This is a genomic window from Bosea sp. 29B (assembly GCF_902506165.1).
GTDB lineage: Bacteria > Pseudomonadota > Alphaproteobacteria > Rhizobiales > Beijerinckiaceae > Allobosea.
Genome location: NZ_LR733817.1, coordinates 5,219,369 through 5,273,393, shown reverse-complemented (window position 1 = coordinate 5,273,393; position 54,025 = coordinate 5,219,369). Strand labels below are relative to the sequence as shown.

Genomic DNA, 54,025 nt, shown 5'->3' with positions numbered 1-54,025 from the left:
CAGGCCCCGGTCGAACCTCGTTCACGGGCCTGCGATCCGCAGCGCCGGCCCACGTGCCGGTAGCGGCAGGCCGAGCAGGCCGTCGACGACAGGCGCCAATGCCAGCCCGATTGCGCAGGTGTTCTCGGCGTCGAGATGGATGCCGTCCTCGCCGGTCACGGTCGCTACCGCCGCCGCATCGAAGAAGCTGACACCGATCTCGTCGGCGATGCGGCGATAATAGGTCGCCAGCAGCGCCATCTTCTCGGGCGCGCCCTCCATGAAGAAATTGGCCTCGTGCTCGGGATCATCGGGCCTGCGCACGACCGGCGGCGCAACGATCAGCACCTCGGGCACCGGCATGCCGGGCTCGACGGGCGGACGCTGCGCCACCTGCGCCAGCATCCGCATCGAACGGGCGACGTCGTAGGGCGCCAGCGAGTGCTGGCGTTGGCAGTCATTGGTGCCGAGCATCAGGATGACGAGATCCAGCGGCGCATGGCACTCGATGAAGAGCGGCAGCAGCGAGATGCCGGAGCGATAAGGCCGCAACGGATCCTCGAGCGCGATCCGGCGCCCGTTGAGCCCCTCCTCGATCACCGTAGCGTAGCCACCGAGCGCCTTCTCCAGAACGCGCGGCCAGCGTACGTCGTCGCCATGCCGCTCAGGCCGGTTGGCGATGCGGCCCCAGGTCAGGGAATCGCCGAAGGCGAGAATGCGGGCCTGGCGGGTCATCGCCGCCTCACGACAGAAATCACCGTCAGCTTTTCGATATCGCGCTTGCAAACGTGCAGGCCGCCCTCGCCGGCGCAAATTGCGACAGTATCGTCATTCGGACCGGAGCCGATGGTGATGGTATCGTCGTGCATCGAGTTCTCCCTTGCAGCGCCAGTCAGAGGAGATGGCCGGTGGCGGCTTTGACGCAATCCTCGTTGATCGTACCGAACTGCTTGTCAGCCTCATCGAACAGTTTGGCGAATTCGGGCTGTGACAGCTTCGCCGCCACCTCAGCGATCCGGTTCATCTGCCAGGTCAGGGCCGTGTAGCGCTCGCGCGCCACCTCGGCGTGGAAATTTGCGAGGAACGTGCCCAAGGCTCCGAATTGATAGGCAAGTCCTTTCAGCTCGACCGCCGCCATCGGGTTCGGATCGGCCATATTGGCCATCTCCGCCTTCAGCCTGAAGCGAAAGAAGATGTCGATCATTTCCTTGCAGGTCCGCAGGCTTTCCGTTCGCAGAACGTTGCGCTGAACGCTGTCGATGCCACGGGCATAGTTCAGGTTCTGCAGCAACGAGGCACCCAGCGACAGGAGCGCAATCACCACGGACACTGCGGCAAGACGCCTGCCGTCGGTCCGGTGATTGCGTTCATCGGCCATCGGGTTCCTTGCGCCCTCACACCAGCATCGCCATCGGCTTCTCGATATAGCCCTTGAACGCCTGGAGCAGCTCGGCGCCGAGCGCTCCGTCGACGGCACGATGGTCGGTCGAGAGCGTCACCGACATCACCGTCGCGACGGCCGGCTGGCCACCCTTGACGATGACGCGCTGTTCGCCGGCGCCGACGGCCAGGATCGTCGCATGCGGCGGGTTCACGACCGCGGCGAAGTCCTTGATGCCGAACATGCCGAGATTGGAAACGGCCGTAGTACCGCCCTGGTACTCCTCGGGCTTCAGCTTGCGCGCTTTAGCCCGTGCCGCCATGTCCTTCATCTCGTTGGAGATCTGGGAGAGCGTCTTGTGGCAGGCGTCGCGGATGATCGGCGTGATCAGCCCGCCCGGAATCGAGACCGCGACACCGACATCAGCGTGCTTGTGCTTCAGCATCGCGCCTTCGGTCCAGGAGACGTTGGCATCGGGCACCGCCTTCAAGGCGAGGGCGAGAGCCTTGATCACCATGTCGTTGACCGAAAGCTTGTAAGCCGGCTTGCCGTCCTTCTCGGGCGCCGCGGCATTGAGCTCGGCGCGCAGCTTGAGCAGCGCGTCGAGCTCGCAATCGAGCGTGGCGTAGAAATGCGGGATGGTCTGTTTGGCTTCGGTCAGGCGGCGCGCGATCGTCTTGCGCATGCCGTCATGCGGGATCTCTTCATAGGAGCCCGGCGCGAACAGCTTCTTGGTCTGCTCGTCCGAGGGGCCGGTCGCGAGCGGCGCGGCCGCAGGCTTCGGCGCGGCAGGAGCGCCGGCTGCAGAAGCAGGCGCGGCCTTGGCCGCCCCGCCCTGCTTGGCGGCCTCGATGTCCTTTTCGACGATACGGCCATGCGGGCCCGAGCCCTGGACCTTGCCGAGGTCGATGCCGGCGTCCTTGGCGAGGCGGCGTGCCAGCGGCGAGGCAAAGGGGCGATCACCCGAGACTGGTTTGCCACCGGTGTTCAAGCCGGATTCCGCGGTGACCTGCGGCGTCGATTCAGGCTTGGCTTCGGCCTTCGGCGCAGGCGCGTCCGGCTTGGCGGCTCCGGCCTTGGGCGCATCGGCCTTGGCTGGCGCGGAGACGCTCTTGGCATCCTCACCCTCGCCCGCGATCACGCCGATCACCTCGTTGACGGCGACGTCGGCGGTGCCTTCAGGCACGACGATCTTGGCGAGGACGCCCTCGTCGACCGCCTCGACCTCCATGGTCGCCTTGTCGGTCTCGATCTCGGCGATGATGTCGCCGGACTTGATGGCGTCACCCTCCTTCTTCAGCCACTTGGCGAGATTGCCCTTCTCCATCGTCGGAGAGAGCGCGGGCATCAGGATGTTCACGGGCATGGCTGGAGGCTCGCTTTTTCCAATGCGATGAACAGCATGCGGCGGATGACGCCCATGCCGAAACTGACGGAGACAAGAACGAAGGCGATATAGTCGAGATGCTCCAGCGCCGTTCCGGCCAGCGTCGTGCCGGCCATGAGTTCGGGCGCGAAAGCCTGGACGCTTTCCGGAATCAGCGTCAGCACGCCGGCGGCGGCGAGCACGAAGGAGAGCACGTCGACACGGTGCAGATAGAGCCGCGTCGTGGCGAGGTCTTTCGGTGTCAGCGGGCGCGGCGCCAACCGTTTGCGGGGCCGGACATAGGCATAGCTCGCCAGCCCCCCGATCGCCGCGAGGCCGACCGAAACCAGCATGGCTCCGATCGTCACCTGCATGGTCAGGCCCGGTAGCAGACGGCCTTGGCCGCCGCGACGACCTCGCCGATATTCGGCAGCGCCAGCTTCTCGAGATTGGCGGCGTAGGGCATCGGCACGTCCTTGCCGGTGACGCGCGCGACGGGCGCGTCGAGATAATCGAAGGCCGCCTCCATGATCTTCATCCCGATCTCGGCGGTGATGCCGGACTGCGGGAAGCCTTCCTCGACCGCGACGCAGCGATTGGTCTTCTGCACCGAGGCGATGACCGTCTCGATATCCATCGGCCGGATGGTGCGCAGGTCGATGACCTCGGCCTCGATGCCTTCCTTGGCCAGCGCTTCGGCCGCGCCGAGCGCATAGGTCATGCCGATGCCGAACGAGACGATGGTGACGTCGCTGCCCGGACGCACCACCTTGGCCTTGCCGATCGGAATCGTGAAATCATCGCCCTTCGGCACGTCGAAGGAGCGGCCGTAGAGGATCTCGTTTTCGAGGAAGATGATCGGATTCGGATCGCGGATCGCGCTCTTGAGCAACCCTTTCGCATCGGAAGCGCTGTAAGGCATCACCACCTTGAGGCCGGGCACGTTCGAGTACCAGGCGGCGTAGTCGTGGCTGTGCTGCGCGCCGACGCGGGCGGCGGCGCCGTTGGGGCCGCGGAAGACGATCGGGCAGCCCATCTGGCCGCCGGACATGTAGAGCGTCTTGGCGGCCGAGTTGATGATGTGGTCGATCGCCTGCATGGCGAAGTTGAAGGTCATGAACTCGACGATCGGCTTCAGGCCGGTCAGCGCCGCGCCGACGCCGATGCCGGCGAAGCCGTGCTCTGTGATCGGGGTGTCGATCACGCGGCGTGCGCCGAATTCCTGCAGCAGCCCCTGCGTGACCTTGTAGGCGCCCTGGTACTCGGCGACCTCCTCGCCCATGACGAAGACGTCGGCATCGCGACGCATCTCCTCCGCCATGGCGTCGCGCAGCGCCTCGCGCACCGTCATCGAGACGATCTCGGCGCCAGCCGGGAATTCGGAGGAGGCGTCGTAGGACTTCGCCTGTGCCGGAACGCTCGCGGCCGCGGCGGGAGCCGGGCTGGCAGGCGCTTCGGCCGGTGCCGCCGGTGCGGGAGCTTCCGCCGCCTGCGGAGCCGGGGCCGCCTTGGCAGCACCGTTCGCGGCGGCGGATACGTCCTCGCCATCGGCGGCGATCAGACCGATCAGCGTGTTGACCGCGACGTTCTCGGTGCCATCCGCGATCAGGATCTTCGCCAGCACGCCTTCATCGACCGCCTCGACCTCCATGGTCGCCTTGTCGGTCTCGATCTCGGCGATGATGTCACCGGCCTTGATCTTGTCGCCCTCGGCTTTCAGCCATTTGGCGAGCTTGCCCTGTTCCATGGTCGGCGACAGGGCGGGCATCAGAATGTCGATCGGCATTTACGCACCCGGATTTCTGGGATGGCCGCGAGGGCTGAAAGGGCGGGGAGGATCGAGCGCGGCCTTCAGGCCTGCGCCGGCTCCAGCAGGATGTCGGTCCAGAGCTCGGAGACGTCCGGCTCGGGATCATGGGTCGCGAATTCGGCGGCGTCGTTGACGATCTCGCGGACCTTGGCGTCGATCGTCTTGAGTTCGTCCTCGCCGACCTTGTGCTCGCGGGTCAGGCGGGCGCGAACCTGCTCGATCGGGTCGTGCTCCTCGCGCATGCGCTGGACCTCGTCCTTCGAGCGATACTTCGCCGGATCGGACATGGAATGGCCGCGATAGCGGTAGGTCTGCATTTCCAGGATGTAGGGACCCTTGCCGGAGCGGGCATGCTCGATGGCGCGGCTCGCCGCCTCGCGCACGGCCCGGACGTCCATGCCGTCGACCTGCTCGCCCGGAATGCCGAAGGAGACGCCGCGCTTGGAGAAATCGGTCTGGGCCGAGGCGCGGTTGACCGCGGTGCCCATGGCGTAGCGGTTGTTCTCGATCACGAACACGACCGGCAGCTTCCAGAGCTCGGCCATGTTGAAGCTCTCATAGACCTGGCCCTGATTGGCCGCGCCGTCGCCGAAATAGGCCATCGATACGCGCCCGTCCTGGCGATACCAGTTGGCGAAGCCGAGGCCGGCGCCGAGCGAAACCTGGGCGCCGACGATGCCGTGGCCGCCATAGAAATTCTTCTCGCGGCTGAACATGTGCATCGAGCCGCCCTTGCCGTGCGAATAGCCGCCGCGCCGGCCGGTGAGCTCGGCCATCACGCCACGCGATTCCATGCCGCAAGCCAGCATGTGGCCGTGGTCGCGATAGCCGGTGATGACCTGGTCGCCCTCCTTGGAGGCCATCTGCATGCCGATGACCACGGCTTCCTGGCCGATATAGAGATGGCAGAAGCCGCCGATCAGGCCCATGCCGTACATCTGGCCCGCCTTCTCCTCGAAGCGGCGGATCAGCAGCATCTCGCGATAGGCGTGGAGGTCTTCGTCCTTGTTGAAGGTCGGGACGTTCGAAAGCGTCTTGGTCGCACCTTTCGAAGCGCTCTTTGCTGGCGCCTTTGCGGCCGCCTTCGCAGGCGCCCCTGCTTTCGTCTTCCGTGCGGCAATGGCCATGAACGGTCCTCCCGAGCTCTACTGCTTTGGTTGTAGAGGAAGCCCCAGACCTTGGCGAGACGGGTATCTCGCACTGCAACATAGGCTAACTATCTGTTGTATCTGAGATAATGTAATTTAACCGATTATCGGTTAATCGATCTTTTTGCGACCATTGACGTTGGGAAAGCCGGCTCAGCGCCGCTTTCGACCAGGACCTCGCAGCCGATCGGTAAAGCTGTTTTCCAAGTTGGAACGTCGGCTCGCTGGCCACGCCTCAAGGGCACGGCCGGGGCTTCAACGCCCCATGACGACGACGTCGTTGCGATGGATGCGCCCGAGCACGGCACGCGCCCTTTCCTCGAGCAGGTCGCGATCGATGGCCTCGTCGCGCATCAGGCCCAGGCGCTTCTCCCAGTCCTGCCGCTCGCCGTTCAGGCTGGCGAGTTCCGCTTCCATCTCGCCGAGCTTCTCGCGCAGGCCAGCCGAGGTCTCGAGCCCGCGCGCGCCGTGCTGCGCGTGGAACAGGAAATAGCCGACCACGGCGCTCGACACGAGATAGAGCGCGAGCGTGACGAGGACGGAACGGAGACCGCGGCGGATGACCATGCCGTCACGGTAGAGTCGCTTGGTTGATGCGCCGTTAACGATGGGCGCCGATCACGATCAAGGCCGGGTCGTCCGGAGCTCGCTCTCCTTGCCCCAGCGTGATCAGATCGGCTTCGAGCCGGCGCGCGATCGGCAACCGATAGTGCAGAGGATCCCAGTAGTTGGAATCCTCGCGGGTCAACCCCGACGGATGGGTGTAGTCGGCGACCACTGCCTTTTGACGTGCCGCGATCGCCGCGATCTGCGCCTTGCAGGCATCGAAGCGCTGCCAGGCCACGCTGCCTTCGCGCGGCATCGCGCCGGCATGTACCGGGGGCAGCACGATCAGACGCCGCGTCGATGCCGGAAATGCGGCGAGTCCCTGCTCCAGCCAGGCGAGTGCCGGGAAGCGCCAGCTCGCGCGCTCGGCAGCCGACACCTCGGCGGCAGGTGCTTGAGGCGCCAGATCAGGCACTTTACCGCCATGGCTGCGATAGAGATGGAAGCGCGCGCGAGCGAGATCGTACGTCTCTTCGGGCGGGGTGAAGACCTCGTAGCCGTCGCTGCGCAGGCGCTCCGGCTGCAGGCCGAGCCGGTGGGCGGCCAGGCGCAGCGCGATCTCCAGCGTGGTGACGTTGAGCTGCTTTGGCCAGTTGTACCAGGCGCTGTCGTCATAGAGCCAGGGCGGGAATGGCCGCGGCGTCAACCGGCGCGCCTCCTCGGCCGCATCCGCTTCGCACCAGGTCTGGTCGATACCCCAGATCACGACCTTCGGGGCCGAAACCTTGCGCGCGAACAGGCCGGCGATCTGGCTCTGCTCCCAGGGCGTCGCGGCGTTCATGCCGAGATTGGCGAAGCGGGCGGACAACCCATTCGACAGAATCTGCGGATCGAGCAGACGCAGCGTCGACGTGCCGAACACGGCCGAATCGAAAGCGCCCGATCTGACGATCTGTGGGTACATGAAGCGCTGGTTGAGATCCATCAGCGGCCGCGCGGGCTCGCCGGCCTGCAGGCGCGCACCATAGGGATCGAGCACGACGATGAAGCCGAGCAGCAAGGCCGTCAGCGTCACGGCGGCAAGCGCGAACGCCGTGGTCCAGCCGCGCCAGTATTGCGGTGCGCTGCTCGACGCTGCTCCGGTTGCACGCTCGTTCGCCATCGGCACGGCTTCTGCCACGATGCGCCCGCCGGAACAATGTTGACCGGCGCGCGCCACCTGCCTATGTCAGCGCACCAGAGCAGACTGAATTGGTGCGCTGCATGATCGTTTCGCTGATCGAGCGAACGGGAAGCGCGCCGGTGAGGGCGGGTAGCTCAGTGGTAGAGCACGTGACTTTTAATCATGTGGTCGAGGGTTCGATCCCCTCCCCGCTCACCAACACAAGATGTTGATTCTGCTAATAAAATGGAACCAAATCAGCTGGAATGATGCGATGTCTCGCGACGCTGGGAAGCCGGCCGCGTCTCGCACTTGGGGCGATAACATTCCCGGAATGTTCACGGCGCCGGTCGCGCCGGTGGCAGGAATCGGGTGCCGCCGAAGCGGCGTTCGCGCAGCTCCCGGAAGGATCATCCCGCGGCACAAGGCAGCTCGCCGCGATGCAGGCAGGACCTGTCGACATTCGCGCGCGGCCGCTACAGCTTCGTGATGGTGCGATGGAACGATTGGTAGTCGCCTTCAGCGGGGAAGATGATCCGCGGCGTGTTTTCGACCCAGAGTATCTTGCCGATGAAGCGCCGCCCAGCCGGGCCGGCCGGTGCCGCGTACCAGAGATGATTCAGGATCTCGCCCCATAGCGAGCCTTTGCCCGGCTCGCTCGCCCATGCGTCGCTGGCCGCATGATGCTGATTATAAGGATCGTGCGGATCGAATGCCGGATATTCAACCTCGACCAGGAGCGCGCCGGCGCCGCGCATTCCACGGAGCCGATTTTTCGCGTTCTTGTTCGCATCCGGAATGACGAAGCCGAGTTCCTCCTCGTATCCGAAGAACAGCTTGTAGCGCTTCTTCTCCGCGTTGTGGCTGCTGGCGGCTTTGCGTCCCAACGCCTCGATGGTCATGCGGCTTGGGTTGAAGGTGACATAGATCTGGGGGACCTTCGGCGCGTCGATGCCCGAGCCGCCGAAGGCGCGCCCAATGCTGCGAAGCACCGGCTCGCTCTTGCCGATACTGCAGCCTCGAATAATGATTTTCGGATCCCGCTTGATCGCCGCCGCCTTCTTGGCGATACGCGCCAATTCGTCGTCGTCCACGCCCGCCGGAGCATCGATTTTCGGCTTCTCTTTACGACGGAAGCTCTCGGCCGCCGACGCGATCGCGTTCATGAGCTCGATGAAGGACTTGGCGTCGCCGGGTATGCCTGTCCTCCTGGACAGGTTGATCGCAAGCCCGCCGTCATGACCATGGCAGACGATCAGGTTGTGTGCGGCATGGCTGGCCGCGATCTGCTCGATGAGCTGTTCGATCGTAGAGAAGCGCGACTGTTGACGGACCGGGATGAGTTCCGTGCCGAAACTGTCCTGCGGGCAGCGGGTATAATATTGCCCGGGAATATTTCCCAACGACGTATGGATATGGGCGCTGATCGGCATGAGGAATCCTCCGGGGGATGCCGCCAGCATGAGGCAAGGCGAGACGCCGGAAGTCCTTCATTTGGATGGGCAGGCCGCCCTGCGCTACCGTCTCAGCCCAGACGTTCGCCTATGCCGCCCGGCGGCTTCCCCCGCAGCTGCCGCAGAGGTCTTCCACCGAAGGATTGGCCTCCCGACGGTGCGATCACTCCGCCATAACCGTCGAGCTCCCAGCAGCGCCAGCGCTGGTAGTCGGCTGCCGTCGTCCCTTCCGAGCAGACGCGCCATTGCGAGCGCTCCCAGAAGGCTGCGGCGGGGACGGTTGTCGCGATCATGCCGAGGGCAGCGAGGCTCAGAAGCGTGAGATTCCTGCGCATCCAGGCTCCGAGCTCTCATGGCGGCCCGCCAGCAACGCACACAGGCCTTACCGAAGCACTAAGCCGACAGGCGCCCCACGCTTCCGTCCCCATCAAACGGCAGGCGCATGCTCCCTATACGCGAACCAAAACGCCGTTTCCGCGTTGTTCGATCATTCCGCACGTGCGGACATGACAGGAGGAAATACGATGTACAAGCGTCACGTTGCATTGACGGCCATCGGCGGCGTCATGCTTGCCGCCGCTGCTGTTGCGCAGACCAGCGCGCCCTCGAACCAGCCACCGAGCCCGCAGCCGACCGCGCCGGCGACCAGCGCACCGGCCGCGCCGGCGCCGGCCAAGGAGACAGCCAAGGTTCCCGAAAACAACCTCGCCGGCCAGGGCAAGTGGCGGGCGTCGAAGCTGATGGGCGTCGATATCTACGGCCCCGACAACAAGAAGGTCGGCGACGTCACCGAGGTGGTGTTCGACAAGACCGGCAAGATCGAGATCGTCACCGTCGGCGTCGGCGGCTTCCTCGGCATCGGCACCAAGGATGTCGCGATCCCGTTCGAGCAGGTGCAGTGGAGCGAGGAGCCGATGGTCACTCCCGTCCCGGCTCCTGCGGGCGGAACGGGCGCTGCCGGCAGTACCGCGATGAACGCGCCGCCGGCCGCCAAGAAGGGCTCGGAGATGTATCCGGACCACGGCAAGATCACGATGACCAAGGAGCAGCTCACTTCCGCTCCGGCCGTGACTTACGCCGCCCGCTAGAACGGCCCGACAAGGCTCACTGAAGGCCCGCCCTCTCCAGGGCGGGCTTTTTTTCGCCGGACGGTCTCAGTCGTGGATCTCGGCCAGCACGCCTGGGAGTGCCTCCGGCAGGTCGTCTGCGATCAAACCCATGCCGCCCTCCTCGCCGGCGCGCCCATGCAGCCAGACTGCGGCGCAGGCCGCCTCGAACCCCGGCATCTTCTGCGCCAGCAGGCCGGCGACGATCCCGCCGAGGACGTCGCCGGAGCCGGCCGTGGCCAAGGCGGGAGAGCCGGTGCCGTTGATCGCAGCGCGCCCATCAGGCGCGGCGATGACGGTATCCGCCCCCTTGAGGACGACAACCGCTCCCATCAGTCGGGCGGCGCGGCGTGCCCGCTCGAGCTTGCCGCGTTCGGGCTCGAAGCCCGCGACATCGGCGACGAGGCGCTTGAACTCGCCCTCATGTGGCGTCAGCACCGCCGGCCCCGCGCGCTGCTGCAGCAGATCGGTGAAGGCTGGCCGCTGCGCGCCGATATGAGTCAGCGCATCGGCATCAAAGACGCAAGGCCGGTCGCTGCGCAGCGCTGCCGCCACCCAGGACCGCGCTTCATCGTCGAGGCCGAGCGCCGGCCCGATCAAAAGCGCGTCGACCTTGCCCGCGGACAGCATCGCCTCGAAGGCCGCGGGGTCGGCCGCCGCGCGTTGCATCAGGGCATCGGGGCCGCGCGCCGCATGCGCAGCCAGTGCCTCTGGCCGGCAGATGATCGTCGCGAGCCCCGCGCCGATACGCAGCGCTGCACGGGCACCGAGCCGCGGCGCTCCGACACCGGACAATCCGCCCGCCGCGACTGCAACTGCACCGCGGGCATATTTGTGAACGCCTGCGTCATGGTCCGGCCAATGAGCACGCCAGAGGCCTGGAGCGTTGCGGAAGGTCGATGGCGTGATCCTGTCCGGTGCGAAGATGGTCTCGGGCCGGATGCCGATATCGGCCAAGGTGACAACACCGCAGAGCGATCGGCCAGGCTGGAGCAGATGGCCGGGCTTCAGCCGGAAAAAGGTCACGGTCTCGGCGGCGCGGATAGCGGGGCCATCCGCGAGCCCGGTATCGCCATGGACCCCGCTCGGCACGTCGACGCAAACGACGGTTCGGCCGGCGGCGTTGACCTGCTCGACCAGTGCCGCGAGTTCGCCGGAGATCGCACGGCTGAGCCCGGCGCCGAACAGGGCGTCGACCACGAGGCCATGTCGGGCCGGGTCGATTCGACCGGCCGCCGCGACCGGGCCTGTCCAGCCCTGCGCCGCCAGCGCGGCGTCACCCTTCAAGGCGGCGGGGTCGGCGGCGAGCGCCAGCGTGACTCGGCAGCCGCGCTCCGCCAGCAGGCGAGCTGCGACGAAGCCGTCACCGCCATTGTTGCCGGGGCCACACAGCACGAGGACGCTATGACCGGGGCGGATGCGCCGCATCACCGCGTCTGCGACCGCCTTGCCTGCCCTCTCCATCAGGACGACGCCCGGCGTGCCCGCCGCGATGGTCGCCGCATCTGCCGCCGCCATCTCGGCGACGCTGAGCAGAGCGAGGGGCGAGAGATCAGCAGCCATCGTCATCCAAGGATTGTCTGCTGGCGCGGGCGCCGAGGCAAGAATGCGGGCGATTCTCCTGTTTGCACGCGATATAGGCATCTGCATATTTTTTGGACTGTTTTTCGCCTCTTCAAGAGGCGGTTTGCCCCGGGGGGCGTCATGGCGGCCGGACTGCGCCGATGCTATGAGCAGCACAGGCGAGGTTTTTGCTGGACGCGCCGAGGTTGATCCGGGCCGGCCGCCATGGTCAGAACGGAAAAAGGCTGCGTACAGTGGTCGAAGGTCACGCCAAGGAGGTCGGTCGGCGCATGAAGAAGATCGAAGCGATCATCAAGCCCTTCAAGCTCGACGAGGTGAAGGAGGCGCTGCAGGAGGTTGGCCTCCAAGGCATCACGGTGCTCGAGGCGAAGGGTTTCGGCCGCCAGAAGGGGCATACCGAGCTCTATCGCGGCGCCGAATACGTGGTCGACTTCCTGCCGAAGGTGAAGATCGAGATTGTGCTGGCCGACGACATGGTCGAGCGCGCAATCGAAGCGATCAAGAAAGCCGCCCAGACCGGCCGGATCGGCGATGGCAAGATTTTTGTATCGAGCGTGGAGGGGGCGATCCGCATCCGCACCGGCGAGTCCGGCGCGGACGCGATCTGAGGATTTTTCCCATCCCCGAAGGAATGCGTGCGCCGGCGGAGCCCCGCAGGCAGCGTCTGTCGTGAGACCCTAGCAGTCGACAAAGGAAGTCGTGAGATGAAGAACGCCAAAGAGGTCCTGAAGGCGATCAAGGACAATGACGTCAAATACGTCGACTTCCGCTTCACCGATCCGCGCGGCAAGTGGCAGCACGTCACCTTCGACGTCTCGATGATCGACGAGGAGATTTTCGCCGAGGGCACGATGTTCGACGGCTCCTCGATCGCCGGCTGGAAGGCGATCAACGAGTCCGACATGCTGCTGATGCCCGACCCGTCGACGGCCTGCATCGACCCGTTCTTCTCGGCCTCGACCATGGTCATCAACTGCGACGTGCTCGAGCCGGCCACCGGCGAGCCCTATAGCCGCGATCCGCGCGGCATGGCCAAGAAGGCCGAGGCCTATCTGAAGTCGACCGGCATCGGCGACACCGTCTACGTCGGCCCCGAAGCCGAATTCTTCGTCTTCGACGACGTCAAGTTCTCGGCCGATCCGTACAACACCGGCTTCAAGCTCGACAGCGTCGAGCTGCCGATCAACGGCCAGACCGAATACGAGGGCGGCAATCTCGGCCACCGCATCGCGATCAAGGGCGGCTACTTCCCGGTTCCGCCGCAGGATTCGGCGCAGGACATGCGTGGCGAGATGCTCGCGGCCATGGCGGCCATGGGCGCCAAGGTCGAGAAGCACCACCACGAGGTCGCCTCGGCCCAGCACGAGCTCGGCCTGAAGTTCGACACGCTGACCCACATGGCCGACACCATGCAGGTCTATAAGTACGCGATCCACAACGTCGCGCAGAGCTACGGCAAGACCGCGACCTTCATGCCCAAGCCCGTCTATGGCGACAACGGCTCGGGCATGCACGTCCACCTGTCGATCTGGAAGGGTGGCAAGCCGCTCTTCGCCGGCAACAAATACGCCGACCTGTCGCAGGAGTGCCTGTGGTTCATCGGGGGCGTGATCAAGCACGCCAAGTCGCTGAACGCCTTCACCAACCCGTCGACCAACTCCTACAAGCGCCTGGTCCCGGGCTATGAGGCCCCGGTGCTGCTCGCCTATTCGGCGCGCAACCGCTCGGCCTCCTGCCGTATCCCGTGGACGACCTCGCCGAAGGCCAAGCGCGTCGAGGTTCGCTTCCCCGATCCGATGGCGAACCCCTACCTCGCCTTCGCCGCGCTGACGATGGCCGGCCTCGACGGCATCCTCAACAAGATCGATCCCGGCCCGGCGATGGACAAGGACCTCTACGACCTGCCGCCGCGCGAGCTGAAGAAGATCCCGACCGTCTGCGGCTCGCTGCGCGAGGCGCTCGATGCGCTCAAGAAGGACAACGCCTTCCTCAAGGCCGGCGGCGTCTTCACCGACGACTTCATCGAGAGCTATATCGAGCTCAAGATGCAGGACGTGGCGCGCTTCGAGATGACGCCGCACCCGGTCGAGTTCACGATGTACTATTCCTACTGAGCAGGTTTCCGGCCGGGCTTCGGGTCCGGACAGGATTTCCTCCTGGCTGCGGCGATCCGCAGTCCACCTTCGAACCGGGGCGGAAACGCCCCGGTTTTTTGCTGGAGCAACAGGCGCGGGCCAAGCCCGCCGCAGGCCGCTCAGAGATAGCGGTTATGGCCGAAGGTGACGCTGCCCACTGCGGTGGCGAGGTCGTTGCCGTATTCGGCCGTGCCGACCCGGTTCATCGTCGTGCCGGTGAAGACCGCGGGCACGATGCCGCCGATGCTGGCGCTGCGAACGATGTTGCCGGAGACCACGACCGATCGGCCTGCATTGGTGATCGCCTCGTTCGAGACGCCGATGCCGATGGCGACGCTGCGCACCAGATTGCCGGTGACGACGAGGTCCCGGGCACCGGTATTGATGCCCGCCATGATGCCGACACGCGTCGCTCCGTCGATCAGGTTGCCGGAGACCACGCAATCCTGCTCGACGACGATGCCGTTGCCGACCGTCGAGGGCGGATAGTAGCCGGGATCCGGGATCGGGTTGTCGATGATGTTCGAGAGGCGGTTGCCCTCGATGATGACGCTTCGCGAGACACCGTCATTGAACTGGCCGGAATTGCCGACGAGGATGCCGTTGCCGACGGTATCGAGGCTGTTGTTCGAGACGATGCAACCGGTCAGGTCGATACCGGGCCCGGGGGCTTCGATGAAAATCGCAACCTCTCGCGTGTTGTAGATGTTGTTGTTGCTGACATTGTGCAGCCCACCGCCATTGCAGCGAATGGCGGAATACTTCGTGTTGAAGATCTTGTTGTCGGTGATCGAGACGCCGATTGCCCGGAAGATGCTGATACCGTTACCGTTCTGCCCGGTTCCACCGGCGACGGTATCGATGCCATTGATGAAATTACCGGTGATCGTGGAGCTGTCTCCGGTGATGGTGTCGCGCCAGACCGCGATGCCGTTGTTCTGCATCACAGAGAGCGTATTGTTCAGAGCCTTGATCTGGGCGTTCTCGCTCCAGATTCCGATCGAATGCCGCTCGAATGTCGTCGATTGAATGACGGCCTCGGAACCGCTGGCGACATAGACACCGATGCCGGGCGAGTTCAGAATTCGGCAATTGTCGAAGCGGATCGCATGCGAGCCATTGGCTACCGCGATGAAGGCCGGGCGCCCGGACACGTAGTCGGTCAGAGGCCGATCCTGGCCATCGAAAACAACCCCTTCGAACTGGGCATAATTGTGCCCTTCGATTCTCAGGAAATTATTCACGCCATTGAAACGCAGGACCACCGATCCGAGAACCGCCCGCACCTTGAGCGGATTACCGCCACCATTTGTCGGAAGGACCGTAACCGTACCGGAATCGTAGACGCCGGGCTGGAAGAACAGAGGCCGCCCCTGACTGCGGGCAAAATCGAACACGGCCTGCAATCCGGTGAAGCTTGTCCACCCGGATGAAGCTGCAGCCGGACGCGCAACAACGGTATCGTCGAATAGGGCATAGGAAGGCATTGCAATTCCCTTCGTGAACAAAACAGGAACATAAATGGGCTTAAATTCCTATTTCGTCAAGCTCGCTCGAACATGACCGAGCTGCCACCGGCGCATGAGAGACGCGCTGCTTCGAATTAATCCGCTCTGGAAAAGCCGACCGTCGCCGGACTACGCCCTGCGAAGAAGGGCCAGCCACTCCGGCGAGGCGGTCGCCAGCACGTTGTAGCCGCGGCGCCTGTTCGTCTTCAGGCCCCGCATCGCAGCGAGCGGGTCCGGTGCCTCGCGAAAGCGGCTGCCGTCATAAACGAAGACCGGCATGCCCAGGGCACCCGATACGAATCTGGTGTTGCGATGCTCCGCATCTGCCCCCTGCTCTTCGTAGACCAGCAGCGTCTCACGCTTCAGCATCTCGCCGGCGCCACGAAGAGCCGCCTCTTCCACGCCCTCAACGTCGAGCTTCAAAACCAACCGCCTGCGCTGCGCGAACCATGGCGAGCGCGTCATCAGCCCGTCCAGAGACACGCAGCACACGGTTTCTGCATCGGGTCCGGTCTGAGTAGCGTCGACGATGGCGAGCCCCTCATGGGTCGGGCCATCCAGCGTCACCATGCCCCCGTCTGTCTCGGCGACAGCGGCATGCACGACCTCGAAGCGGTTCTGGTTGATTGCTGCGTTGGCTCGCAGCTCGGCGGCGTTGCGTCCCGATGCCTCGATTGCGATCGCAGCATGCGCACCGAAAGCCTGCCCCGAAACCAGAACCGACCAGTAGCCGAAATTCGCCCCGCAATCGACGAAGCCGAAATCCTGGTCGCGAATTACCTGAAAGAGCGTGACCATTTCCGGCTCGTAGACCACAGAGCGCGCCAACAGGCGGCTCCAATAGGCGTCTGCGAATGGAAACCTGAAGCGGCTGTCGGCATCGAGCTGCAGGGCGATATGACGCTCCGGCGCCACTCGCCTCAGAACAGATGCGATCCGGCCATAGCCCTTGAAATAGACCGGTTGAAGGAGTTGCGAAGATCGCCGCAAACCGGACAGCGCGAGACGTTCGACCAAGGAGGTTTCCGCCGAACTGGCACGCCCCTCCTGCACCACGATATCCGACATTGATCGCATTCCGAATCTTGGAGGGCGCTACGCATCGGATCGCGGCGGCGTCCCGTACAAAAAGTCGCACCGATCGAGGCGAGCCAACTGATCAGTGCAGACCGTAGATCAAGACAACCTTAAGGTGCGGTAAAACGGCACCGCGAGCACATGCTCACGCAAGCTTAGGAAAGCTGTGCGATAGACCGCGCCTCATCCTCCGAACGATCGCAAGCGCATGCACTCACCCTCTCCCGCCCCCTCCGTCGTCATCTTCGGCTCGGCCAAGCCCGTCACCTGCGCTGTGATGGACTATGCCTATCGGCTCGCCGGCGCCGTCAATGCGCTGCGCCCCGGCCTCGTCGCGATCCGAACGATCGAACCGGAACGCCCGGCCGCCTTCATCGGCGCCATCGCCGAGGAATTGCGCCGCGACCGCATCGTGCATTTCCAGATGCCGATCGAAGGCTGGGGCAACAGCGTCGTGCCGGGCTCGGCGCTGATGGCAGCGCGATTGATGACCCGCAAGGGCCGTATCGCCATCACCCTGCACGAATGGGCCTCGCTCAATCGCCTGCGCTATCTCTCGATGGTGCCGGACATCCTGGCCTGCGACGGCTTCGTCCTCGTCTCGCCGCAGCAGCGCGAGAGCTTCCTGACGACGCCGTTGGTCGGCGCGGCGAAGAAGCGGGCGGCGCCGGTCATCCCGATCGGCCCCAACATCATGCCGGCCCGGATCGACCCCGAGCGGGTCGCGGCGGAACGGGTGAAGCTGCGCGGCAGCGGCGCAAGCGAAGCCGATGTCGTGATAGGCTATTTCGGTGTGCTCTATGCCAGCAAGCGGCCCGATGTCCTGCTGCGCACGACGCAGGCGCTGCACCAGCGCGGTGTCAAAGCGCGCCTGCTGATCTGCGGCGATTTCCTGTGGGACAAACCTGGAGATCGCGAAGCGTTCCTCGCGCTCGCGAGCGAACTCGGCGTCGCCGACTGGCTCGATTTCCGCGGCCGGATCGACGACGAAAGCGAGCTGATGGCGACGCTCTCAGCCGCCGATGTCTTCCTGCTGCCCTTCACAGACGGGATCAGCACGCGGCGCGGCAGCTTCCAGGCGGTCAGCCAGCTCGCGATCCCGCTGGTCTCGACCGAACCGGAGCGGCAGGACGAGTTCGCGCTAGCGCCGGCATTGAAGGCGAAGATCGACAATCCGGCGACGATGCTCTGCCCGGTCGACGCCACGCCCGAGCGTTTCGCCGAAGCCGTGCTCACCGCCCAAGCCCGCAAGGCGGAGGCGATCGGCGTCGATCTCGCCAGGTTATGGGATGAGGCCGCCCTCGCCCATCTCAGCTTCTATGACGGTTTGAAGGCGCCTGCCTGAAATATGAATCCGCGGCGCTCAGCGCAGCGCGACGATCGCCAGACCGATCAGCGCGACGATGGCGGCGCCCCACCAGAGCCGTCGCAGTTGCGCGCTCTCGGCATCGTGCCGCGTCTCGACGCTGGAGAGTTCCTCATAAGCGAAGGCCTCGCCAGCGAAACGCGCGGCCCGCTCAAGGCCGGCAATGCGAATCTTGGGTACTGCGGAACGCGACGCCACGAGACATTCCCCCTCTAGCCAGCTTAGCCGAATGCGCTGTCGGGACCAGTCCCGATTCGCATCACGATGATGAAACCGAGGCCCTTAACGGCTGCTGAACCGACAAGCGGCGACCAAGGTTCCTTGGCCGGCTGTGCCATCCCGGGATGACGGTTCGGCGACGGTCTCGCTGATCCTGACTTTCGGCGGCAATCCGATCGGTTTATTGCGGGAGAGCGGCGGGTTATAGGGGCTCCGGCAGGCGGTCGGCAGGCCGATGCGCTATCCTGCGATCTGAGCGAATCAGCGAGTGCGGTGACGATGACGGACGATCTCTTCGGCGAAGATGGCGGCAAGGAGATGCGCGAGGAATCGCGTGCGCCCGCCCCTGCGCCGAAGCCGGCCGCGCGCCCAGCCCCGCCCCCGCGCAGCGGCACGCTCTCCGAGGCCGGCTACGACGCGTCCGCGATCGAGGTTCTCGAGGGGCTGGAGCCGGTGCGGCGCCGGCCGGGCATGTATATCGGCGGCACCGACGAGCGGGCGCTGCATCACCTCTTCGCCGAGGTGATCGACAACGCCATGGACGAAGCAGTCGCCGGCCATGCCAGCTTCATCGATGTCGAGTTGTTCGCCGACGGCTCGCTCGCGGTCACCGATAATGGCCGCGGCATGCCGATCGACCCCCATCCGAAGTTCCCGGACAAGTCGGCGCTCGAAGTGATCATGACGATCCTGCACGCCGGCGGAAAGTTCGATTCCAAGGTCTACGAGACCTCGGGCGGCCTGCACGGCGTCGGCGTCTCCGTCGTCAATGCGCTCTCCGACCTGGTCGAGGTCGAGGTCGCGCGCGGCCAGATGCTCTATCGCCAGAGCTTCTCGCGCGGCATCCCGCTCGGGCCGCTGGAGACCGTCGGCCGGGCGCCGAACCGGCGCGGCACCCGGGTGCGCTTCCATCCCGACGCGCAGATCTTTGGCGAAGGGGCGCATTTCGTCCCGGCGCGGCTGTTCCGCATGGCCCGCTCCAAGGCCTATCTGTTCGGTGGCGTCGAGATCCGCTGGCGCTGCGCGCCTTCGCGCTTGCAGCCGGAAGGCGATGTCGCGGCTGAGGCGGTGTTCAAGTTCCCGGGGGGGCTGCGCGACTATCTCGCCCGCGAGATCGAGGGCAAGGACCTCGTCGCCGAGCCGATCTTCTCAGGCAAGATCACCAAGGAAGGCGGCCACGGCTCGCTCGAATGGGCGGTGGCCTGGCTCGCGACCGGTGAGGACGGCTTCTCCTCGTCCTACTGCAACACCATCCCGACGCCGGAAGGCGGCACGCATGAATCCGGCCTGCGCATCGCCCTGCTGCGCGGCCTGCGCGACCATGCCGAGCGCATCGGCCAGTCAAAGCGCATGGCGCAGGTCACCGCCGACGACGTCATGGCGACCTGCGCCGCCATGCTCTCGGTCTTCATCCGCGAGCCGGAATTCCAGGGCCAGACCAAGGACAAGCTGGCGACGCTGGAAGCGGCCCGCATCGTCGAGAACGCGATACGCGATGCTTTCGACCATTGGCTCGCCGCCTCGCCACAGCAGGCGCTGAGGCTGCTCGACTGGTCGGTCGACCGGGCCGAGGAGCGCCAGCGCCGGCGCCTCGAGAAGGAAGTCTCGCGCAAGACCGCGACGCGTAAGCTTAGGCTCCCCGGCAAGCTCGCCGATTGCAGCAATGCCGGCGCGGCAGGCTCCGAGCTGTTCATCGTCGAGGGCGACTCCGCCGGGGGCTCGGCCAAGCAGGCGCGCAATCGCGCCAACCAGGCGATCCTGCCCCTGCGCGGCAAGATCCTCAACGTCGCCAATGCGACGCGCGAAAAGCTCAACGCCAACCAGCAGCTCGCCGACCTGATCCTGGCGCTGGGCTGTGGCATCGGCAGCCAGTTCCGTGAAGACGACCTGCGTTACGAGAAGGTCATCGTGATGACCGACGCCGATGTCGACGGCGCCCATATCGCCTCGCTCCTGGTCACGTTCTTCTGGCGCCAGATGCCGCGACTGATCGAGAAGGGCCATCTCTATCTGTCCGTGCCGCCGCTCTATCGGCTGCGTCATGGCACCAAGTCCGTCTATGCCCGTGACGATGCCCATAGGGACGAGCTGATCGAGACTGTCTTCAAGGGCAAGAAGCCGGAGATCGGCCGCTTCAAGGGCCTGGGCGAGATGATGCCGGCCGAACTCAAAGAGACCACGATGGACCCGAGCAAGCGCTCCTTGCTCAAGGTCATGGTCGACCACGAGGCGAAGGAAGAGACCTCCGACACGGTCGAGCGGCTGATGGGCAACAAGCCGGAGGCGCGTTTCCTTTTCATCCAGGAGCGGGCCGCCTTCGCCGGCGAGCTGATCGACCTGTGAGGCGAAGACTGGCCGGCTTGCGCGCCGGGCTCCCCGGCAAGCCTGCCGGGCTGTCTTGCCACCGACATGCGCTCACCTTGGGCGCATGCCGACCGACCCGCACGATGCCGACCATGATCCCGCCCAGCGCCACGAGTCCGCGCCCTATCTCCGGCCCTTGAACGCATGGGCGAGCCTCCTGCCTCTCCATCTCGACGCGATGCCCTGGCCTCGCTCTGGGCCGATCTTGAAATCTTCCACGCCATCGCCTCGACGGGCGGCCTCGCTCTGGCAGCGTCTGCGCTCGGACTGAGCGAGACGACGGTCGCGCGGCGCCTGAAAGCCTTCGAGGCGCGGCTCGGCCTGCCGCTGTTCAAGCGCGGCGCCAACCGGCTGATCCCGACCGAGATCGGCCTCTCGCTCGCCGAGGATGCGGCAGCGGCGGCCGAAGCCGTGGCGCGCTTCGAGACGCGGGCGAACTCGGCCCGTGCCCGCGACGACGCTCCCGTCCGCATCACCGCGACGACGTCGATCAGCCTGTTCCTGACCCAGCACGCCGCCCGGCTCTCGGCTGCGGCAGGTGGCATCGAGATCGTCATCATCAGCACACGCGATCGGCTCGATCTGGCGCGCGGCGAGGCCGAGATCGCGATCCGCATGCGCAAGCCGCCGGGTGACGCCGGCTATTTCGGCCAGAAGGTCGGCAAGCTGGCGCAGGCCTTCTATGCCCGGCACGACGTCGATCCGGCGACCGCGCCGGTGATCTCGGTCAGCCGGGATGTCTCCTCGCGCATCGAGCAGCACATCCTCGCCTGGGCGGCCGGACGGCCGATCGCCGCCCGCGTCGGCGATTCCGCCGCGCGCTATGAGAGCATCCGCTCGTCCGGCGCGGTCTCGATGGCGCCGTGCTTCCTGGCGGATGCCGATGCCGGGCTGATCCGGCTGGAGGAGCCGCCCGAGGCGACCGCCGACGAGATCTTCCTGGTCTCGCATGAGAGCAGCCGGCAGCGGCCGGCGGTACTGGCGGTCCTCGATGGGTTGCGCCAGCTGTTCCGCGAGCATCGTGGGAGGCTGGAGGGGCGCGGCTGAGCGCTTGCTAGGAGGTCTGGATGCCGAGATAGAGGCAGTAGAACGGCATCGTCCAATTGTGCATGTAGTCGTATTCGCCGTCGGTCTTCAGGCGGAAATTCGCCCATTCATTGCGCCAGCGTCCGACCGGGAGGAAGTCCGAGCCGGGCAGCGGCGGCCCCTGCGACGTTACCCCGCTGCGGAACAGCCGCTTCTTGCCTTTCGAGTTCGCCGGCCGTGTCTGCGGTACAGGATCGATGGCGTAGCTGGCGGCAATGTCGAACTGCTTCTCCGCCTGCGAGACGAGCAGGTTGTGATCGCTGATGCCGCTCGAAAAGGTCATCGTCTCCAGAGTGTTGAACGAGAAAGCGCCGTTAGTCAGGTCGCTCATCTCGGTCAGCACCTGTCGCAGGAAGGCCGCATCCCTGGCAAAGGGCCCGAGCTCGCCGCCAGCTGCACCGGAACGGACGATCTGCATGTAGCCGAGATTGCGCTTTTGGGCCGCGAGCGTCTGGGCGCCCCAGCGATTGACGACATGATTCAGCAGCACATAGTCGACCAAGGGCTTAGACAGCGGGTTGGTCCAGTTCAGCGCCGCGAGCCTGGCCCGCGTCTTCGGCCCCTGCCCGCCGAAGCCATGGCTGATGCAGATCAGCAGGCGATCCGCTTTGACCTGCGCCGGCAGCAGCAGGATCACCGCACGCTCGATCCCGTCCTTGTTGCGGGCGGCGAAAATCGCGAGCCGCCCGGTCGTAGCCGGCATGATCTGGAAATCCAGTGGCGGGCCGCCGGCTCCCTGCTTGTAGGTCGCGGTCTGGATCACGGCGATCGGCGGGATGACCTGCGTGATCAGGTTGTTCGCGGAGGGAAAGGAGCCGAGAATCTCGTCGGTGACCAGCCTGACCACCGACGGCTTCTTGGGAACCGGCATGGGTGGCGGCACTGGCAGGATGTTGTTGAGATTCTTGAGCAGATTGGCGATCAGGTCGAGGGTCAGCGGGCCGACGACGCCATCCTTTTCGAGCTGGTTGTTGCCCTGGAATTCCAGTACGCGACCATGGGTGCGCGTTCCGAAAATGCCGTCGACGACGAGCTTGACGAGCCGCGTCGGCAGCAGGTTGAGCTGGTTCTGCAGCAAGCGGACCGGTTCACCCCGGGCCCCCTGTTTCAGCATGCGACGCCCCTTTTGACGGTGACGACCACGGACTGTCCTAGCGTAAGCCGTTTATTCGCGCCAAGCGATGGCGAACTGAACCAGAGACGCTTCGCTAACCAAGTTTTTACAGCCGCTGCTGCATGCTCTGTCTATCGGCGATCCACGCCATTTGCTTTCCGGAGTTCTGCGATGCAGCTCGTCATCGCCTTCCTGCGCAACAAGCGCGGCACCATGGTCGCCGATGTCGCCAAGGCCGGCGCAGCGATCGCCTTCCTTTCCGTCATCGCTGCCAATTTCGTCTCGAGCCACACAGCACAGCTCGATCGCGACGCGATGCGTGAGGTCGCCCAGGCTGCGGCAAAGGGCCAGGCGATCGACCCGCTGGTCACCGGCTCGATCGTCAAGCGCGCCAACGAAACCAAGCTCGACCCCTGTGTGGTCCCGCGCTGAGCCCTAAGCGAGCCAGTCGCGCAAAGCCGCCGTGACGATCTCCGGCGCTTCCAGCGTCGACAGGTGGCCGCAGCCCGGTATTTCCAGATAACGCGCCTTCGTCCCGATGCCGCCGACGATCTCGCGTGCCTCGTCGGGCGGCGTGATCGCGTCCTCCGCACCGACCACGACCAGCGTCGGGACGGATATCGTCCCCAGCACTGGCCTGGCATCGGACCGACCCATGATGGCGCGCTGCTGGCGGATGAAGCCTAGCGGCCCCACCGCCTCGGCCATCGCCCGCACCTCCAGCCGCAACGCCTCGTCGACCAGCCGGCTGGGCGCGACCAGCTTCTGCCAGAGCAAGGCCACGACATTGTCGAAGGCGCCCTTCTCCGCCAGCGCTATCATCTGCTCGCGCGGCGCGTTGGTCTCGGGCGTCGGCGGTTTGGCGGTGGTGTCGAGCAAAGCGAGCCGCGTCACCCGCTCCGGTGCACGACGGATCGCCTCCAGGGCGACATAGCCGCCCATAGACAACCCGCACAGCGCAAAGCGCTCCGGCGCCGTAGCCAGCAAACGTTCGACCATCGCTGTGATCGTGTCGTCGGTGGTGTTGTCAGCGACCAGAATCTGCCGGCCCGAAGCCAAGGCGAGCCATTGCGGGGCATAGAGTGCAGGCGTGCAATTCAGGCCGGGGACCAGGACAAGTGCTTCGGGTATCTTGCTCTGCATCGTGCTCACTCTTCACCAATCCTGCTCTGGCTGGATCCGACCAGGTTGAAGCAAGCCGGTCGTGAATCCGTACCCATTTTTTGTTCAGAGACCGTTCGGACGACCGCCTTGCGATGCAAGCAGATCGGAACAAGCTCTAGAATGTTGACTTTGCCCCGTTTTTTCTGCATTGCACGGGCGTCCGAAGGCGCGCAACCCAGCAAAGTCGCGCCACCGTTGCGGTCGATCGGTCATCCCGCCACGTGTCCCCGACCCTTGAGAAGCGCAACTATCGATGTCTTTTGCCGAACTCGGCCTGAGCGATAAGGTTCTAACCGCGGTCTCGACCGCCGGCTACACGACGCCTACCCCCATCCAGGCCCAGGCTATTCCCCACGTGCTCGCCCGCAAAGACGTGCTCGGCATCGCCCAGACCGGCACCGGCAAGACCGCGGCCTTCACCCTGCCGATGCTGACCATCCTGGAGACCGGCCGCGCCCGGGCCCGGATGCCGCGCACGCTGATCCTCGAGCCGACGCGCGAGCTCGCCGCGCAGGTCGAGGAAAACTTTGTCCGCTACGGCGTCAACCAGAAGCTTTCGGTCGCGCTGCTGATCGGCGGCGTTTCCTTCGGCGACCAGGATGCCAAGATCACCCGTGGCGTCGACGTGTTGATCGCGACGCCCGGCCGCTTGCTCGACCATGTCGAGCGCGGCAAGCTGCTGCTGACCGGCGTCGAGCTGCTCGTCATCGACGAAGCCGACCGCATGCTCGACATGGGCTTCATCCCGGACATCGAGCGGGTTTGCAAGCTTGTTCCCTTCACGCGGCAGACCTTGTTCTTCACCGCGACGATGCCGCCTGAGATCACCCGGATCAGCGAGCAGTTCCTGCACAATCCGGTTCGCATCGAAGTCGCCAGGCCGGCGACCGCCGCCGCGACCATCACGCAGCGCCTGGTCGCCTCACACAACCAGGACTACGAGAAGCGCGATACGCTGCGCAAGCTGATCAAGGACGCCAAGGATCTGCAGAACGCGATCGTGTTCTGCAACCGCAAGCGCGATGTAGCAACGCTGCACAAGTCGCTGCTGAAGCACGGATTCCCGGCCGTGGCGCTGCACGGCGACATGGACCAGTACGCCCGCATGGCGGCGCTCGATTCCTTCCGCACGGGCGAGAACCCGATCCTGGTCGCGAGCGATGTCGCGGCGCGCGGCCTCGATATCCCTGCCGTCAGCCACGTCTTCAATTTCGATGTGCCGACCCATGCCGAGGACTATGTCCACCGCATCGGGCGAACCGGCCGCGCCGGCCGCGAGGGCGCCTCCTTCACCATCGTCACCCGCCATGACGACAAGCTCCTCGCCGCGATCGAGAAACTGACCGGCCAGAGCATCGAATGGGCCGGACCGGGCCTCGAGAGCCTGCCGGCAGCCGAGCCGCGTGAAGAGCGCCGTGGCCGCCGTGGCGACGACCGAAAGGGCGGCCGCCCGCAACGCGGCGGACGCGATGGCAAGCCGCCGCGGGCCGAGCCGAGGAGCGAGCACGCTCGATCCGAAAGCCGCCCCGAACGGGCCGAGGTGGAGGCTGCGCGCAGCAACGAGGCACCACGCGCGCCGCGCCGCGAAGAAGCCTCCGGCAACGGCGCGCCGCACGGCAATCGTGGCCGGTCGCCCCGCCGAGACGACCTCGATGACGGCCCTAAGGTCAAGGGCCTCGGCGACCACGTCCCTGCCTTCCTGCTGCGCCCCGTCCGCGTCGGCTAAAACACGTTTCCTGGCAACCTTGCTTTAACTTCGTCTGTCCTAGGGTCAGGCGCGTAGCGGGCGCGGAAGAATTTCGCGCTCGGCAGGGGACAGGATGTCATGACCAACAGCAGCTCAGGCTCGCCGCAGGCTCACGACCTCGCCGAGCAGGTTGTTGCAGCGATGCGACAGCATTATTCCCCTGGGTATCCGCGCGCTTTTGAGGTTTGGTACGCCCATCTCAGCGGCGAGATGCCGGCGCTCAGCATGGCGATGCAGGCTGTGATCGCCGCCAGCAATGGCGAAGTCGGCGTCGCCGACATCGACACGCTCTACGAGAAATTCGTCAGCACCGACCGCCTGTCGCGACAGGCCGAGCGCACCAGCCTGCAGGTGCTCGCCGAGATCGAGAGCATGATGGCGCTGGTCGATCGGGCGCTCAGCTCCAGCGAGCAATACCATGGCCGGCTCTGCGCCATGTCGGAGGAAGTGCCCCCATCCGCCGACCGGCAGAAGCTGCGCGAATGGGTCGAGGCGCTCGTCCTGTCGACCCGCGAGGAGGTCGCCCGCAAGACCCAGCTCGAAGGCCAGCTGCGCGAAAGCGCGCACGAGATCCGCAATCTGCGCGAGGCGCTGGAATCGACGCGGGCCGAGGCGCTGACCGACCCGCTCACCGGCCTCGCCAATCGCCGCCATTTCGAGGAGATGCTGCAGAAGGCGATCGATCAGGCGACGCTGCGGCGCGAGCCCTTCGCCCTTGTCATGGCCGATATCGACTTCTTCAAGCACTTCAACGACATGCACGGCCATCTGACGGGGGATCAGGTGCTGCGCCTGGTCGCCCGGACGATGAAGGACAAGTTCAAGGACAAGGCAATCATCACCCGCTTCGGCGGCGAGGAGTTCGCCATCATCCTGCCGGAGGCCGATGTCGTCGCCGGCAAGTTTGGTGCCGAGACGGTGCGCCAGGCGCTGCTGACCCGCGAATTGGTGAAGCGCTCGACCAATGAAAGCCTCGGGCGGATCACCATCTCGCTCGGCGTCTCGGTCTATCGGCGCGGCGACACGGCGAGCTCGATCGTCGAGCGGGCCGACAATGCGTTGCTGCAGGCCAAGCGCGACGGCCGCAACCGCACCGTCACCGAGGACGCGATCCAGGACGCCGCGAAGGTCGCCTGAGCGGCCGCCTGATACCCTTCTTGAGCGCTGCCTCGCGCGCGTCGGCAAGCGCGATCTCAGTGAAGTGGCGCAGCACATCTTCGTCGTCAAAAGCCGCCGCCGGCAAACGCCAATAGCCAAGTTCGCGCTCGCGGCTGCGCGCCATGTAGCGGAAGGGCTCGCTGCCGACCGCCATGAATTCCGGCCGCGTCGCTTCCGTCGTCTTCAGGAAAATCTCGCCATCGAAGGCAAGCGCGAACATCGCGTCGCCGGCATAAACGCCGAGCCCGCCGAACATGCGGCGCATCCGAACCACCACGACCGGCGCGAACAGCTCCGCGATCGCGTCGGCATCCATGCGTGGCTACTGGGCCGCCAGCGCGTTCTCCGAACGCGGCTTGATCTCGACCGATTCGCCGCAGCCGCAAGCCGAGACCTGGTTCGGGTTGTTGAAGACGAAGGTCGAGGAGAATCGATCGGTCTTGAAGTCGAGCTCGGTGCCGAGCAGGAACAGCACCGCCTTGGCGTCGACGATCACGGTCGCGTCCTTCTCGGTCACGACCTCGTCGCCCTTCCCGGTCGCGCGCGCGACCTCGAAGGTGTATTCCATGCCGGCGCAGCCGCCCTTCTTGACGCCGACGCGCAGGCCGAGCGCCGGCGAATCCGGATTGTCGCGCGCCGACTGCGCCATGATCTCGCGAATGCGCCGAGCGGCGGCATCGGTCAGCGAAACCACCTTCAGGCCGGGTATCGAAAACATTCCTCGTCCCTCCTCGACCGGATTCAAGGTCCGGTGAAAACAGGATTGCTGACAGCAACATAAGGATTGGTGAGCGCAACGTCGAGATGCGCCGGCCGGGACGGCGCCATTTGCTTGCGTCCATTGCATGGAGCGCACGCCCGTGCACTCTGGCCACATCATCCCAGCATCCGACAGACAGCCATGACATCCTATCGCCTGCACCGGCCCGAGGCGCTCCGCGCCCTCACCCGCGCCATGATTACCGCCGCCGGCTGGAGCGAGGACGAGGCGAAGGAGACGGCCGAGCATCTGGTGCTGGCCAATCTCAGCGGCCATGACAGCCATGGCGTCGGCATGCTGCCGCTCTATTTCAACTCGCTCGCCGACGGCAATCTGAAGCCACAGTCCAAGCTCACCGTCCGCAGCGAGCTCGGCTCCTTCCTGATCGTCGACGGCAATGTCGCGCTCGGCCAGCCGACGGCCCGCAATGCCGTCGACCGCGCCATCACGATCGCCCAGACCGGCGGCGTCGCCGTACTCAATCTGCTCGATTCCCACCATATCGGCCGCATTGGGCATTATTCCGAGGTCGCGGCGGCTGCCGGGCTGATCTCAGTGTTCTGGGTCAATGTCGCCGGCCGGCCGCCGATCGTCGCGCCTTTCGCTGCCAAGCAGGCACGCTTCGGCACCAATCCGATCTCGATCGGCCTGCCGGTGCCGGGCGGCGAGCCGTTGATCCTCGATTTCGCCACCAGCCGGATGGCGCATGGCAAGGCCCGCGTCGCGCTCAACAAGGGCGTCGACGTGCCCGAGGGCTACATCATCGACGGCGAGGGCCGGCCGACCGTCGAGCCCCGGCATGTCTTCCTGCAGGAAGGGCTGCCGCTCGGCGCACTGCTGCCCTTCGGCGATCACAAGGGCGCCGGTCTCTCGCTGATCGCCGAATTGCTCTCGGCCGGGCTGATGGGCGCGGCCCGCATCGACCAGAAGCCGCATAAGACCTGGATCATCAATTCGCTGTTCGGCGTGCTGATCGACCCTGCCCGGCTCGAGCCCGATGCGGACCTGCGTCAGCAGCGGATCGAGAGCTACCTCGCCTTCGTCCGCGCCGCTACGCCACAGGATCCGTCCCAGCCCGTGCTGGCGCCGGGCGACAAGGAGCGCAATACGCGGATCGAGCGCGAGCGCGACGGCATTCCGCTCGACGGCGAGACCTGGTCGCAGATCGTCGCCGCCGCCAAGGCTCACGGTGTCAATGCCGAGAATTTCTAACGACGATTAGGTGCCGGGCTCCTCGCGATCGCGCGTATGCTGCTCGGCGCCCTTCTGGTGCGCCAGCCAGGGCTCGCGGCGGATCGTCCAGAGCTCATAGGCCGGGACGAGCGCGCTCGGTGGGCTGTCCAATGTGCCGAGCTTGATCTCGATTTCGTCGGAGCCCTCCGCCCAGCAGAACAGCGGCGAGCCACAGGCCGGGCAGAAGCGTTCGCCGCCGGCGCGGCTCTGCCAGCAAGCGAGCTCACCGGACAGGGCCGTGCTCGCCCTCGGCCAGATACCGAAATAGGAGAAGGTCGAGCCGGAGCCTTTCCGGCAGGTCTCGCAATGGCAAATCCCGACGCGTGTCGGCTCGCCGTCGAGCTCGTAGCGGACCTGTCCGCAATTGCAGCCGCCTGAGAGTTTCATCGTCGCCTCGCATTCTCGAGCGGCAGATCAACGGACTATGGCCGGACCGGTTCCAGAGCCTCGATCTGACGATGTCTCTGCCCGCATGACCAGTGTTGGGCCGCTTCACTCCGGCAGGCCGGCCTTGCGGAAGCCGGCGACGAAGCGCTCGCGCAAGGCATCGTCGCGGAAAGGCTCCATCGTCGCCCAGTGGCGGATGCTGAAATCCGGATTGCCGACCAGGAAGAGCTCGGCCTCGGCGCGCGCCTCTTCGAGTTGGCCGAGTTGAGCAAGAGAGGCTGCCAGGAAACGGCGCGAGCTCGTCCGATGGGTCTCGTCCCGGCGCAAGGCCTCGACGGCAGCCTGATACTCGCCGGCGGCATAGAGCGCCTGGCCGAGAGGCAGATAGTACCAACTCGCCGGAAACGGGTTCAGCCGGAACGCCTTGCGGATGTGTTCGAGACCGTCCTCAATCTGCCCGGCCAGGACGGTGATATCGGAGAGCGCCGCCCAGGCATCGGCTTCGTTCGGATCGAGTGCTAGCGCCCTGGCGAATTCCGCGTCCGCCTCGGCGAAGCTGCGCTCATAGGCAAGCAGATAGGCCAGGGCCCAGCGGCAGCCGGCATCGTTTGGATCAATCGCCACGGCCTTGCGTGCCAGTTCCAGGGCGATGTTGCGCGACGCCTCCGTCGGCCCGCCGGAATGCACCCAGCCCATCCAATGGTTCAAGGCCAGCCAGCGATAAGCTTCGGCATAGTCCGGGTCGAGCGCGATCGCGCGCGTCAGCAGCAGATGCGCTTCCTGCGCCGCCTGGGGCGTATCGTCCATCAGCCGGCGCGCACGCACGCAGAGGTCATAGGCTTCGAGGCTTTTCGGCCGCTGACGGGGCGGCGGGGTGCGCAGTCGGCCGAGCAAGGCCTCGACGATCCGGGCCGTGACCTCGTCCTGAACGGCGAAGATATCGTCCAGCTTGCGGTCGAACCGCTCCGCCCAGAGATGGTCGCCGCTCGAGGCATCGATGAGCTTGGCATTGATGCGCACCCGCCCGGCGGCGTGCCTGACGCTTCCCTCCAGCAGATAGCGCACGCCAAGCTCCTCGGCGATCGCGCGCGCATCTCTCGCCTTGCCTTTGTAGGCAAAGGCCGAGTTGCGCGCGATGACGAACAGCTCCGCGGTTCTGGACAGATCCGTGATCAGGTCTTCGGTTAGTCCGTCCGCAAAGCTTTCCTGCTCGGGGTCGTTGCTGACATTGACGAAGGGCAGCACGGCGATCGACGGCTTGCCGGGCAGCGGCAAGGGCTTCCGCGGCGCATCGCCGAGCCGTTCGACGGTCCCCGCGAAGCGATAGCCGATGCGCGGGATGGTAGCGATCCACTCGCCACCATCGGCGGGGGTGCCGAGCAGTTTGCGCAATTGCGCGATCTGGACGGTGAGATTGCCCTCCTCGACCGCCAGTCCCGGCCAGGCTGCATCCAGCAACTCGGCCTTGCTCAGGATATCGCGTGGTCGCCCAACGAGTGCAGCGAGGAGCTTCAGGCCGCGATAGCTGGCGGCGACAGGGATATCGTTCTCAAGGAGCGTTCCCGCGCTTGAATCGAGCACGAACGGGCCGAAGGCGAAGCGCGATCCCTGCATGGGCTGAATCCATAGCCCGTTTGGAAGTTTTTGGAACTCTTCGGGCGGGCTTAAGGACCGCACTGCCCGCATCCAGCAGAACGAGACCTCCTTCACCTCGCGGGCTGCAAGCCTGCGAAGCATGGGCGGTTGCCATGAACGATGCTCCCACTCTCGCGTCGCATGCGGACCATACCGGCACGGCCGGTCCGCGAGGCATCCTCGCAACCTGGCGCGAGCGGATTCGCGTCCGCTGGAAGCTGGCGCAGATGGCGCAGGAGAATCCGCATTTGCTCAAGGATATCGGCCTGACGAAACAGCGGGTCGAGATGGAGATCGCCAAGCCGTTCTGGCGGAGGTAGTGCGCTTGAACGATGTGGATCGAGGCGGCGGCTCCCGTCACCAACGGGTGTCGTTTGGGCTATCAATCGATCCGACGTAGTGGCCGACGACAGCAGGACAGCATGACCCTCGCCGAATACAACGCCTTCTGTGCTGCCCTGCCCGCGACCAGCCATGTCGTGCAATGGGGCGGCGCCGATGTCTGGAAGGTCGGCGGCAAGGTGTTCGCGCTCGGCCGCGACGATGCCGAAGGCGCTCTCTTCGTTTCGTTCAAATGCTCGCCTATCTCCTACGAGATGCTGCGCGACGCGCCCGGCTGCCGTCCGGCACCCTATCTTGCCTCGCGCGGGATGAAATGGATCCAGCGCTTCTCGGACGAGGGCCTGCCGGACGACGTCTTCCGCGACTATCTGCGCGAGAGCCACCGGCTGGTCGCGGCCGGGCTGACGCGGAAGATTCGGGTGGAGCTGGGGCTCAGCTGACTACCTCGTCATTCTCAGGCGAAGCGAAGCGCAGACCCGAGAATCTCATGACAAGAAGGCGCCATTCAGAGCTTCCTCCGGCCTGAGATGCTCGGGTCAAGCCCGAGCATGACGCGCGTTTCTTACACCGTCGCATCGCCCCTGAGCACGGGCACGCATCCGCCGCCGACGGTCGCGCGGATCTCACCGTCGACACGTCGCGCTGCGGCATGCAGCAGGCTCGGGCGGCCCATCTCGACGCCCTGGGTGATATCGAACGCCACGCTGTCCTTGTCGGAGAGCGAGAGGGTCAGTGCCGCCAGCGTCGCGCTGGCACTGCCGGTCGCGGGATCTTCCCAGGTGCCGGCGAGCGGCGCGAACATGCGGGCGCGAACCCTGTCGCCGTCCCAGGCGTAAAAGAAAATCGAAAGCCGCCCTTCAAGAGCCGGATTGGCCTGTTCGAGCCGGCGATAGGCGGCGATGTCCGGCGTCGCCCGTGTCAGTGCTTCCGGTGTGACCTCGACGAGGACGAACTTGACGCCGACCGAGGCCTGCTGTGGCGGATGGCGGCCGGTGAGGACATCCTGCGGGCTGAGCCCCGCGCAGGCGGCGATCGCATCAGGCGGCAGCTGGATGTCGAGCGAAAGTGCCTGCGGCGCGGCGATGGTCCCACCCGTCACCAGCCCGGCGGCATCGCGCGCAATGCGGACCTCGACGAGGCCCGCGATCTCCTCGAACAGCAGGACGCCATCGCGGTCGCGGCCATGGCCGGCGAGCACGCAGGCCGTGCCGACATTGGGATGGCCGGCGAAGGGCATCTCGGCGGTGCGATGGAAGATGCGGACGCGCGCTGTGTTGGCCGGATCGCTCGGCGGCAGCACGAAGGTCGTCTCGCTATAGTTCATCTCCGCCGCCAGCGCCTGCATCTCGGCATCTGAGAGGCCGCGCGCATCGGTGAAGACTGCGAGCTGGTTGCCGCCGAAACGGCGGTCGGTGAAAACGTCGACGGTTTCGAACGGATAGGACGGCATGGCGGTCTCCGGCAGCCTGATCAGGCGCGGAGACTGCCACCCGGTGCAGCGCCGGGGAAATCAGGATTCGGAATGCGACCGATCAAACGCTGACGGCTTCAGGCCCACCAGCGCTCACCGACCGGGAAGCGGCCGGCCGCCTCCTCGATCACCTGGCCGAGCGAGAACAGCGTCTCCTCGTCGAAAGGCCGGCCGATCAACTGCAGGCCGAGCGGCAGGCCCTGGCTGTCGAGGCCGGCCGGTACGGCGATGCCCGGCAGGCCGGCCATGTTCACCGTCACCGTGAAGACGTCGTTGAGATACATCTCGACCGGATCGGCCGAGCCCTTCTCGCCGATGCCGAAGGCGGAGGACGGCGTTGCCGGCGTCAGCACCGCGTCGATGCCCTGATCGTAGACAGCTTCAAAATCGCGCTTGATCAGCGTGCGCACCTTCTGGGCGCGCAGGTAATAGGCGTCGTAATAGCCCGAGGACAGCACATAGGTGCCGATCATGATGCGGCGCCTGACCTCGGCGCCGAAGCCGGCGGCACGGGTCTTCTCGTACATCTCGACGATGTCGCGGCCCTGCTCGCGCAGGCCGTAGCGGACGCCGTCATAGCGGGCGAGGTTGGACGAGGCCTCGGCCGGCGCGACGATGTAATAGGCCGGCAGCGCGTATTTCGAATGCGGCAGCGAGATCTCGACGATCTCGGCACCGGCAGCCCTCAGCCAGTCGATGCCCTGCTGCCAGAGCGCGTCGATCTCGGGGTTGAGACCCTCCAGGCGATACTCTTTGGGTATGCCGATCTTCATGCCCTTGATCGAGCGGCCGACAGCCGCCTCGTAGTTCGGCACGGGGCGGTCGACCGAGGTTGTATCCTTCGGGTCGTGCCCGGCCATGGAGCGCAGCATCACGGCGGTGTCGCGCACGGTCTTGCCGATCGGCCCGGCCTGGTCGAGCGAGGAGGCGAAGGCGACGATGCCCCAGCGTGAGCAGCGGCCATAGGTCGGCTTGATGCCGACCGTGCCGGTGAAGGCGGCGGGCTGGCGGATCGAGCCGCCGGTATCGGTCGCAGTCGCAGCGAGGCAGAGATGTGCGGCCACCGCCGCGGCCGAGCCACCGGACGAACCGCCGGGCACGAGATGATTGCCCTCGATCGCGCCGGCGGCCCCTGCCCCGACATTGGAGCCCTGGCGGCGCCAGGGATTGACCACCGGCCCGAAGGCCGAGCTCTCATTCGACGAGCCCATGGCGAACTCGTCATTGTTGAGCTTGCCGAGCATGACGGCGCCGTCGCGCCAGAGCTGCGACGAGACGGTCGACTCGTAGGGTGGAACGAAATTGCCGAGGATGCGCGAGCAGGCGGTGGTGCGCACGCCCTTGGTCGCGAACAGGTCCTTGATGCCGAGAGGCAGGCCTTCCAGCGGACCGGCCTCGCCCCGGGCCAGCTTATCGTCGGAGGCGGCGGCCTGCTTCAGCGCATGCTCGGGCGTCTCCAGCACATAAGCGTTGAGCGCGCGCGCCTGCTCGATGGCGGCGATATGCGCCTTGGCGAGCTCAGTGGCGGAGAACTGCTTGGCCTTCAGCCCGTCGCGGGCGTCAGTCAGGGTCAGGCGGGTGAGATCGGTCACGGGAAATATCCGTAAAACGTACAGGAACGGGTGATGAGGGTGAGCGGAGCGCGTCAGGCGCTCACTCGATCACCTTCGGCACCATGAAGTAGTCGTCCTCGGAGGCCGGCGCGTTGGCGACGATCTCGTCGGCGATCTCTCCGTCGGTCACGACGTCCTGGCGCTTCTTCATCACCATCGGCGTCACCGAGGTCATCGGCTCGACGCCTGTGACGTCGAGCTCGTTGAGCTGATCGACGAAGCCGAGGATGGCGTTGAGCTCGCCTTGCAGCTTCGGCACATCCGCATCATCGACGGCGATGCGCGAGAGATGCGCGACGCGTTTGACGGTGGCGGCGTCGACCGACATGGGCTGGCTCCTGCTGGGATCGGCGCAACGGCGCCGCAAATGGTTCGCCAGCGCTATAGCGCGCGGACCGCCAGTAAGTCAGCACTTACTTGCGGTCCGCTGGCTGCGTGCAGCTCACAACGATGGTGGCGTCAGACCGTGACCGCCTTGCCCTTCTCCGGCACCAGCGCCTCGACGCCGCTGCCCTTGAGCCCCTCGACGAAGATCGCCGCATCCTGGGCGATGATCGGGAAGGAGCCGTAATGGCAGGGGATGGCGAGCTTCGGCTTGACGAAGCGAGTCATCGCCAGCGCCGCCGTTTTGGCGCCCATGGTGAAGCGATCGCCGATCGGGCAGATGCAGGCTTCAACGCCGTGGATCTCGGCGAGCAGGGCCATATCCGAGAAGATGTCGGTATCGCCCATATGCCAGAGCGTCTTCTCGCCCGGCGCCTTGATGATCGCGCCGTTGGCGTTGCCGACCGGGACGGCCACCCCCGCTTCGCCCATGCCGGCCGAATGGTCGGCCCGGACGAGCGTCACCGAGAAGGCTCCGAGATCGACGGTGCCGCCGGTGTTCATCGGCTGGAACTTCTTCAGCCCCTTCGAGGCGAGGTGCATGCAGAGGTCGTAGTTGGTGATCACGGTCGCATCGTTCGCCGCAGCGATGGCGAGCGTATCGCCGACATGATCGCCATGGCCGTGAGTAATGACGATATGACTGACGCCCTTGCCAGCTGCTGCGACATCGCCCTCAAAGGCCGGATTGCCGGTGAAGAACGGGTCGATCAGGACCGAAGCGCCGGGCAGGTCGAGCCGAAAGGCCGAATGGCCGAACCAGGTGAGCTGCATGATGGTCTCCGCGAAAAGGCTGATGCGGCTGGGTATAGCGGCAGGTGCGCTCTCAATCGAGATGCGCCGTCGGATACAGATCATTCCAATCGGGGTTGGCGCGTTCGATCAGGTCGATCTTCCAGGAACGGCGCCAATGTTTGATCCGTTTCTCCTGTGCGATCGCGTCATTGGGATCAGCGTAAGACTCCGCGTAGACGAGCCGCGTTACGTGATAGCGCTGGGCGAACTCGGAACCTCGACCGTCGCGATGCTCTTCGATGCGTTTCGACAGAGAATTCGTCACGCCGACATACAATGTGCCATTCTTCTGACTCGCGAGAATGTAGAGCCACATGCCTATTTCCTGGTCGTCCCGGGCGGAGCGGCATAGCCGCGCAGACCCGGGACCCATGCCCGACGATAGCGAGACTAGCTTGATACCCAACAGCGGCGATCACAACTGGATCGGTGTTCTGGCATGGGTCCCGGGTCTCCCTGCAGTCGCCCGGGACGACCACTGTTTTCTGAGCGAGGAGCCATTCCATGACCGATGCAGCCACCCTCGCCCACCGGATCGCGCAGGGACGCGGCGACGAACCGGCCGACCTCGTGATCCGCGGCGCGCGACTGTTCGACCTCGTCTCGGGCGATCTCGTCCAGACCGACATCGCTCTCTGTGGGGATACGATCGTCGGCACCCATGGCCGCTATGAGGGCAAGGCGAGCTTCGACGCCCAAGGCCTGATCGCCGTCCCCGGCTTCATCGACACGCATCTGCATGTCGAATCCTCGCTGGTGACGCCGCTCGAGTTCGAGCGCTGCGTCCTGCCGCACGGCGTAACCACCGCGATCTGCGATCCGCACGAGATCTCCAACGTGCTGGGCGCCGAGGGCATCCGCTATTTCCTCGATTGCGCCGAGGCCATGCGCATGGATCTGCGCGTGCAGCTCTCGAGCTGCGTGCCGGCGACGCATCTGGAGACGGCGGGCGCTGCGCTGGAGGCTGCCGACCTCACCCCGTTCATGGACCATCCCAAGGTGATCGGCCTCGCTGAATTCATGAACTTCCCCGGCGTGCTGCATCGCGATCCCGGCTGCCTCGCCAAGCTCGAAGCCTTCTCGCACCGGCATATCGACGGCCATGCGCCGCTGGTGCGCGGGCTCGATCTCAACGGCTATCTCGCCGCCGGCATCCGCACCGACCACGAGACCACGACCGCCGAGGAAGCCCGCGAGAAGCTCGCCAAGGGCATGGCGATCCTGATCCGCGAGGGCTCGGTCTCGAAGGACCTGCATGCGCTGATCCCGCTGATCAGCCGCGACGCCTCACCCTTCCTCGCCTTCTGCACCGACGACCGCAATCCGCTCGATATCGCTGAGGAAGGTCATCTCGACTACATGATCCGCACCGCGATCGCGCATGGTGCGGATGTGCTCGCGACCTATCGCATTGCGAGCCTCTCGGCGGCGCGGAACTTCGGGCTGTTTGACCGCGGCTTCATCGGCCCCGGCAAGCGCGCCGACATCGTGCTGGTCGACGATCTCGCCGCTTGCCGTGTCAGGCAGGTCTTCGCTGGTGGCAGGCTGGTCGAAGACGCGTTGTTCGCTGACAGGAAGGCGGTAGCGCCGGTCGGCCTCGCCAGCGTGCGCAGCCGCAAGCTTGCGGCGGAGGATTTTGCGGTTAAGGCGCGCGACGGCGAGACTCCGGTGATCGGTGTCGTGCCGGGCAGGATCATCACCGAGCGTCTTTCGATGCGCCTGCCGACGCAGGACGGCCTGGCCCTGCCCGATCTCGATCAGGACGCGGTCAAGGTCACGGTGATCGAGCGCCATGGTCGCAATGGTGGAATTGCTTCAGGCTTCGTCCATGGCTTCGGCATGAAGCACGGCGCCATCGCCTCGTCGGTCGGGCATGACAGCCATAACCTCTGCGTCGTCGGCGTCGACGATGCCTCGATGGCGGCGGCGGCCAACCGGTTGATCGAGACCGGCGGCGGCTTCGCGGTTGCCGATGGCGGCAAAGTCGTGGCCGAGCTGGCGTTGCCCGTTGCCGGGCTGATGAGCGACCAGCCCTTCGAGGCGGTGCGGCATGGGTTGGAAGGCTTGCGCGCGGCGGCGAAGGCGCTCGGCGTCGTGTTGGCCGAGCCCTTCCTGCAGGTCGCCTTCCTGACCTTGCCGGTGATCCCGCATCTCAAGATCACCGACAAAGGCCTTGTCGATGTTGATCGATTCGATTTCGTCTAGCCGCGGTTGAACAGCTCGCTGCAGCGCGAGAACGAGAGGAACATCCCGCCGGTGTCACGGCTGATCCGGATCGACTCGATCAGGCCCTGCGCGTCGGCGGCGATCTGGGCCTCGCAGACATAGTTGACGCGCAGCGGCGGCTGATAGGTCACCGTCGTCGTGGTGCTGCGGCGGCCGTCGAGCGTCTGCGTCGGAACGCGCCGCGTCTGGTAGCTGCCGGGCCTGACGATGCTCGCTTCGCCCCCACGCCAGGTGTAGATTTGGCCGCCGCTATCGCGCGGAAAGCTCGAAATCGGCGGACCGTTGGCGACGAAGAAGGAATCGGCGCTTTCGCCAACCCAGTCGCTGCGCATGGTCTGGGCCGCCTGCTCCGTCGTCTGACAGCCGGCCAGCAACGCCGCGGCACATGCGGCGATGAGCATGGTCTTCATAGTCCCCCCAAGCAATATCCACGCGGACGGATCGTCGGCCGCGCCACGTCGTGGATAGCTCCGGGATTCTTCAATTTTCGCGAGAGAGTCCGCTAAAAATCGCGGCATTATTCCCTTGCGTCATGCGGTCTGCCGCGGCTTTGAGATTCAGAGAGCGACCTCGATCCCCTCCGCCCGCGCCTTGGCCCGCAAACCGTAGCGCCGCATGCCCGGCAGGCGCGTGCCCGGCTGCTCTTCGATCGCATGGGTCAGCAGCTTCATCCGCTCGGCGAACCAGTTGCCGCCCATGCTCGCCGGATCGATAGCAAGGATGAGCTGGCCGGTATCGGGCGGGCCGCCCTGGTCATCGAGGAAGGACGAGGCCTGGAAGGCGAAATGGGTGCCGACCAGCGCCGCGGCGAGGATCTCGACCATCATGGCGAGCGTTGCACCCTTGGCATCGCCGAGCGGCACCATGGTGCCGGCGATCGCCGCCGCCGGGTCGGTGGTCGGCTTGCCGGCGGCATCGAGCGCCCAGCCCTCCGGGATCGGCTCGCCCTTCTGCTTGGCGGCGACGATCGGGCCGCGCGCCACCTTGGACAGGGCCATGTCGATCACCAGCGGCTCGCGGCCGGCCAGCGGCGCGGCAAACGCGATCGGATTGGTACCGAAGACCGGCTTGGCGCCGCCCCAGGGCGCCATCGCGCCAGGCGTGTTGGCAAAGAGCAATGCGACGAGCCCCTGCTCGGCCAACCGCTCGACATGCAGGCCGGCGGCACCACAATGGTTGGAGCGGCGGATCGGCGCGGCGGCGATGCCCTGCCTGCGGGCGATCTCGGGCAGTTCGATCACGGCGAGGTCGATCGCCGGATAGGCGAAGCCGTGGGCAGCGTCGATCGCCAGCACGCCGGGCTTGGGCTGGCGCGCGATCGGCACGGCCTGGCCGTCGATCTTGCCGGAGCGCAGCATGGAAATGTAGGTCGGCACGCGCGACAGGCCATGGCCCTTGAGCCCGTCCGCCTCGGCCATGACCAGCGCCAGCGCGACGGACGCCGCATTGGCGGGCGAGGCGCCGGCCTCGATGAAGAGATCCGCGACCTTCTGCTCGGCCGCTTCCAGCGAGAGCTTCGTCATGCCCAGCCCTCCAGCGCCGCCATGACCCGCTCGGCGACGAGCCCGGAGACGCGACCGTTCGATTCCACCGTATTGCCAGCGATGTGCGGCGTCAGGATCAAGTTGGGCGTGCCGGCGAAGAGTTTTGCGCCATCGGCCTTGAGTGGCTCCTGCTCGAAGACGTCGAGCGCCGCGCCGCCGAGACGGCCACCCTTCAACGCCGCGACCAGCGCTGCCTCGTCCATGATGCCGCCGCGCGCCGCATTGATCAGGATCGCGTCGGGCTTCATTTTGGCGAAGGCGGCCTCGCCGATCAGCCCGCGCGTTTCCGGCGTCAGCGGCAGATGGATCGAGATCACGTCCGAGGTCGAAAGCAGCGCGTCGAGCTCAAGCTTCTCTATACCCTGCCAGGCATCGCCAGCCGGGACATAGGGGTCATAAGCCGCAACGGTCATGCCGAGCGCCCTCGCATGCCGTGCCGCATCGCGCGCGATCGCGCCGAAGCCGACGAGGCCCATGCGCTTTCCGGCGATCTCGCGGCCGATCAGCTTCGTCTTCGGGAACTCGCCGGCGATCATCGCCGCATTGGCGAAATAGGCGCCGCGCAGCAGCGTCATCGCCGTGCCGATCACGTACTCGACCACCGACAGGCTGTTGGCGCCGGTGGCCGGGAAGACCTGGATGCCACGCGCCGCGCAGGTCTCCATGTCGATATTGTCGAGCCCGACGCCGAGCCGGCCGATGACCTTGAGGTTCTTCGCACCGGCCAGCAGCGCGCCGCGAACCTGCGTCTGGTTGCGCACGATCAGCGCCGGGATGTCCGTCACCAGCCGCGCGAGCTCGTCCGGCTTGCCGAAGAGGTCGGGGTCATGGTGCACGCTGTAGCGCGCCTTCAGCGCCGCCACCGCCGCCTCGTCCATGAATTCGGTGATGACGATGTCGGTCATGGCTCTTTCCGCTGTGACGATAAATCAGCCGAGCAGGATGATCCCGCTCGTGGCGACGACAAGGATGACGAGGCTTGTGCCGGTGACCACGGCAAGATGCCGCCAGCCGAGCCGGGCCATCGCCGCGATCGAGGTTCCCAAGCCAAGCGCCGCGATCGCGATCAGCAGGCCCCAGCGCGAGATTTCGAGCAGGATGTCGCGGATCGGCAGGTAGACGCTGGCGAGCCCTGCCTGCGTGCTCAGTACACTGTTGACCAGGCACAGGACCAGGAAGACGAAGGCGAAGACCGGGACCGGGACCTTGGCATCGCCATGGGTCTCGCCATGGCGGGTCAGCCACCAGCCGACGATCAGCACCGCGGGCAGCAGCAGGAAGACCCGGAACAGCTTGACGATGACAGCCGCGTTAGCGGCCTCGTCCGAGACGGCCTGGCCGGCGCCGACGACCTGCGCGACGTCATGGATGGTCGCGCCGAGCATGATGCCGGTCTGCTGCTGCGAGAGGCCGAGCCAGACGCAGAGCAGCGGATAGGCCAGCATCGCGATCGTCGAGAGCACGTTCATCGCGATCACGGTGAAGGCGGTGTCGGCGGCCTTGTTGCGGTAGTCGGGCACGACAGTCGAGGTGGCAAGCGCGGCCGAGGCACCGCAGACCGCGGTGGCGACGCCGCCGAGCGCACCGACGCCGGGCTCGCGGCCAAGCAGGCGCGCCAGCACGAAGCCGGTGACGACGGTCGCGGTCATCGCGACGACGACCAGCAAGGCGGTGCTCAGACCGAGCGCGATGATGTCGCCCAGCGCGACCCGCAAGCCGAGCAGCGCGATCGCCCAGCGCAGCAGCTTCTTGACGCAGAAGGTCATGCCGGGCTCGAAGCGCCTGGTATTGGCGATCGGGTGCAGCATCATGCCGATCACCAGCGCGATGACGACGGCCGGAATGCCGACGCGCCCGCCAGCGAGCTGCTTCACAACAGGCTCGGCCAGGACGGAGGCGATCGCCACCACCGCCGACAGGGCGATGCCCGGTGCGAGCCGGCCGAGTCCGTTCGTCAGGCGCAAAGTGGCCGTTTCGGTCATGATTGCAGTTCGATCCGATACATCAGCCGCTCCTCCGGCCCGTAGAACGGAGCGACGAAGCTTTCAACGAAACGCCCGCCAGTCTTCTCGATGACCCGCCGCGAGGCCGCATTGCCGGCATCGCAGGTGATCTTCAGGAATGGCAGGCCGATACTACGCGCCTCGACGAGCACCGCCGCCAGGGCCGCGCTGGCATAGCCGCGCCCGGCATGCTCCGGCAGGATGGTGTAGCCGACATGGCCGAGCACATGCGGCGGCAGCTCGGTGACCGGCTTGCCGGCCGCGTCCTCCTGCCAGCGCAGATTGATGCTGCCGACGAAGGGGCGGTCAGGCCGATCGGTCGCGATGATCCAGCGGATCATGTCCGGCAGGCGCGCGACCTCGCTGCCGTCATGCAGGCGGATCGTGCCGCCGCGGTTGTTCAGCCCAGCGACGAAGGCGTCCGGATCGGCCGCGATCGCCGCCAGCTGTTCGGGCGCGACATTGCGCATCGTGTTCGGGGACCAGCCCGCTTCCAGGGCACGGACATAGGCGGGCAACACGTCCCGTCCCGGCGCATGCAGTGAAACGAGCTTGGAAACGATTCCGTCCGACACTTTTGCCTCGTCGCGCCCGGAGACGCAGTTCCTCAGGCGCTGCGATATAGCTTGGTCATCGAGAACTCGCGATGGCCGAGCGCTTCGGCTGCCGTGAGGCGGCCATTCGCGGTGCGCACGATGTTCTCGATCAACGCGTCGCCGGCCTGCGGGATGGTGAGGTCGCGGCGCAGGATGCCGGAGACGTCGACGTCGATGTGCTCGGGCATGGTGCGCATGGTCTTCGGGTTACCGGTGATCTTGATGACCGGGACGATCGGATTGCCGATGACGTTGCCCTGTCCGGTCGGGAAGGTGTGCACGACATAGCCGCCCGCCGCCATCAAGGTCACGCACTCGGCCGCGGCCGAGGAGGTGTCCATATAGTAGAGGCCCGGCCCCTTTTCCGGCGCCTGCGCCGGCTCCAGGATGTCGATGAACTTGCACTCGCGGCCGATCTTCTCGAGGTTGCCGAGCGCCTTCTCCTCGATCGTGGTCAGGCCGCCGGCGATGTTGCCCTTGGTCGGCTGCGAATCGGAGAGGTCGTCGGTCTTGTGGGCCTCGATGACGTCGTCCTGATAGGCCTTCCACATCTTGTACCAGCGCTCGCCGACCTCCGGCGTCGCGGCGCGGGCCTTGCAGAGATGCTCGGCGCCAGTGATCTCGGAGGTCTCGCCGAAGACGCCGTAGACGCCGCGCGGGATCCACTTGTCGTACATGTTGCCGACCGTCGGGCAGGAAGACAGGCCCGTGGTGGTGTCCGATTCACCGCACTTGGTCGAGACCCAGAGCTCCTCGATGCCGCATTTCACGCGCTGGAGCTCGGTCGCCCACTGCACGAACTCCTTGGCGACATAAGAAGCCTTGGCGATGGTGGCGATGTCGCCATGGCCCTCGATGCCGAAGCCGACCACCGGCTTGCCGGTCTTGGCGATGCCGTCGACGACGCGCTTGGTCCAGCCGTCCTCGATGCCGATGACGATGACGGCAGCGACGTTCGGGTTCGAGCCGGTGCCGATCAGGGTGCGGAAATGGATATCCAAATCCTCGCCGAACTGCAGGCGGCCATAGGCATGCGGGATCGCCAGCGTGCCCTTGATGTTGTTGGCGACGGCTTCGCAGGCGGCGTTGGACAGATCGTCGAGCGGCAGCAGCAGCACATGGTTGCGCACGCCGACGCGATCGTTCTCGCGGCGCCAGCCCATGAAGGAATCGAGGCTGCGGCCGGTCGGGCGCTTGACGAAGGGCGTCTTGAACTCGGGCGCCTCGATCTTGCGGCCCTTCACCCGGGCGAGCTTGCCTTTGACGAGGTCGAAATTGGCGACGATGGAGGACATTGGCGTTTCCTGGACGTTGGGGCTCGACCTACCGGGAGCCCTGGAATCGGAATGGACGAAGGCCGGTGCTCACCAGCGCTTGGTCTTGGCGTTGTGGACGTGGAGGTGCTCGCCCTTGCCCACGTCAGCGACGGCCTTGCCGATGTCCTGGCCGTATTTCCAGATCGTATCGCCCTTCTTGATGTCCTTGAGCGCGACCTTGTGGCCGATCGGGATGTCCATCTTGGCGGCGAGGCGGAAGTCCGAATTGTCGTGCGTGACGACACAGAGCATGTCGGTCCCGGCCTTCAGGCCCTCGACGACGACGACACCGACCGTGTCCTTCTTCTCATGCACCAGCAGATGCGGCTTGCTCATGGCTGATATCCCTGACCGTTTCCCGTGATCTTCTCGTCGCGACCCATTTGCGAAATCGGGCTCGACGCGGCTGCGTCCAAGTCTTATATAAGACATATGAGTGTGCACAAGCTCGAAATCACAGGGCAGCCTCGCGAGCCCGATACACCGGAGACGCTGGGCTTCCGGCCGCTCTACCGCCAGGTGAAGGCGATCTTCGTGCGCAGGCTTATGGACGGTGTCTGGGCCCCCGGCGCGATTCTGCCGAGCGAGGGACAGCTTGCCGCCGAGATCGGCGTCAGCCAGGGCACGGTGCGCAAGGCGCTCGACGAGCTTGCCGCCGAGAACCTCGTCGTGCGGCGCCAGGGGCGTGGCACCTTCGTCGCCGAGCATGACGAGCGCCGCATCCTGTTCCAGTTCTTCAAGCTGGCGCCGGACCAGGGGGCGCCGCGTTTTCCCGACAGCGTCGTGCTCTCGGTGACGACTACTTTCGCCGACGAAGCCGAGCGCGCAGCTCTCGACCTCGCCGAGGGCGCCGTCGTCATTCGCATCCGGCGGCAGCGCTCCTTCGACGGTGCGCCGCTGATCGTCGAGACGGTCAGCCTGCCGCAGCTGCTCTTCCCGGGGCTGGAGAACGGGCCGATCCCGAACAATCTCTACAGCCTGTATGCGGGGCACTACGGCATCACCATCGCCAATGCGCGCGAGCGGCTGAAGGCGGTGGCGCTCTCGGCGGAGGATGCTGCAGCGCTCGGAGCTTCGGCTGGCGAACCGGCCCTGCAGATCGACCGTATCGCCTTGTCGCTCGACGGCACGCCCGTCGAGCACAGGCTCAGCCTGTGTCTGACCCAGGAGGTTCACTACCTGTCGGACCTGCGCTGACCCGTCCCCGCGCCAAGCTTGCTCGAGCACAAATCGTCTGTATCGGCGCAAGATCAGTTTGTTGCCGTAGATTCCTAAAGTTTCGCTCGAAATCGAGCGAACCAAACTCGGGGACCGAGAGCCACGAGATTTCGACCAAGCCGACGCAGAGCGGCCGCCCTACTGGAGGAAACGAATGATCGCGCATATCCGTAGATTCCTCATGACGCGCCGCGGCGCCCTCGTTGGGCTGGCCCTGCTGGGCCTGGGCGCACCTGCCCTGGCTCAAGGCTTCCCGACCAAACCCATCACCCTGATCGTGCCCTTTGCCGCCGGTGGCCCCAGCGACGTGATAGCCCGCCTGCTCGGCGAGCATATGGGCCGCACGCTCGGCCAGCAGGTCATCGTCGAGAACATCGCTGGCGCAGGCGGCACGGCCGGCGCCAAGCGCCTCGTCGCGGCCGAGCCGGACGGGCACACCCTGCTGATCCACCACCTCGCGCTCGCGGCAGCGCCGGCGCTCTACAGCAATCTCGGCTACGACACGCAGACCGCCTTCGCATCGGTCGGGCTCGTGAACACCGGGCCGATGGTCATCGCGGGCAAGCTCGCGCTGCCCCCGGTCGACGGAAAGGCCTTCTTCCCCTACGCCAAACAGCAGGCCGAGAAGCTCACCGTCGCGCATGCCGGCGTCGGCTCGAACGCGCATCTGTGCGCGGTGCTGATCTCGCAGGCTCTGGGCGTCAAGCTCGCCCAGGTCGCCTATCGCGGCACCGGGCCGGCGATGAACGACCTCGTCGGTGGCCAGGTCGACGTGCTCTGCGACCAGTCGACCACGGCGGTGCCGCAAATCCAGTCCGACAAGATCCGCGCCTATGCGGTGACCTCGCCGGAGCGGCTCGGCGTGCTGCCGAAGGTCCCGACCTCGCGTGAGGCCGGCACCGAGATCGACATGACGATCTGGCACGGGCTCTACGCCCCGAAGGGCACGCCGACCGCGGCACTCGACAAGCTCAACGGCGCTCTGCAGGCCGCGCTGAAGGATCCGGCCGTGCTCGAGCGCTTCAAGTCGGTCGGCACCAGCGCCTTCCCGACGGCTGAATGGACGCGCGAGGCCCATGCCAAGCGCTTCGCCGCCGAGGTCGCCAAATGGGGAACGGCGCTGAAGGCCGCCGGACTGACGCCGCAGAACGCCAACTAGAGCATTGCGCGAAAAAGTGGGAACCGGTTTTTCGCAAGAGCAATGCTCTAAACTTTTAGAATCGATCACGATTTTCGCATTTTGACCCTTCAGTCAAAATGCGTCGCGATCGAGCGCTGGCTGGGCCGCTCGCCTCCGCGGGCGGCCCATGCTACCGGCGGTGGATGAGCAATCTCGTCGCCCTGGACCACTTCCTCGCTCTGCCCGAGCACGCACGCCTGCTCGGGCTGGACCTAGGCACCAAGACGATCGGGCTTGCCCTGTCGGATGTCGAACGCCGGATCGCGACGCCGCTGGAGACGATCCAGCGCATCAAGTTCCGCCAGGATGCCGTGGCTTTGCTGAAAGTCGCGGACAAGCATGCGATCGCCGGGCTGGTGATCGGCCTGCCGCTCAACATGGACGGAACGGAAGGCCCGCGGGTCCAGTCGACCCGCGCCTTCGTGCGCAATCTCGCGCCGCTGACGGCGCTGCCGATCGTGTTCTGGGACGAGCGGATGTCGACGCTCGCGGTCACCCGCACGCTACTCGACGCCGACGCCTCACGCGCCCGGCGCGCGGCTGTCGTCGACAAGATGGCAGCCGCCTACATCCTGCAAGGCGCACTCGACCGGCTCGGCCGCCTCACGGCCGATGCGGGCGAGCCGGAGGAGGACGACTACGGAATGACGTAGCCGCGCTTGATAGCCTTCTTCTGCGCGTCGCGATGGTTCTTGATCGCCCGCTTCTGGTCGTCGATGCTCATGCCGGCGAGCGGATTGTTGGGATTGGGGCCGCGCCGATAGCCACCGCCGTCCTGGCCATAGCGCCGGTCGTCGCGCCCATGGCCGCGATCGTCGCGACCATAGCCCCTGTCGCGGCGGCCCTGATCGTAACTATTGTCATAGCCCCGGTCATAGCCGCGGCGACGGCCGTAGCCGTCATCGGAATAGTACTGGGCCATTGCCGCGCCGGAGCAGAGCGCCGCCAGGGCGACCGCGCCGCAGCCGGACAGCAGTGTCTTGAGCGAGGGTTTCATCGTCTTTCTCCAAGGTCGGCAAGGCGACGGCCCGGGGATCGGAGCCGCGAGCTCCCGTAGGCCATAAAAAGGGCCGCTCCGTCATCCGACAGGAGCGACCCTTGGAGCCTAGGCGCCAGGCGTTCAGAATTGATTAAGGCTGTTTATCCTGGTCGGCGTTCAGCGATAGCTGCCGCCGGCCGGGTCGCGGATGTTGTCGGGGTAGTAATAGCGCGGCGCATAGTAGCGGCGCGGCGCCACATAGACCGGCTCGTCATAGTAGCCGTCATCATAGCCGTAGACCGGCTCGGCATAGGCCGGGCGGCTGGCAGCGATCGCCGCCGCACCGAGGAGGCCGAGGCCGACACCGGCCGCGATCGCTGCGCCGCGATTGCCGCCCCGCCAGCCGCGACGATAGTACTGCGAGTAGTCGACTTGCGCCGCATCGAGGCGGCTCTTGTCGAAGCCGACCGGGCGGGTCTCGCCCGCCATGACGGGCGTCAGGCCCGCTGCCAGAACGCTGCCGGTGACGGCGAGCGTCACGAGGAAACGGCTCTTTCCGAAAGCTGACATGGCATTCTCCTTCTCGGCGGGTCCCCGCCTTGACGCCCGATTTAGCTCGCTCCGGTTGAACCGGGCCTGAACCAATCGCGGCGAAATTGCGACTGGAGATCAACCCGCCAATCCGGAAAGTGTTCCTTTCAAGAAAATAATTACACGCAGTGATTGCATTTCTGGAAATCGAGTAGCAAGGATAGCTTCGTCGAACACCGGTTCGTTTCCCAGATTTAATGCGGCCACAGGGGTGGGCGGGATGAGGAAAGCACCATCACGGCGAATCAAGGAGGATAAAATCTATCGGGATGACAATCGCTTGCCTCAAGTTTCCCGTATCGGCCGCAGCGCCTCGGCCTCGCCCGGTCCGTACAGCATGGACGCGCTGGCGCGCATGCAATTGGAGGTTGCATCCTATATCGAAGAGATCACCATCGAGCTCGGTGCGATGGCCCGGGCGGCGCAACTCAGCAGCCTCGCCTATTTCGTCGAAATGACGCGGCTTGAGGCTGCGATCAATCGACGGACCTGCCAATTGCAGCTCGGCGACGCGGGGGATCCCGACAGTTCGCCCTAAGATCAGGTTTTGCAGATTATTAAACTATAGGTTGCAAAAATAAGATTCAGCAACCTAACGGGAGTGCCCGATGCCGGCTTCTCCGACGACCACCTACCCTCGCAGCGCCCCTCTCTCCTCGCAAGGCCTGTACCGCCACGGCGAACCGGAGGCTCTGGCCTTGCAGCTTCTGGCCGAGAAACGAGCCCGTTAACGCGATCTGCAGCGCGATGTCGCCGTAAAGGCGGCGAATATGCTCGCCGAACTTGGCAACCAGGCTCGAGCCGCCGATCTCGACCTGCTGGTGACCTTCCTCGAGCTTGCGGCGGCGGAGGCCGAGCGCGAGCGCAGCCGCTGGGGCGACGCGGCGGGCTGACCGTCTCGCCGCCAGGGTCATGTCGATCGCGAAAGAGCGCCGCCAGCGTGGCGCTGCACCATGCCTTCCAGTTCCAGCTCCAGCAGGATGCGGCTGACCTCGCGCACAGGATGACCGCTGGCGCGAACGAGATCGTCCACCGCTATTGGCGTGGCGCCGATCAGATCGAGCAGGCGTCGGCGGGGAGCATCTTCGATGTGTCCCTCCTGCGACATGGGCTCGCGTTCGAGCTCGAGCTTCGGGGCCGGCAGGACCTCAGGCAGATCGAGCTCGTCCCAGAGCGCTTCCTTCCGGCGCTCCGGTCCGGTTTCCTCGCGCGCCAGAATGGGTACGGACCCGAACAGATCGCCCTGCCGGAGCATCGGCGCCAGCACGTCGACGACATGCGCCGTCTCGGCACAAAGGATCGCGCCTTCGCGAATCAGGTGATTGCCTCCCTCGGCGCGAGGATCGAGCGGCGAGCCTGGAACCGCAAAGACCTGACGGCCCTGCTCATTGGCGAAGCGAGCGGTGATCAGCGAGCCGGATTTGCGCGCGGCCTCGACGACCACCGTTCCCAAAGCCAGCCCCGAGACGAGCCGATTGCGCCTTGGGAAATCGCGCCCGCGCGGCACCCAGCCGAGCGGCATCTCGCTCAGCGCCGCGCCACGCTCGTGGATGCGCCCGAGCAAAGGGATGTTCTGCGGCGGATAGACCTCATCGAGCCCGCCGGCCAGCACGGCGATCGTGCCGCTCTCCAGGCTCGCCTGATGCGCGGCCGTGTCGATGCCGCGAGCCAGCCCGGAGACGACGACGAAGCCGGCCTCACCCAGTTCCCGCGCGAGCGTCGCGGTGAACTTCAGCCCGGCAGCAGAAGCGTTGCGCGAGCCGACCAGGGCGACGCAGGGGCGCCCCAGCACCGTCGGGTCGCCTTCGATCGCGATCAGCGGCGGAGCCGAATCGATCGCCTGCAGCGGCACCGGATAGGCAGCTTCGCCGAGCGCGATCAGATGGGCGCCACGCCGGCGCAGCGCCTCGAACTCCCGCTCGGCCTCAGCAAGCGTGCACAGCCTGAGCGCTCGGCCGGCCTGTCGGCCGAGCTCCGGCAAGGCGTCCAGTGCGCCGGCCGCACCGCCGAAGCGGTTGACCAAGGTGCGGAAGGTGCGCGGACCGATGCTCTCGCTGCGGATCAGTCGGAGCCAGTCGAGGCGTTGCCGGTCGTCGAGAGCGAAACCGGCCATCGCCATTCAGCCCTTCTGTCCGATCTTGCCCTCGCGGCCGGCGAGTAGCCTCGCGATGTTCTCGCGATGCATGAACCAGAGCAATAGCGCGAGGATCGCCATCAGCCCGGCCATCTGGACGTCGCGCACCCAGAACCAGAGCAGCAGCGGCGTCAGTAGGCTGGCGATCAGGGCCGAGAACGAGGAGTACTTGCTCAGATAGGCGATACTGAGCCAGACCGCCACGAAGATCAGTGCGATCGACCATTTCAGTCCGATCAGGATGCCGAGGAAGGTCGCGACGCCCTTGCCGCCCTTGAAGCGCAGCCAGACCGGAAAGAGATGGCCGAGAAAGGCGCCGAGGCCGGCAGCCAGCGCCGCGTTCTTGCCGCCCAGCAACCAGCCGGCAAGCAGGACCGCAGCCGTGCCTTTCAACATGTCGCCGAGCAGCGTCAGTGCCGCCAGCTTCTTGTTGCCGGTGCGCAGGACATTGGTCGCGCCGATATTGCCGGAGCCGATCGTGCGCAGGTCCGGACCGCCGCTCAGCCGGGTCAGGATGATACCGAACGGAATCGAGCCGAGGAGATAGCCGAGGACGAGCGCGGCGAGCCCTATCGGGCTCGGATACGCCCAAGCGAACGCCTCAGCCATGCAACTTCCCCTGCCCGTCTAGGCCCAAGCTTACGCGGGTTCGCCGCGATAGACTACCCGGCCGCCGACCCAGGTCGCCTGCACCAACCCCTGCAGGCGCGCCTCGTCGAAGGGCGAATTCTTGGCACGGGATTTCAGCTTGCGCTTGTCGACGACGAAGGGTGCGTCGATGTCGATCAAGGCGAGATCGGCCGGTGTGCCAACGGCCAGTCGACCGCAGCCCAAGCCCAGCAGTTCGGCAGGCCGGCTCGACAGAGCGGCGAACAGCGAGGCAAGGCCGATCTGCTCGCCATGATAGAGCCTGAGCGCGGCCGGGAGCAGCGTCTCGATGCCGAGCGCGCCGTTGGCGGCCTCGGCGAAGGGCTGGCGCTTGGTCTCGACATCCTGCGGATCGTGATCGGAAACGATCACGTCGACCAGGCCCTCGGTCACCGCCGCGATCATCGCCAGCCGCTCATCCTCGTGCCGCAGCGGCGGCGAGACCTTGCAGAAGGTGCGGTACTCGCCGACGTCGTTCTCGTTCAGGCAAAGATTGTTGATTGAGACGCCGCAGGTGACGGAAAGCCCGTCCTCCTTGGCCCGGCGGATCAGATCGAGCGAATCCGAGCAGGAGATCATGGCGGCGTGGTAGCGGGCTCCGCTGGCCCGGGCGAGGCGCAGGTCGCGCTCCAGCATCACCGTCTCGGCCTCGTGCGGGATGCCCGGCAGGCCCTTGCGGCTGGCGAATTCGCCCTCGTTCATCACGCCGTCGCCGCGCAGGTCGGGATCCTCGACATGGTTCATCAGCAGCGCGTCGAAATCGCGGGCGTAGATCATGGCGCGGCGCATGACCTGCGGGTTGCGCACGCCGTTGGCGCCGTCGCTGAAGGCGACCGCGCCGGCTTCGAGCAGCAGGCCGAACTCGGTGATCTCCTTGCCGGCCAACCGCTTGGTCAGCGCTGCTGCCGGCAGGACGTTGACGATCGCCTTGTCGCGGGCACGACGCTTGATGAAATCGATGACGGAGGGATCGTCGATCGGCGGATCGGTGTCGGGGCGGCAGATCACGGTGGTGACGCCGCCGGCCGCGGCGGCTTGCGAGCCGGTCCCGAGCGTCTCGCGGAATTCGGCACCGGGCTCGCCCAGGAAGGCGCGCAGGTCGACGAGACCGGGCGCCAGTACGAGGCCTTGGCCATCCTCGACCGCGATATCGGCCGGCAGTTCCGGGCGGTCGCCACCCCAATGGACATCCGCGATCACGCCGTCGCGGATCAGGACGCTGCCGACGCCCTCGCGGCCGGAGGCTGGATCGACCAGTCGCGCGCCGAGGATCGCACAGCCGCTATTCTGCTCGCTGCTGTCAGCCATCGCTACGCTCGACTCCGTTTGCGCGCTCGCGGCGCTGCGTGAAGACATAATGCCAGAACCCGACCAGTCCCCAGATGCCGATGCACAGGAGCGCGCCGAGCAGCACGATCAGCCAGGTCCAGGCGGAGCGCGGCTCGGCATAGACGAAGCCGGCTACGACCACGAGATAGAGTCCGACGAAGACAATCCGAGCCCGGCGCATCTGTCGCAGCAGCCAGGCGAGGAAGAGCTCCATCCGGCTCAGCCATTCGGGAGATGCTGCGCAAGCGCATCGAGCACCGCCATGCGCACGGCGACGCCCATCTCGACCTGCTCACGGATTAGCGACTGGGCGCCGTCCGCCACCTCGGACGAGATTTCGACGCCGCGGTTCATCGGGCCGGGGTGCATGACGAGCGCGTCCGGCGCCGCCAGCGAGAGCTTGTCGCGATCGAGCCCGAAATAGCGGAAATATTCCTTCGAGGACGGCACGAAGGCGCCGTTCATACGCTCGAGCTGGAGCCGCAGCATCATGACGATATCGACGCCCTCCAGCCCCTTCTTCATGTCGCGGAAGACCTCGACGCCCATGCGCTCGACACCGGCCGGCAGCAGAGTCGAAGGCGCAATCAGGCGGACCTTGGCGCCAAGGGCGTTGAGTAGGATGATGTTGGAGCGGGCGACGCGCGAATGGACGATGTCGCCGCAGATCGCGACGGTCAGCCCGGCGATCCGGCCCTTGTTGCGGCGGATGGTCAGGGCGTCGAGCAGCGCCTGTGTCGGGTGCTCATGGGCGCCGTCGCCGGCGTTGACGACCGAGCAGTCGACCTTGCGGGCGAGCAGATTGACCGCGCCGGCGGCGTGGTGACGCACGACCAGGATGTCCGGCCGCATCGCGTTCAGCGTCGCGGCGGTGTCGATCAGCGTCTCGCCCTTCTTCACCGAGGAGGAGCTGACCGACATGTTCATCACATCGGCGCCCAGACGTTTGCCCGCGAGCTCGAACGAGGCCTGCGTCCGTGTCGACGGTTCGAAGAACAGGTTGATCTGGGTGCGGCCGCGCAGCGTCGCCGTCTTCTTCTCGATCTGGCGCGAGAGCGCGACATAGGTCTCGGCGCGCTCGAGCAGCGCCTCGATATCCAAATGGGACAGCCCCTCGATCCCGAGGAGGTGCCGGTGCGGATAGAGCGGTACGGTCGATGTCATTTGAAGACCGCTGTTTAGGGGCGAGTCGTGGCCGGCGCAAGGCAGCGCGCATGTTCTTCAGTGAGTCACTCCGCTTTCAACGCGTAGACATGTGCTTCACCGGGGAACTGGCGGCTGTGCACCTCGGCGGCGTAGGCGCGCACCGCCGCCCGGGCCTGTGCTGCGAGATCGCCATAGGCCTTCACGAATTTCGGCACGCGGCCGGTAAGGCCCAGCATGTCGTCGAGAACGAGGACCTGCCCGTCGCAGGCAGCCGAGGCGCCGATCCCGATGGTTGGAATCGCGACCTTTTTGGTGATCTCTACCGCCAGCGGCTCGGCCACCGCCTCGATCACCAGGGAGAATGCCCCGGCATCGGCAATCGCCGTGGCGTCGGCGATGAGGGCCGGCCACTCGGCCTTGCTGCGACCCTGCGCCTTGTAGCCACCGAGCGTATTGACCGCCTGCGGCGTCAGGCCGACATGGCCCATCACCGGCACGCCGCGCTCGACCAGGAAGCGCACGGTCTCGGCCATCCTCGCGCCGCCTTCGAGCTTCACGGCCCCGGCGCCAGTCTCCTTGAGCAGCCGGGCGGCGTTACGGAAGGCCTGTTCGCGGCTTTCCTCATAGCTCCCGAAGGGCATGTCGATCACGACGAGCGCCCGTGTCGTTGAGCGCGTCACGGCCTGGCCGTGCAGGCTCATCATCTCCAGCGTCACCGGGACGGTGCTGTCGAGGCCGTAGACGACCATGCCGAGCGAGTCGCCGACCAGGGCGATGTCCGCGACCTCGTCGACGATCTTCGCCATCGGCGCGGTATAGGCGGTCAGGGCGACGAGCGGCTCGCCGCCCTTGCGTCCGCGGATATCGAGCGAGGTCAGCCGACTTGTCCGGTTTTGCGACGACATGCCAAGCTCTCCATATCAAACGCCAAAACGGCGGCGGCTGCTGACGTAGCCTGACCGCCCTGCCCCGGAAAGCAGAATCGGGTTTGACAGGACCGGCCGCGTGAACCACTTTCGCGCGCAATCCCGAACCGCTATCAACGCGCCCCGCGCCAAGTTCGGCGAGGCTGGTCGCTAGTGCCCGCCTTACCCTTGCCTATGAGATCGAAAGCGTCATGAAGCTCCTCGTCGTCGAGTCGCCGGCCAAGGCCAAGACGATCAACAAATATCTGGGCCCGGACTACGAGGTCATCGCCTCGTTCGGGCACATTCGCGATCTCCCCGCGAAGGACGGCTCGGTCGATCCCGAGAACGACTTCGCCATGCTGTGGGAGACCGAGGGACGCGGCGCCAAGCAGGTCGCCGAGATCGCGCGGGCGGCCAAGAACGCCGAGAAGGTCATTCTCGCAACCGACCCGGATCGCGAGGGCGAGGCGATCTCCTGGCACGTGCTGGAGGCGCTGAACCAGAAGCGGGCGATCAAGGGCATCCCGGTCGAGCGCGTCACCTTCAACGCCGTGACCAAGGATGCGGTGCAGAAGGCGCTGGCCAATCCGCGCCCGATCGACCAGGCGCTGGTCGACGCCTACCTCGCCCGCCGCGCCCTCGACTATCTCGTCGGCTTCACCCTCTCGCCGGTGCTCTGGCGCAAGCTCCCCGGCGCCCGCTCGGCCGGCCGCGTGCAATCGGTCGCGTTGCGCCTGGTCAGCGACCGCGAGCGCGAGATCGAGGCCTTCCGGGCACGCGAATACTGGTCGCTGGTCGCGACGCTCGCGACCGCCAGCGGCGCCACCTTCGACGCGCGCCTCAGCGGCGCCGACGGCAAGAAGATCACGCGGCTCGACATCGGCACAGGCGATGAGGCCGCGGCCTTCAAGGCCGCATTGGAGACCGCGCGATTCTCTGTCGCCGAAGTCGAGGCCAAGCCGGTCAGGCGCCACCCCCAGCCGCCTTTCCAGACCTCGACGCTGCAGCAGGAGGCCTCGCGCAAGCTCGGCATGGCCCCGGCCCGCACCATGCAGGTGGCACAGCGTCTCTATGAGGGCGTCGACATCGGCGGCGAGACCGTCGGCCTGATCA

At 66.0% G+C, this 54,025-nt stretch carries 60 protein-coding genes and 1 tRNA gene (1 of these 61 only partly in view); 20 read left to right on the top strand and 41 right to left on the bottom strand.

Features of this window, described 5'->3' with window-relative positions; genetic code table 11:
- Positions 1-21 precede the first annotated feature (21 nt).
- The 9 genes from GV161_RS25550 to GV161_RS25510 form a co-directional block, all read right to left on the bottom strand.
- Positions 22-714: an SGNH/GDSL hydrolase family protein gene (locus GV161_RS25550; protein WP_152014695.1), complete on the bottom strand. Its 693-nt coding sequence runs from the start codon at positions 712-714 to the stop codon at positions 22-24.
- Complete coding sequence (locus GV161_RS25545) at positions 711-848, bottom strand: hypothetical protein (protein ID WP_159650414.1); 138 nt, start codon at positions 846-848, stop codon at positions 711-713. The genes GV161_RS25550 and GV161_RS25545 overlap by 4 nt, the downstream gene beginning before the upstream one ends.
- Before the next feature lie 23 nt (positions 849-871).
- Positions 872-1,357: a hypothetical protein gene (locus GV161_RS25540; protein WP_152014694.1), complete on the bottom strand. Its 486-nt coding sequence runs from the start codon at positions 1,355-1,357 to the stop codon at positions 872-874.
- Between the two features lie 16 nt (positions 1,358-1,373).
- On the bottom strand, positions 1,374-2,726 hold the full coding sequence (locus GV161_RS25535) for a pyruvate dehydrogenase complex dihydrolipoamide acetyltransferase (RefSeq protein WP_152014693.1): 1,353 nt from the start codon (positions 2,724-2,726) through the stop codon (positions 1,374-1,376).
- The gene (locus tag GV161_RS25530; protein ID WP_152014692.1) at positions 2,717-3,100 is read right to left on the bottom strand and encodes a hypothetical protein; all 384 of its coding nucleotides are present in this window, start codon (positions 3,098-3,100) and stop codon (positions 2,717-2,719) included. Before GV161_RS25530 ends, GV161_RS25535 begins: the two co-directional genes overlap by 10 nt.
- Positions 3,101-3,102: 2 nt before the next feature.
- Entirely contained in the window at positions 3,103-4,512 is a 1,410-nt protein-coding gene (locus GV161_RS25525) for a pyruvate dehydrogenase complex E1 component subunit beta (protein ID WP_152014691.1), read from the bottom strand.
- 65 nt (positions 4,513-4,577) lie between these two features.
- Positions 4,578-5,663, bottom strand: coding sequence for a pyruvate dehydrogenase (acetyl-transferring) E1 component subunit alpha (gene pdhA / locus GV161_RS25520; RefSeq protein ID WP_152014690.1), 1,086 nt, complete (start codon positions 5,661-5,663; stop codon positions 4,578-4,580).
- 276 nt (positions 5,664-5,939) lie between these two features.
- Entirely contained in the window at positions 5,940-6,251 is a 312-nt protein-coding gene (locus GV161_RS25515) for a septum formation initiator family protein (RefSeq protein ID WP_091829078.1), read from the bottom strand.
- Between the two features lie 34 nt (positions 6,252-6,285).
- Positions 6,286-7,392 carry a hypothetical protein gene (locus tag GV161_RS25510; RefSeq protein ID WP_152014689.1) on the bottom strand — a complete coding sequence of 369 codons (1,107 nt, stop codon included), beginning with the start codon at positions 7,390-7,392 and terminating at the stop codon, positions 6,286-6,288.
- Positions 7,393-7,536: 144 nt separating this feature from the next.
- Between GV161_RS25510 and GV161_RS25505 the strand changes: the two genes are divergently transcribed.
- A tRNA-Lys gene (locus GV161_RS25505) sits at positions 7,537-7,611 on the top strand.
- A gap of 257 nt (positions 7,612-7,868) precedes the next feature.
- On the opposite strand, the gene GV161_RS25500 is transcribed toward GV161_RS25505, so the two are convergent.
- The gene (locus GV161_RS25500; protein WP_152014688.1) at positions 7,869-8,825 is read right to left on the bottom strand and encodes a hypothetical protein; all 957 of its coding nucleotides are present in this window, start codon (positions 8,823-8,825) and stop codon (positions 7,869-7,871) included.
- A 92-nt stretch (positions 8,826-8,917) separates the two neighbouring features.
- Positions 8,918-9,181: a hypothetical protein gene (locus GV161_RS25495; protein WP_159650412.1), complete on the bottom strand. Its 264-nt coding sequence runs from the start codon at positions 9,179-9,181 to the stop codon at positions 8,918-8,920.
- 189 nt (positions 9,182-9,370) lie between these two features.
- On the opposite strand from GV161_RS25495, the gene GV161_RS25490 reads away from it, so the two are divergent.
- Positions 9,371-9,934, top strand: a complete 564-nt coding sequence (locus GV161_RS25490) for a PRC-barrel domain-containing protein (protein ID WP_159650410.1) — start codon at positions 9,371-9,373, stop codon at positions 9,932-9,934.
- A gap of 66 nt (positions 9,935-10,000) precedes the next feature.
- Here the strand turns inward: GV161_RS25490 and GV161_RS25485 are convergent, their stop codons facing one another.
- Positions 10,001-11,515 carry an NAD(P)H-hydrate dehydratase gene (locus GV161_RS25485; protein WP_152014965.1) on the bottom strand — a complete coding sequence of 505 codons (1,515 nt, stop codon included), beginning with the start codon at positions 11,513-11,515 and terminating at the stop codon, positions 10,001-10,003.
- 290 nt (positions 11,516-11,805) lie between these two features.
- Here GV161_RS25485 and GV161_RS25480 point away from each other — a divergent pair, with 290 nt between their 5' ends.
- Positions 11,806-12,144 carry a P-II family nitrogen regulator gene (locus GV161_RS25480; protein WP_057192756.1) on the top strand — a complete coding sequence of 113 codons (339 nt, stop codon included), beginning with the start codon at positions 11,806-11,808 and terminating at the stop codon, positions 12,142-12,144.
- Between the two features lie 96 nt (positions 12,145-12,240).
- Positions 12,241-13,650 (top strand): type I glutamate--ammonia ligase, encoded by a 1,410-nt coding sequence (gene glnA / locus GV161_RS25475; RefSeq protein ID WP_152014686.1) that lies wholly within the window; start codon positions 12,241-12,243, stop codon positions 13,648-13,650.
- 140 nt (positions 13,651-13,790) lie between these two features.
- On the opposite strand, the gene GV161_RS25470 is transcribed toward glnA, so the two are convergent.
- Positions 13,791-15,068, bottom strand: coding sequence for a TIGR03808 family TAT-translocated repetitive protein (locus tag GV161_RS25470; protein WP_159650408.1), 1,278 nt, complete (start codon positions 15,066-15,068; stop codon positions 13,791-13,793).
- Positions 15,069-15,308: 240 nt separating this feature from the next.
- Positions 15,309-16,247, bottom strand: coding sequence for an FkbM family methyltransferase (locus GV161_RS25465; protein ID WP_159650406.1), 939 nt, complete (start codon positions 16,245-16,247; stop codon positions 15,309-15,311).
- Between the two features lie 217 nt (positions 16,248-16,464).
- Here GV161_RS25465 and GV161_RS25460 point away from each other — a divergent pair, with 217 nt between their 5' ends.
- Positions 16,465-17,601 carry a glycosyltransferase gene (locus tag GV161_RS25460; protein WP_152014683.1) on the top strand — a complete coding sequence of 379 codons (1,137 nt, stop codon included), beginning with the start codon at positions 16,465-16,467 and terminating at the stop codon, positions 17,599-17,601.
- Between the two features lie 18 nt (positions 17,602-17,619).
- On the opposite strand, the gene GV161_RS25455 is transcribed toward GV161_RS25460, so the two are convergent.
- Entirely contained in the window at positions 17,620-17,820 is a 201-nt protein-coding gene (locus GV161_RS25455; RefSeq protein WP_091829211.1) for a hypothetical protein, read from the bottom strand.
- 300 nt (positions 17,821-18,120) lie between these two features.
- On the opposite strand from GV161_RS25455, the gene parE reads away from it, so the two are divergent.
- Positions 18,121-20,184 (top strand): DNA topoisomerase IV subunit B, encoded by a 2,064-nt coding sequence (gene parE, locus GV161_RS25450; RefSeq protein ID WP_152014682.1) that lies wholly within the window; start codon positions 18,121-18,123, stop codon positions 20,182-20,184.
- 165 nt (positions 20,185-20,349) lie between these two features.
- Positions 20,350-21,252, top strand: a complete 903-nt coding sequence (locus GV161_RS25445; protein ID WP_152014681.1) for a LysR family transcriptional regulator — start codon at positions 20,350-20,352, stop codon at positions 21,250-21,252.
- A 7-nt stretch (positions 21,253-21,259) separates the two neighbouring features.
- Here GV161_RS25445 and GV161_RS25440 read toward each other — a convergent pair whose 3' ends face one another.
- Complete coding sequence (locus GV161_RS25440) at positions 21,260-22,405, bottom strand: peptidoglycan-binding domain-containing protein (RefSeq protein WP_152014680.1); 1,146 nt, start codon at positions 22,403-22,405, stop codon at positions 21,260-21,262.
- A 171-nt stretch (positions 22,406-22,576) separates the two neighbouring features.
- Between GV161_RS25440 and GV161_RS25435 the strand changes: the two genes are divergently transcribed.
- Positions 22,577-22,837 (top strand): hypothetical protein, encoded by a 261-nt coding sequence (locus GV161_RS25435; RefSeq protein ID WP_152014679.1) that lies wholly within the window; start codon positions 22,577-22,579, stop codon positions 22,835-22,837.
- Positions 22,838-22,840: 3 nt separating this feature from the next.
- On the opposite strand, the gene GV161_RS25430 is transcribed toward GV161_RS25435, so the two are convergent.
- The gene (locus GV161_RS25430) at positions 22,841-23,548 is read right to left on the bottom strand and encodes an alpha/beta fold hydrolase (RefSeq protein WP_152014678.1); all 708 of its coding nucleotides are present in this window, start codon (positions 23,546-23,548) and stop codon (positions 22,841-22,843) included.
- 274 nt (positions 23,549-23,822) lie between these two features.
- Here GV161_RS25430 and GV161_RS25425 point away from each other — a divergent pair, with 274 nt between their 5' ends.
- Together GV161_RS25425 and GV161_RS25420 are read left to right on the top strand one after the other, a co-directional pair.
- The gene (locus GV161_RS25425; RefSeq protein ID WP_152014677.1) at positions 23,823-25,295 is read left to right on the top strand and encodes a DEAD/DEAH box helicase; all 1,473 of its coding nucleotides are present in this window, start codon (positions 23,823-23,825) and stop codon (positions 25,293-25,295) included.
- Between the two features lie 99 nt (positions 25,296-25,394).
- Positions 25,395-26,453, top strand: a complete 1,059-nt coding sequence (locus tag GV161_RS25420) for a GGDEF domain-containing protein (protein ID WP_152014676.1) — start codon at positions 25,395-25,397, stop codon at positions 26,451-26,453.
- Here the strand turns inward: GV161_RS25420 and GV161_RS25415 are convergent.
- Both GV161_RS25415 and GV161_RS25410 read right to left on the bottom strand, forming a co-directional pair.
- Entirely contained in the window at positions 26,413-26,790 is a 378-nt protein-coding gene (locus tag GV161_RS25415) for a TfoX/Sxy family protein (protein ID WP_152014675.1), read from the bottom strand. The two genes, GV161_RS25420 and GV161_RS25415, sit on opposite strands and share 41 nt — an antisense overlap.
- A gap of 6 nt (positions 26,791-26,796) precedes the next feature.
- Positions 26,797-27,192: an iron-sulfur cluster assembly accessory protein gene (locus GV161_RS25410; protein ID WP_152014674.1), complete on the bottom strand. Its 396-nt coding sequence runs from the start codon at positions 27,190-27,192 to the stop codon at positions 26,797-26,799.
- 183 nt (positions 27,193-27,375) lie between these two features.
- Here GV161_RS25410 and GV161_RS25405 point away from each other — a divergent pair, with 183 nt between their 5' ends.
- Positions 27,376-28,446: a malate/lactate/ureidoglycolate dehydrogenase gene (locus tag GV161_RS25405; protein WP_152014673.1), complete on the top strand. Its 1,071-nt coding sequence runs from the start codon at positions 27,376-27,378 to the stop codon at positions 28,444-28,446.
- A 6-nt stretch (positions 28,447-28,452) separates the two neighbouring features.
- On the opposite strand, the gene GV161_RS25400 is transcribed toward GV161_RS25405, so the two are convergent.
- Positions 28,453-28,854 carry a GFA family protein gene (locus tag GV161_RS25400; RefSeq protein ID WP_152014672.1) on the bottom strand — a complete coding sequence of 134 codons (402 nt, stop codon included), beginning with the start codon at positions 28,852-28,854 and terminating at the stop codon, positions 28,453-28,455.
- Positions 28,855-28,959: 105 nt separating this feature from the next.
- The gene (locus GV161_RS25395) at positions 28,960-30,468 is read right to left on the bottom strand and encodes a FlgO family outer membrane protein (RefSeq protein ID WP_152014671.1); all 1,509 of its coding nucleotides are present in this window, start codon (positions 30,466-30,468) and stop codon (positions 28,960-28,962) included.
- Between the two features lie 134 nt (positions 30,469-30,602).
- On the opposite strand from GV161_RS25395, the gene GV161_RS25390 reads away from it, so the two are divergent.
- Positions 30,603-30,809: a DUF1127 domain-containing protein gene (locus tag GV161_RS25390; RefSeq protein ID WP_152014670.1), complete on the top strand. Its 207-nt coding sequence runs from the start codon at positions 30,603-30,605 to the stop codon at positions 30,807-30,809.
- Positions 30,810-30,911: 102 nt separating this feature from the next.
- Positions 30,912-31,271, top strand: a complete 360-nt coding sequence (locus GV161_RS25385; RefSeq protein ID WP_152014669.1) for an MmcQ/YjbR family DNA-binding protein — start codon at positions 30,912-30,914, stop codon at positions 31,269-31,271.
- Between the two features lie 122 nt (positions 31,272-31,393).
- On the opposite strand, the gene GV161_RS25380 is transcribed toward GV161_RS25385, so the two are convergent.
- The 5 genes from GV161_RS25380 to GV161_RS25360 form a co-directional block, all read right to left on the bottom strand.
- On the bottom strand, positions 31,394-32,281 hold the full coding sequence (locus GV161_RS25380) for a PhzF family phenazine biosynthesis protein (RefSeq protein WP_152014668.1): 888 nt from the start codon (positions 32,279-32,281) through the stop codon (positions 31,394-31,396).
- A 98-nt stretch (positions 32,282-32,379) separates the two neighbouring features.
- Complete coding sequence (gatA, locus tag GV161_RS25375; protein ID WP_152014667.1) at positions 32,380-33,894, bottom strand: Asp-tRNA(Asn)/Glu-tRNA(Gln) amidotransferase subunit GatA; 1,515 nt, start codon at positions 33,892-33,894, stop codon at positions 32,380-32,382.
- 61 nt (positions 33,895-33,955) lie between these two features.
- On the bottom strand, positions 33,956-34,243 hold the full coding sequence (gene gatC / locus GV161_RS25370) for an Asp-tRNA(Asn)/Glu-tRNA(Gln) amidotransferase subunit GatC (RefSeq protein ID WP_152014666.1): 288 nt from the start codon (positions 34,241-34,243) through the stop codon (positions 33,956-33,958).
- Positions 34,244-34,374: 131 nt separating this feature from the next.
- Positions 34,375-35,073: a metal-dependent hydrolase gene (locus GV161_RS25365; RefSeq protein WP_152014665.1), complete on the bottom strand. Its 699-nt coding sequence runs from the start codon at positions 35,071-35,073 to the stop codon at positions 34,375-34,377.
- A gap of 52 nt (positions 35,074-35,125) precedes the next feature.
- Positions 35,126-35,410 carry a GIY-YIG nuclease family protein gene (locus tag GV161_RS25360; RefSeq protein ID WP_152014664.1) on the bottom strand — a complete coding sequence of 95 codons (285 nt, stop codon included), beginning with the start codon at positions 35,408-35,410 and terminating at the stop codon, positions 35,126-35,128.
- Positions 35,411-35,598: 188 nt separating this feature from the next.
- On the opposite strand from GV161_RS25360, the gene ade reads away from it, so the two are divergent.
- Positions 35,599-37,299 carry an adenine deaminase gene (gene ade, locus GV161_RS25355; protein ID WP_152014663.1) on the top strand — a complete coding sequence of 567 codons (1,701 nt, stop codon included), beginning with the start codon at positions 35,599-35,601 and terminating at the stop codon, positions 37,297-37,299.
- On the opposite strand, the gene GV161_RS25350 is transcribed toward ade, so the two are convergent.
- The 7 genes from GV161_RS25350 to GV161_RS25320 all read right to left on the bottom strand — a co-directional run bounded on the left by GV161_RS25350 (position 37,296) and on the right by GV161_RS25320 (position 43,115).
- Entirely contained in the window at positions 37,296-37,730 is a 435-nt protein-coding gene (locus GV161_RS25350; RefSeq protein ID WP_152014662.1) for a hypothetical protein, read from the bottom strand. The two genes, ade and GV161_RS25350, sit on opposite strands and share 4 nt — an antisense overlap.
- Positions 37,731-37,877: 147 nt before the next feature.
- Positions 37,878-38,843 (bottom strand): Ldh family oxidoreductase, encoded by a 966-nt coding sequence (locus tag GV161_RS25345; RefSeq protein ID WP_152014661.1) that lies wholly within the window; start codon positions 38,841-38,843, stop codon positions 37,878-37,880.
- Positions 38,840-39,769 (bottom strand): hydroxyacid dehydrogenase, encoded by a 930-nt coding sequence (locus tag GV161_RS25340; RefSeq protein WP_152014660.1) that lies wholly within the window; start codon positions 39,767-39,769, stop codon positions 38,840-38,842. The genes GV161_RS25345 and GV161_RS25340 overlap by 4 nt, the downstream gene beginning before the upstream one ends.
- A gap of 24 nt (positions 39,770-39,793) precedes the next feature.
- Complete coding sequence (locus tag GV161_RS25335) at positions 39,794-40,846, bottom strand: putative sulfate exporter family transporter (RefSeq protein ID WP_152014659.1); 1,053 nt, start codon at positions 40,844-40,846, stop codon at positions 39,794-39,796.
- Positions 40,843-41,442, bottom strand: a complete 600-nt coding sequence (locus GV161_RS25330; RefSeq protein WP_244624077.1) for a GNAT family N-acetyltransferase — start codon at positions 41,440-41,442, stop codon at positions 40,843-40,845. The genes GV161_RS25335 and GV161_RS25330 overlap by 4 nt, the downstream gene beginning before the upstream one ends.
- A gap of 32 nt (positions 41,443-41,474) precedes the next feature.
- The gene (locus tag GV161_RS25325; RefSeq protein WP_152014963.1) at positions 41,475-42,626 is read right to left on the bottom strand and encodes a UxaA family hydrolase; all 1,152 of its coding nucleotides are present in this window, start codon (positions 42,624-42,626) and stop codon (positions 41,475-41,477) included.
- A 201-nt stretch (positions 42,627-42,827) separates the two neighbouring features.
- Positions 42,828-43,115 (bottom strand): UxaA family hydrolase, encoded by a 288-nt coding sequence (locus tag GV161_RS25320; protein WP_152014658.1) that lies wholly within the window; start codon positions 43,113-43,115, stop codon positions 42,828-42,830.
- A 102-nt stretch (positions 43,116-43,217) separates the two neighbouring features.
- Between GV161_RS25320 and GV161_RS25315 the strand changes: the two genes are divergently transcribed.
- The 3 genes from GV161_RS25315 (at position 43,218) to ruvX (ending at position 45,830) form a co-directional block, all read left to right on the top strand.
- Positions 43,218-43,976 carry a GntR family transcriptional regulator gene (locus GV161_RS25315; RefSeq protein WP_244624076.1) on the top strand — a complete coding sequence of 253 codons (759 nt, stop codon included), beginning with the start codon at positions 43,218-43,220 and terminating at the stop codon, positions 43,974-43,976.
- A gap of 202 nt (positions 43,977-44,178) precedes the next feature.
- Positions 44,179-45,156, top strand: a complete 978-nt coding sequence (locus tag GV161_RS25310; RefSeq protein ID WP_152014962.1) for a tripartite tricarboxylate transporter substrate-binding protein — start codon at positions 44,179-44,181, stop codon at positions 45,154-45,156.
- A gap of 164 nt (positions 45,157-45,320) precedes the next feature.
- The gene (gene ruvX / locus GV161_RS25305) at positions 45,321-45,830 is read left to right on the top strand and encodes a Holliday junction resolvase RuvX (RefSeq protein ID WP_152014656.1); all 510 of its coding nucleotides are present in this window, start codon (positions 45,321-45,323) and stop codon (positions 45,828-45,830) included.
- Here the strand turns inward: ruvX and GV161_RS25300 are convergent.
- Both GV161_RS25300 and GV161_RS25295 read right to left on the bottom strand, forming a co-directional pair.
- Positions 45,815-46,174 (bottom strand): DUF5320 domain-containing protein, encoded by a 360-nt coding sequence (locus tag GV161_RS25300; protein WP_152014655.1) that lies wholly within the window; start codon positions 46,172-46,174, stop codon positions 45,815-45,817. The genes ruvX and GV161_RS25300 overlap by 16 nt on opposite strands.
- A 159-nt stretch (positions 46,175-46,333) precedes the next feature.
- Positions 46,334-46,726 carry a hypothetical protein gene (locus GV161_RS25295; protein WP_152014654.1) on the bottom strand — a complete coding sequence of 131 codons (393 nt, stop codon included), beginning with the start codon at positions 46,724-46,726 and terminating at the stop codon, positions 46,334-46,336.
- Between the two features lie 241 nt (positions 46,727-46,967).
- On the opposite strand from GV161_RS25295, the gene GV161_RS25290 reads away from it, so the two are divergent.
- Both GV161_RS25290 and GV161_RS31385 read left to right on the top strand, forming a co-directional pair.
- Complete coding sequence (locus tag GV161_RS25290) at positions 46,968-47,285, top strand: hypothetical protein (RefSeq protein ID WP_152014653.1); 318 nt, start codon at positions 46,968-46,970, stop codon at positions 47,283-47,285.
- A gap of 232 nt (positions 47,286-47,517) precedes the next feature.
- A complete protein-coding gene (locus tag GV161_RS31385; RefSeq protein ID WP_280179046.1) occupies positions 47,518-47,640 on the top strand; it encodes a hypothetical protein in 123 nt (40 codons plus the stop codon).
- 17 nt (positions 47,641-47,657) lie between these two features.
- On the opposite strand, the gene dprA is transcribed toward GV161_RS31385, so the two are convergent.
- The 6 genes from dprA to panB form a co-directional block, all read right to left on the bottom strand.
- Positions 47,658-48,866 carry a DNA-processing protein DprA gene (gene dprA, locus GV161_RS25285; RefSeq protein ID WP_152014652.1) on the bottom strand — a complete coding sequence of 403 codons (1,209 nt, stop codon included), beginning with the start codon at positions 48,864-48,866 and terminating at the stop codon, positions 47,658-47,660.
- Complete coding sequence (gene plsY, locus GV161_RS25280; RefSeq protein WP_152014651.1) at positions 48,867-49,490, bottom strand: glycerol-3-phosphate 1-O-acyltransferase PlsY; 624 nt, start codon at positions 49,488-49,490, stop codon at positions 48,867-48,869.
- Positions 49,491-49,520: 30 nt separating this feature from the next.
- Positions 49,521-50,837: a dihydroorotase gene (pyrC, locus tag GV161_RS25275; RefSeq protein WP_152014650.1), complete on the bottom strand. Its 1,317-nt coding sequence runs from the start codon at positions 50,835-50,837 to the stop codon at positions 49,521-49,523.
- Positions 50,830-51,072 carry a hypothetical protein gene (locus GV161_RS25270; protein ID WP_152014649.1) on the bottom strand — a complete coding sequence of 81 codons (243 nt, stop codon included), beginning with the start codon at positions 51,070-51,072 and terminating at the stop codon, positions 50,830-50,832. Before GV161_RS25270 ends, pyrC begins: the two co-directional genes overlap by 8 nt.
- A gap of 5 nt (positions 51,073-51,077) precedes the next feature.
- Positions 51,078-52,022: an aspartate carbamoyltransferase catalytic subunit gene (locus GV161_RS25265; protein ID WP_152014648.1), complete on the bottom strand. Its 945-nt coding sequence runs from the start codon at positions 52,020-52,022 to the stop codon at positions 51,078-51,080.
- 65 nt (positions 52,023-52,087) lie between these two features.
- Complete coding sequence (gene panB, locus GV161_RS25260; protein WP_152014647.1) at positions 52,088-52,909, bottom strand: 3-methyl-2-oxobutanoate hydroxymethyltransferase; 822 nt, start codon at positions 52,907-52,909, stop codon at positions 52,088-52,090.
- 212 nt (positions 52,910-53,121) lie between these two features.
- On the opposite strand from panB, the gene topA reads away from it, so the two are divergent.
- Positions 53,122-54,025 carry the 5' end (the start) of a type I DNA topoisomerase gene (gene topA, locus GV161_RS25255; protein WP_152014646.1) on the top strand. 1,757 nt of this gene lie beyond the right edge of the window, so only the first 904 of its 2,661 coding nucleotides appear in the window; the start codon lies at positions 53,122-53,124; its stop codon lies off the right edge, out of view.

Bases quoted from the DNA above. Each gene is read 5' to 3' on its own strand.
- GV161_RS25415 (WP_152014675.1), bottom strand. From the start codon at position 26,790: ATGGATGCCGACGCGATCGCGGAGCTGTTCGCGCCGGTCGTGGTGGTT.
- GV161_RS25420 (WP_152014676.1), top strand. From the start codon at position 25,395: ATGACCAACAGCAGCTCAGGCTCGCCGCAGGCTCACGACCTCGCCGAG.
- dprA (WP_152014652.1), bottom strand. From the start codon at position 48,866: ATGGCGATGGCCGGTTTCGCTCTCGACGACCGGCAACGCCTCGACTGG.
- GV161_RS25350 (WP_152014662.1), bottom strand. From the start codon at position 37,730: ATGAAGACCATGCTCATCGCCGCATGTGCCGCGGCGTTGCTGGCCGGC.
- GV161_RS25390 (WP_152014670.1), top strand. From the start codon at position 30,603: ATGAACGATGCTCCCACTCTCGCGTCGCATGCGGACCATACCGGCACG.
- ruvX (WP_152014656.1), top strand. From the start codon at position 45,321: ATGAGCAATCTCGTCGCCCTGGACCACTTCCTCGCTCTGCCCGAGCAC.
- GV161_RS25265 (WP_152014648.1), bottom strand. From the start codon at position 52,022: ATGACATCGACCGTACCGCTCTATCCGCACCGGCACCTCCTCGGGATC.
- GV161_RS25525 (WP_152014691.1), bottom strand. From the start codon at position 4,512: ATGCCGATCGACATTCTGATGCCCGCCCTGTCGCCGACCATGGAACAG.
- GV161_RS25440 (WP_152014680.1), bottom strand. From the start codon at position 22,405: ATGCTGAAACAGGGGGCCCGGGGTGAACCGGTCCGCTTGCTGCAGAAC.
- GV161_RS25380 (WP_152014668.1), bottom strand. From the start codon at position 32,281: ATGCCGTCCTATCCGTTCGAAACCGTCGACGTTTTCACCGACCGCCGT.
- GV161_RS25400 (WP_152014672.1), bottom strand. From the start codon at position 28,854: ATGAAACTCTCAGGCGGCTGCAATTGCGGACAGGTCCGCTACGAGCTC.
- pdhA (WP_152014690.1), bottom strand. From the start codon at position 5,663: ATGGCCATTGCCGCACGGAAGACGAAAGCAGGGGCGCCTGCGAAGGCG.
- GV161_RS25460 (WP_152014683.1), top strand. From the start codon at position 16,465: ATGCACTCACCCTCTCCCGCCCCCTCCGTCGTCATCTTCGGCTCGGCC.
- GV161_RS25480 (WP_057192756.1), top strand. From the start codon at position 11,806: ATGAAGAAGATCGAAGCGATCATCAAGCCCTTCAAGCTCGACGAGGTG.
- GV161_RS25530 (WP_152014692.1), bottom strand. From the start codon at position 3,100: ATGCAGGTGACGATCGGAGCCATGCTGGTTTCGGTCGGCCTCGCGGCG.
- GV161_RS25340 (WP_152014660.1), bottom strand. From the start codon at position 39,769: ATGACCGACATCGTCATCACCGAATTCATGGACGAGGCGGCGGTGGCG.
- GV161_RS25535 (WP_152014693.1), bottom strand. From the start codon at position 2,726: ATGCCCGTGAACATCCTGATGCCCGCGCTCTCTCCGACGATGGAGAAG.
- GV161_RS25270 (WP_152014649.1), bottom strand. From the start codon at position 51,072: ATGGAGCTCTTCCTCGCCTGGCTGCTGCGACAGATGCGCCGGGCTCGG.
- GV161_RS25500 (WP_152014688.1), bottom strand. From the start codon at position 8,825: ATGCCGATCAGCGCCCATATCCATACGTCGTTGGGAAATATTCCCGGG.
- GV161_RS25385 (WP_152014669.1), top strand. From the start codon at position 30,912: ATGACCCTCGCCGAATACAACGCCTTCTGTGCTGCCCTGCCCGCGACC.
- GV161_RS25515 (WP_091829078.1), bottom strand. From the start codon at position 6,251: ATGGTCATCCGCCGCGGTCTCCGTTCCGTCCTCGTCACGCTCGCGCTC.
- GV161_RS25540 (WP_152014694.1), bottom strand. From the start codon at position 1,357: ATGGCCGATGAACGCAATCACCGGACCGACGGCAGGCGTCTTGCCGCA.
- GV161_RS25365 (WP_152014665.1), bottom strand. From the start codon at position 35,073: ATGCAGCTCACCTGGTTCGGCCATTCGGCCTTTCGGCTCGACCTGCCC.
- glnA (WP_152014686.1), top strand. From the start codon at position 12,241: ATGAAGAACGCCAAAGAGGTCCTGAAGGCGATCAAGGACAATGACGTC.
- parE (WP_152014682.1), top strand. From the start codon at position 18,121: ATGACGGACGATCTCTTCGGCGAAGATGGCGGCAAGGAGATGCGCGAG.
- GV161_RS25295 (WP_152014654.1), bottom strand. From the start codon at position 46,726: ATGTCAGCTTTCGGAAAGAGCCGTTTCCTCGTGACGCTCGCCGTCACC.
- GV161_RS25405 (WP_152014673.1), top strand. From the start codon at position 27,376: ATGACATCCTATCGCCTGCACCGGCCCGAGGCGCTCCGCGCCCTCACC.
- GV161_RS25360 (WP_152014664.1), bottom strand. From the start codon at position 35,410: ATGTGGCTCTACATTCTCGCGAGTCAGAAGAATGGCACATTGTATGTC.
- plsY (WP_152014651.1), bottom strand. From the start codon at position 49,490: ATGGCTGAGGCGTTCGCTTGGGCGTATCCGAGCCCGATAGGGCTCGCC.
- GV161_RS25550 (WP_152014695.1), bottom strand. From the start codon at position 714: ATGACCCGCCAGGCCCGCATTCTCGCCTTCGGCGATTCCCTGACCTGG.
- GV161_RS25320 (WP_152014658.1), bottom strand. From the start codon at position 43,115: ATGAGCAAGCCGCATCTGCTGGTGCATGAGAAGAAGGACACGGTCGGT.
- GV161_RS25485 (WP_152014965.1), bottom strand. From the start codon at position 11,515: ATGGCTGCTGATCTCTCGCCCCTCGCTCTGCTCAGCGTCGCCGAGATG.
- GV161_RS25290 (WP_152014653.1), top strand. From the start codon at position 46,968: ATGAGGAAAGCACCATCACGGCGAATCAAGGAGGATAAAATCTATCGG.
- GV161_RS25410 (WP_152014674.1), bottom strand. From the start codon at position 27,192: ATGTTTTCGATACCCGGCCTGAAGGTGGTTTCGCTGACCGATGCCGCC.
- GV161_RS25465 (WP_159650406.1), bottom strand. From the start codon at position 16,247: ATGTCGGATATCGTGGTGCAGGAGGGGCGTGCCAGTTCGGCGGAAACC.
- ade (WP_152014663.1), top strand. From the start codon at position 35,599: ATGACCGATGCAGCCACCCTCGCCCACCGGATCGCGCAGGGACGCGGC.
- gatC (WP_152014666.1), bottom strand. From the start codon at position 34,243: ATGTCGGTCGACGCCGCCACCGTCAAACGCGTCGCGCATCTCTCGCGC.
- GV161_RS25345 (WP_152014661.1), bottom strand. From the start codon at position 38,843: ATGACGAAGCTCTCGCTGGAAGCGGCCGAGCAGAAGGTCGCGGATCTC.
- GV161_RS31385 (WP_280179046.1), top strand. From the start codon at position 47,518: ATGCTCGCCGAACTTGGCAACCAGGCTCGAGCCGCCGATCTCGACCTG.
- GV161_RS25325 (WP_152014963.1), bottom strand. From the start codon at position 42,626: ATGGGCTGGCGCCGCGAGAACGATCGCGTCGGCGTGCGCAACCATGTG.
- pyrC (WP_152014650.1), bottom strand. From the start codon at position 50,837: ATGGCTGACAGCAGCGAGCAGAATAGCGGCTGTGCGATCCTCGGCGCG.
- GV161_RS25445 (WP_152014681.1), top strand. From the start codon at position 20,350: ATGGGCGAGCCTCCTGCCTCTCCATCTCGACGCGATGCCCTGGCCTCG.
- GV161_RS25490 (WP_159650410.1), top strand. From the start codon at position 9,371: ATGTACAAGCGTCACGTTGCATTGACGGCCATCGGCGGCGTCATGCTT.
- GV161_RS25335 (WP_152014659.1), bottom strand. From the start codon at position 40,846: ATGACCGAAACGGCCACTTTGCGCCTGACGAACGGACTCGGCCGGCTC.
- GV161_RS25300 (WP_152014655.1), bottom strand. From the start codon at position 46,174: ATGAAACCCTCGCTCAAGACACTGCTGTCCGGCTGCGGCGCGGTCGCC.
- GV161_RS25425 (WP_152014677.1), top strand. From the start codon at position 23,823: ATGTCTTTTGCCGAACTCGGCCTGAGCGATAAGGTTCTAACCGCGGTC.
- GV161_RS25545 (WP_159650414.1), bottom strand. From the start codon at position 848: ATGCACGACGATACCATCACCATCGGCTCCGGTCCGAATGACGATACT.
- GV161_RS25510 (WP_152014689.1), bottom strand. From the start codon at position 7,392: ATGGCGAACGAGCGTGCAACCGGAGCAGCGTCGAGCAGCGCACCGCAA.
- GV161_RS25435 (WP_152014679.1), top strand. From the start codon at position 22,577: ATGCAGCTCGTCATCGCCTTCCTGCGCAACAAGCGCGGCACCATGGTC.
- GV161_RS25430 (WP_152014678.1), bottom strand. From the start codon at position 23,548: ATGCAGAGCAAGATACCCGAAGCACTTGTCCTGGTCCCCGGCCTGAAT.
- GV161_RS25310 (WP_152014962.1), top strand. From the start codon at position 44,179: ATGACGCGCCGCGGCGCCCTCGTTGGGCTGGCCCTGCTGGGCCTGGGC.
- GV161_RS25395 (WP_152014671.1), bottom strand. From the start codon at position 30,468: ATGCAGGGATCGCGCTTCGCCTTCGGCCCGTTCGTGCTCGATTCAAGC.
- GV161_RS25495 (WP_159650412.1), bottom strand. From the start codon at position 9,181: ATGCGCAGGAATCTCACGCTTCTGAGCCTCGCTGCCCTCGGCATGATC.
- panB (WP_152014647.1), bottom strand. From the start codon at position 52,909: ATGTCGTCGCAAAACCGGACAAGTCGGCTGACCTCGCTCGATATCCGC.